The sequence below is a fragment of the Vibrio sp. T20 genome, from assembly GCF_007858795.1.
GTDB classification, from domain to species: domain Bacteria; phylum Pseudomonadota; class Gammaproteobacteria; order Enterobacterales; family Vibrionaceae; genus Vibrio; species Vibrio satsumensis.
Map to the genome: position 1 here is coordinate 288,357 of NZ_VFEB01000091.1, position 57,671 is coordinate 346,027.

The 57,671-nt window shown below is 44.4% G+C and carries 49 protein-coding genes and 1 pseudogene (1 of these 50 only partly in view); 22 read left to right on the forward strand and 28 right to left on the reverse strand.

Annotated elements, in window-relative coordinates:
- The 3 genes from FTW16_RS10860 to FTW16_RS10870 form a co-directional block, all read right to left on the reverse strand.
- Positions 1-339 carry the 5' portion of a winged helix-turn-helix domain-containing protein gene (locus FTW16_RS10860; protein ID WP_146491056.1) on the reverse strand. The gene continues 855 nt to the left of window position 1, outside the view, so the window shows 339 of its 1,194 coding nt (coding positions 1-339); it begins with the start codon at positions 337-339; the stop codon falls past the left edge of the window.
- 34 nt (positions 340-373) lie between these two features.
- On the reverse strand, positions 374-1,021 hold the full coding sequence (locus FTW16_RS10865) for a DsbA family oxidoreductase (protein WP_146491057.1): 648 nt from the start codon (positions 1,019-1,021) through the stop codon (positions 374-376).
- A gap of 189 nt (positions 1,022-1,210) precedes the next feature.
- Entirely contained in the window at positions 1,211-2,008 is a 798-nt protein-coding gene (locus tag FTW16_RS10870) for a Cof-type HAD-IIB family hydrolase (RefSeq protein WP_146491058.1), read from the reverse strand.
- A 293-nt stretch (positions 2,009-2,301) separates the two neighbouring features.
- Between FTW16_RS10870 and FTW16_RS10875 the strand changes: the two genes are divergently transcribed.
- Genes FTW16_RS10875 through FTW16_RS10885 form a run of 3 tightly spaced genes read left to right on the forward strand, consistent with a single transcriptional unit; the run spans position 2,302 to position 5,730 of the window.
- A complete protein-coding gene (locus FTW16_RS10875) occupies positions 2,302-3,708 on the forward strand; it encodes a CHASE2 domain-containing protein (protein WP_146491059.1) in 1,407 nt (468 codons plus the stop codon).
- A gap of 31 nt (positions 3,709-3,739) precedes the next feature.
- Entirely contained in the window at positions 3,740-4,117 is a 378-nt protein-coding gene (locus FTW16_RS10880; RefSeq protein WP_146491060.1) for a hypothetical protein, read from the forward strand.
- A complete protein-coding gene (locus FTW16_RS10885; protein WP_146491061.1) occupies positions 4,117-5,730 on the forward strand; it encodes a M48 family metallopeptidase in 1,614 nt (537 codons plus the stop codon). Before FTW16_RS10880 ends, FTW16_RS10885 begins: the two co-directional genes overlap by 1 nt.
- Before the next feature lie 47 nt (positions 5,731-5,777).
- Here the strand turns inward: FTW16_RS10885 and FTW16_RS10890 are convergent, their stop codons facing one another.
- Positions 5,778-6,323: a TetR/AcrR family transcriptional regulator gene (locus FTW16_RS10890; protein ID WP_146491062.1), complete on the reverse strand. Its 546-nt coding sequence runs from the start codon at positions 6,321-6,323 to the stop codon at positions 5,778-5,780.
- 139 nt (positions 6,324-6,462) lie between these two features.
- Between FTW16_RS10890 and FTW16_RS10895 the strand changes: the two genes are divergently transcribed.
- The 3 genes from FTW16_RS10895 to arsB all read left to right on the forward strand — a co-directional run bounded on the left by FTW16_RS10895 (position 6,463) and on the right by arsB (position 8,620).
- Positions 6,463-6,987, forward strand: a complete 525-nt coding sequence (locus FTW16_RS10895) for an HPP family protein (RefSeq protein ID WP_146491063.1) — start codon at positions 6,463-6,465, stop codon at positions 6,985-6,987.
- 133 nt (positions 6,988-7,120) lie between these two features.
- Positions 7,121-7,462, forward strand: coding sequence for an ArsR/SmtB family transcription factor (locus FTW16_RS10900; RefSeq protein WP_146491064.1), 342 nt, complete (start codon positions 7,121-7,123; stop codon positions 7,460-7,462).
- 102 nt (positions 7,463-7,564) lie between these two features.
- On the forward strand, positions 7,565-8,620 hold the full coding sequence (arsB, locus tag FTW16_RS10905; protein WP_146491065.1) for an ACR3 family arsenite efflux transporter: 1,056 nt from the start codon (positions 7,565-7,567) through the stop codon (positions 8,618-8,620).
- Positions 8,621-8,712: 92 nt separating this feature from the next.
- Here the strand turns inward: arsB and FTW16_RS10910 are convergent, their stop codons facing one another.
- Positions 8,713-9,600: a LysR family transcriptional regulator gene (locus FTW16_RS10910; RefSeq protein ID WP_146491066.1), complete on the reverse strand. Its 888-nt coding sequence runs from the start codon at positions 9,598-9,600 to the stop codon at positions 8,713-8,715.
- Positions 9,601-9,729: 129 nt separating this feature from the next.
- On the opposite strand from FTW16_RS10910, the gene FTW16_RS10915 reads away from it, so the two are divergent.
- The 5 genes from FTW16_RS10915 (at position 9,730) to glpD (ending at position 15,931) form a co-directional block, all read left to right on the forward strand.
- Entirely contained in the window at positions 9,730-10,161 is a 432-nt protein-coding gene (locus FTW16_RS10915) for a PACE efflux transporter (protein ID WP_146491067.1), read from the forward strand.
- Between the two features lie 447 nt (positions 10,162-10,608).
- A complete protein-coding gene (locus FTW16_RS10920) occupies positions 10,609-11,463 on the forward strand; it encodes an MIP/aquaporin family protein (RefSeq protein WP_146491068.1) in 855 nt (284 codons plus the stop codon).
- A gap of 59 nt (positions 11,464-11,522) precedes the next feature.
- Positions 11,523-13,043: a glycerol kinase GlpK gene (gene glpK, locus FTW16_RS10925; protein ID WP_102478795.1), complete on the forward strand. Its 1,521-nt coding sequence runs from the start codon at positions 11,523-11,525 to the stop codon at positions 13,041-13,043.
- A 275-nt stretch (positions 13,044-13,318) separates the two neighbouring features.
- Entirely contained in the window at positions 13,319-14,104 is a 786-nt protein-coding gene (locus FTW16_RS10930) for a DeoR/GlpR family transcriptional regulator (protein ID WP_146491069.1), read from the forward strand.
- 267 nt (positions 14,105-14,371) lie between these two features.
- Entirely contained in the window at positions 14,372-15,931 is a 1,560-nt protein-coding gene (gene glpD, locus FTW16_RS10935; protein ID WP_146491070.1) for a glycerol-3-phosphate dehydrogenase, read from the forward strand.
- 204 nt (positions 15,932-16,135) lie between these two features.
- Here glpD and FTW16_RS10940 read toward each other — a convergent pair whose 3' ends face one another.
- The 9 genes and pseudogenes from FTW16_RS10940 to FTW16_RS10980 all read right to left on the reverse strand — a co-directional run bounded on the left by FTW16_RS10940 (position 16,136) and on the right by FTW16_RS10980 (position 26,020).
- A complete protein-coding gene (locus tag FTW16_RS10940; protein WP_146491071.1) occupies positions 16,136-16,372 on the reverse strand; it encodes a YdcH family protein in 237 nt (78 codons plus the stop codon).
- A 673-nt stretch (positions 16,373-17,045) separates the two neighbouring features.
- A pseudogene (locus tag FTW16_RS10945) lies at positions 17,046-17,219 on the reverse strand (aspartate/glutamate racemase family protein); the annotation flags it as partial.
- Positions 17,220-17,380: 161 nt separating this feature from the next.
- Complete coding sequence (locus tag FTW16_RS10950) at positions 17,381-18,364, reverse strand: HAD family hydrolase (protein WP_146491072.1); 984 nt, start codon at positions 18,362-18,364, stop codon at positions 17,381-17,383.
- Between the two features lie 263 nt (positions 18,365-18,627).
- A complete protein-coding gene (locus tag FTW16_RS10955) occupies positions 18,628-19,872 on the reverse strand; it encodes an NADH:flavin oxidoreductase/NADH oxidase family protein (protein ID WP_146491073.1) in 1,245 nt (414 codons plus the stop codon).
- A 176-nt stretch (positions 19,873-20,048) separates the two neighbouring features.
- Entirely contained in the window at positions 20,049-21,479 is a 1,431-nt protein-coding gene (locus tag FTW16_RS10960) for a DUF1254 domain-containing protein (protein ID WP_146491074.1), read from the reverse strand.
- A 12-nt stretch (positions 21,480-21,491) separates the two neighbouring features.
- Positions 21,492-22,169, reverse strand: a complete 678-nt coding sequence (locus tag FTW16_RS10965) for a hypothetical protein (protein ID WP_146491075.1) — start codon at positions 22,167-22,169, stop codon at positions 21,492-21,494.
- 61 nt (positions 22,170-22,230) lie between these two features.
- Positions 22,231-23,769: a sulfatase-like hydrolase/transferase gene (locus FTW16_RS10970; protein WP_146491076.1), complete on the reverse strand. Its 1,539-nt coding sequence runs from the start codon at positions 23,767-23,769 to the stop codon at positions 22,231-22,233.
- A 185-nt stretch (positions 23,770-23,954) separates the two neighbouring features.
- On the reverse strand, positions 23,955-24,851 hold the full coding sequence (locus FTW16_RS10975) for a LysR family transcriptional regulator (protein WP_146491077.1): 897 nt from the start codon (positions 24,849-24,851) through the stop codon (positions 23,955-23,957).
- A 17-nt stretch (positions 24,852-24,868) separates the two neighbouring features.
- Positions 24,869-26,020, reverse strand: a complete 1,152-nt coding sequence (locus FTW16_RS10980) for an anaerobic sulfatase maturase (RefSeq protein WP_146491078.1) — start codon at positions 26,018-26,020, stop codon at positions 24,869-24,871.
- 242 nt (positions 26,021-26,262) lie between these two features.
- Here FTW16_RS10980 and FTW16_RS10985 point away from each other — a divergent pair, with 242 nt between their 5' ends.
- From FTW16_RS10985 to nfsA, 3 genes are all read left to right on the forward strand, one after another.
- Complete coding sequence (locus FTW16_RS10985; protein ID WP_146491079.1) at positions 26,263-27,663, forward strand: DUF1254 domain-containing protein; 1,401 nt, start codon at positions 26,263-26,265, stop codon at positions 27,661-27,663.
- Between the two features lie 209 nt (positions 27,664-27,872).
- Positions 27,873-28,985 (forward strand): OmpP1/FadL family transporter, encoded by a 1,113-nt coding sequence (locus tag FTW16_RS10990; RefSeq protein WP_146491080.1) that lies wholly within the window; start codon positions 27,873-27,875, stop codon positions 28,983-28,985.
- A gap of 220 nt (positions 28,986-29,205) precedes the next feature.
- Positions 29,206-29,928 carry an oxygen-insensitive NADPH nitroreductase gene (gene nfsA, locus FTW16_RS10995; RefSeq protein ID WP_146491081.1) on the forward strand — a complete coding sequence of 241 codons (723 nt, stop codon included), beginning with the start codon at positions 29,206-29,208 and terminating at the stop codon, positions 29,926-29,928.
- Positions 29,929-30,049: 121 nt separating this feature from the next.
- On the opposite strand, the gene FTW16_RS11000 is transcribed toward nfsA, so the two are convergent.
- Together FTW16_RS11000 and FTW16_RS11005 are read right to left on the reverse strand one after the other, a co-directional pair.
- Positions 30,050-31,579: a phospholipase D family protein gene (locus FTW16_RS11000; RefSeq protein ID WP_146491082.1), complete on the reverse strand. Its 1,530-nt coding sequence runs from the start codon at positions 31,577-31,579 to the stop codon at positions 30,050-30,052.
- A 206-nt stretch (positions 31,580-31,785) separates the two neighbouring features.
- On the reverse strand, positions 31,786-32,355 hold the full coding sequence (locus tag FTW16_RS11005) for a TetR/AcrR family transcriptional regulator (RefSeq protein WP_146491083.1): 570 nt from the start codon (positions 32,353-32,355) through the stop codon (positions 31,786-31,788).
- Positions 32,356-32,415: 60 nt separating this feature from the next.
- Between FTW16_RS11005 and FTW16_RS11010 the strand changes: the two genes are divergently transcribed.
- A complete protein-coding gene (locus tag FTW16_RS11010) occupies positions 32,416-32,982 on the forward strand; it encodes a dihydrofolate reductase family protein (protein ID WP_146491084.1) in 567 nt (188 codons plus the stop codon).
- Between the two features lie 120 nt (positions 32,983-33,102).
- Here the strand turns inward: FTW16_RS11010 and FTW16_RS11015 are convergent, their stop codons facing one another.
- The 8 genes from FTW16_RS11015 to FTW16_RS11050 form a co-directional block, all read right to left on the reverse strand.
- Positions 33,103-34,383: a dicarboxylate/amino acid:cation symporter gene (locus FTW16_RS11015; protein WP_146491085.1), complete on the reverse strand. Its 1,281-nt coding sequence runs from the start codon at positions 34,381-34,383 to the stop codon at positions 33,103-33,105.
- A gap of 166 nt (positions 34,384-34,549) precedes the next feature.
- Positions 34,550-35,698, reverse strand: a complete 1,149-nt coding sequence (locus FTW16_RS11020; RefSeq protein ID WP_146491086.1) for an S-(hydroxymethyl)glutathione dehydrogenase/class III alcohol dehydrogenase — start codon at positions 35,696-35,698, stop codon at positions 34,550-34,552.
- Positions 35,699-35,913: 215 nt separating this feature from the next.
- Complete coding sequence (locus FTW16_RS11025) at positions 35,914-36,474, reverse strand: sugar O-acetyltransferase (protein WP_146491087.1); 561 nt, start codon at positions 36,472-36,474, stop codon at positions 35,914-35,916.
- Between the two features lie 271 nt (positions 36,475-36,745).
- On the reverse strand, positions 36,746-37,744 hold the full coding sequence (locus tag FTW16_RS11030; RefSeq protein ID WP_146491088.1) for a LacI family DNA-binding transcriptional regulator: 999 nt from the start codon (positions 37,742-37,744) through the stop codon (positions 36,746-36,748).
- A 96-nt stretch (positions 37,745-37,840) separates the two neighbouring features.
- Positions 37,841-39,280 (reverse strand): 6-phospho-beta-glucosidase, encoded by a 1,440-nt coding sequence (locus FTW16_RS11035; RefSeq protein ID WP_146491089.1) that lies wholly within the window; start codon positions 39,278-39,280, stop codon positions 37,841-37,843.
- Positions 39,281-39,548: 268 nt separating this feature from the next.
- Complete coding sequence (locus tag FTW16_RS11040) at positions 39,549-40,679, reverse strand: RHS repeat-associated core domain-containing protein (protein WP_017081371.1); 1,131 nt, start codon at positions 40,677-40,679, stop codon at positions 39,549-39,551.
- A complete protein-coding gene (locus FTW16_RS11045; RefSeq protein ID WP_146491090.1) occupies positions 40,669-44,361 on the reverse strand; it encodes an RHS repeat protein in 3,693 nt (1,230 codons plus the stop codon). The genes FTW16_RS11040 and FTW16_RS11045 overlap by 11 nt, the downstream gene beginning before the upstream one ends.
- Before the next feature lie 64 nt (positions 44,362-44,425).
- Positions 44,426-45,553, reverse strand: coding sequence for a hypothetical protein (locus FTW16_RS11050; protein ID WP_146491091.1), 1,128 nt, complete (start codon positions 45,551-45,553; stop codon positions 44,426-44,428).
- A 693-nt stretch (positions 45,554-46,246) separates the two neighbouring features.
- Between FTW16_RS11050 and FTW16_RS11055 the strand changes: the two genes are divergently transcribed.
- Complete coding sequence (locus FTW16_RS11055; protein ID WP_261383441.1) at positions 46,247-46,519, forward strand: EamA family transporter; 273 nt, start codon at positions 46,247-46,249, stop codon at positions 46,517-46,519.
- 67 nt (positions 46,520-46,586) lie between these two features.
- Here FTW16_RS11055 and FTW16_RS11060 read toward each other — a convergent pair whose 3' ends face one another.
- Together FTW16_RS11060 and FTW16_RS11065 are read right to left on the reverse strand one after the other, a co-directional pair.
- A complete protein-coding gene (locus tag FTW16_RS11060) occupies positions 46,587-47,111 on the reverse strand; it encodes a hypothetical protein (RefSeq protein WP_146491190.1) in 525 nt (174 codons plus the stop codon).
- A gap of 51 nt (positions 47,112-47,162) precedes the next feature.
- A complete protein-coding gene (locus FTW16_RS11065) occupies positions 47,163-47,552 on the reverse strand; it encodes a VOC family protein (RefSeq protein ID WP_146491092.1) in 390 nt (129 codons plus the stop codon).
- A gap of 196 nt (positions 47,553-47,748) precedes the next feature.
- On the opposite strand from FTW16_RS11065, the gene FTW16_RS11070 reads away from it, so the two are divergent.
- Positions 47,749-48,636: a DMT family transporter gene (locus FTW16_RS11070; protein ID WP_146491093.1), complete on the forward strand. Its 888-nt coding sequence runs from the start codon at positions 47,749-47,751 to the stop codon at positions 48,634-48,636.
- A gap of 88 nt (positions 48,637-48,724) precedes the next feature.
- Here the strand turns inward: FTW16_RS11070 and FTW16_RS11075 are convergent, their stop codons facing one another.
- Positions 48,725-49,639, reverse strand: a complete 915-nt coding sequence (locus FTW16_RS11075) for a LysR family transcriptional regulator (protein ID WP_146491094.1) — start codon at positions 49,637-49,639, stop codon at positions 48,725-48,727.
- 188 nt (positions 49,640-49,827) lie between these two features.
- Between FTW16_RS11075 and FTW16_RS11080 the strand changes: the two genes are divergently transcribed.
- Positions 49,828-51,900: an alkyl/aryl-sulfatase gene (locus FTW16_RS11080; protein WP_146491095.1), complete on the forward strand. Its 2,073-nt coding sequence runs from the start codon at positions 49,828-49,830 to the stop codon at positions 51,898-51,900.
- A gap of 358 nt (positions 51,901-52,258) precedes the next feature.
- Complete coding sequence (locus FTW16_RS11085; protein ID WP_146491096.1) at positions 52,259-53,083, forward strand: SDR family NAD(P)-dependent oxidoreductase; 825 nt, start codon at positions 52,259-52,261, stop codon at positions 53,081-53,083.
- Positions 53,084-53,102: 19 nt separating this feature from the next.
- Here the strand turns inward: FTW16_RS11085 and FTW16_RS11090 are convergent, their stop codons facing one another.
- Complete coding sequence (locus tag FTW16_RS11090) at positions 53,103-53,804, reverse strand: biotin/lipoate A/B protein ligase family protein (RefSeq protein WP_146491097.1); 702 nt, start codon at positions 53,802-53,804, stop codon at positions 53,103-53,105.
- A gap of 230 nt (positions 53,805-54,034) precedes the next feature.
- Between FTW16_RS11090 and FTW16_RS11095 the strand changes: the two genes are divergently transcribed.
- From FTW16_RS11095 to FTW16_RS11105, 3 genes are all read left to right on the forward strand, one after another.
- The gene (locus FTW16_RS11095; RefSeq protein WP_146491098.1) at positions 54,035-54,934 is read left to right on the forward strand and encodes a homocysteine S-methyltransferase family protein; all 900 of its coding nucleotides are present in this window, start codon (positions 54,035-54,037) and stop codon (positions 54,932-54,934) included.
- Between the two features lie 113 nt (positions 54,935-55,047).
- Positions 55,048-56,058, forward strand: a complete 1,011-nt coding sequence (locus FTW16_RS11100; protein ID WP_146491099.1) for a Gfo/Idh/MocA family protein — start codon at positions 55,048-55,050, stop codon at positions 56,056-56,058.
- Positions 56,059-56,067: 9 nt separating this feature from the next.
- A complete protein-coding gene (locus tag FTW16_RS11105; RefSeq protein ID WP_146491100.1) occupies positions 56,068-57,576 on the forward strand; it encodes an SgrR family transcriptional regulator in 1,509 nt (502 codons plus the stop codon).
- Positions 57,577-57,671 lie beyond the last annotated feature (95 nt).

Here is a 57,671-nt window from a genome sequence, read left to right on the forward strand (position 1 = left end):
ATGCTTAAGCTTACCGCTCGTAAATCCATTCTTTCGATGCAAGCTGAAACGATAATCTCGCATGGGTAAATACGCGGCGGCGTGCGACCAATACTCAAACACTTCACGACGCTCTAACAACTTATCAAGGTGATTCAGTTGGTAGTCTTGATTGCGATTCCACAACGTATGGTGGTGGGCTCGCTGAATCACGGAAATGGTATCAATTTGCACATAGCCAAGGTTTTCAAGCGCAGACAGCGTGTTCGCCAAAGCGCCCCCATTACATTGCTTTTTAGGTGGCAGCTTTTGCGAAAGCAGTACAATTTTTTGTGCTTGAGCGAGTGACAATGATTCCATGAAATTCAGACTCTAATTGATACCAATGATCGGCTTATGATTCAGCAATAAGCTCTTGAAGGATCTGCTTGTACGTTTCGACCGTCTGCGCACCAGTGACTGCACTCTTGCGGTTAAATACCACAGTAGGTACCGCAGAGATGCCCATGCGTTGCCATTCAAATTCTTGCGCTTCAATTTGCTTTAAGTTGTCTGTGTTATTTAGGCGTTTCAGTGCCTTGGTTGAATCTAGCCCAACCGCTTCAAGTTCTTGCGCGATGACCTCAAGATCAGACAGATCTTTCTGCTCTGAAAAATGAGCCGTAAAGAAGCGTAGCTTTAATTCAGTCTGTTTACCGTGCGCCAGTGCGAAATCGAGAAGCACATGCAGGTGACGGGAATTAACCATTCTCATGCTGTCATAGAAATTGAAATCGAACCCGACAGCTTGGCCACGAGCAGCCAGTTGCTCACGCGAATTTTGGCTCTCTTCTGCACTAGAACCGTATTTTCTCATGATATGGTCACGCAGGTTTTCACCCTCTTGCGGCATATCAGGGTTGAGCTCAAACGGCCGCCATTCAAGTTCAATCTGTTGTTCTAAGCCAAGTTCCGTAATGGCTTGCTCTAAGTTTTTGTAGCCGACCACGCACCAAGGGCACATTACGTCAGAAATAATATCGAGTTGAAGTTTCTTGCTCATCGTCATTCCAAATATAGTTGATAAGGCATGTCTACAGTAAAAGCAGGCATCCAATTTATCTTCAGACTACAACAACCTGAACAATCGTTCAAATTCAACTAATACCAATCACAGCACCTGTAGCCAACAAAAAAGCCAACTCATATTACCGAGTTGGCTTTGACCAAAATCTGTTCGAGCTAAAGCGCATTATGCTAGCAGCTTCTCTAGCACTTGGAACACACCCGCATCAACGTTACTTGGCGCACCAAAACGTGCGATCTCTTTCAGCTTAGGATGTGCGTTTTCCATTGCATAAGAGTAGTAGCTCTCTTTAAGCATTTCCAAGTCATTCAGGTAGTCACCAAAGCTCATGGTCTGCTCGTAAGTGAAACCTAATGTGTTTTGCAGATGCTTGAGCGCCGCACCTTTTGACGCTTCAGCGTTCATCACATCCAACCAAATTTTTGCGCTCACAACCACTTGGTAATTTTCGCCAAACTTAGCGTCGATGCTTGGGTTTACTTTCTCTTGCGAGCCGTCAAAGTGGCAAATAGCAACTTTGATAAATTCGTCTTCAACCGCCAACAGGTCTTCTACTTGCTCACGGCGATGGTAGTACTTAGAGATTTCTTCTAGAGCACGCTCGTCTTTGGTTTCGATGTATGCCGACTTCTTACCACACAACACAACATGGGCACCTTCGATAGCACGCGCTTCTTTGATGATGTCTTTAATGGCATCTGTATCTAGCAAACAGCTGTAGAGCTCTTGGCCTTTATGCATCACTAATGTGCCGTTTTCAGCAACAAACATCATGCGATCTTTTAGCGGAGAAAATGTCTCCATCAGGCTGTAATACTGACGACCCGATGCCGCAGCAAAAATGATGTCTTGAGCCTCTAGTCGCTCGTAAAGATTGAAAAATTCAGCGTCTAACTTTCCGTGTTCATTAAGCAGAGTGCCGTCCATATCAGCGGCGATAAATTTGATGTTCTGTTGTGGCATTTCAGATACTTACCTTAAAATTGTAATGAGTCCACAATGTCGTGGGCAAGTCGTTGATTATATCTCAATCTAACCTAATTGCTCCCCTCTAACACGATTAAATAACTAACATAAAAATCAATAAAAAGTGAAAAAACTGGGACTCATCATTAACTTATTGTTCCCTTTATAAATACGCCATACTTTTGTGATATTACTCCCATAAAAACACCACTGGCAGTGTTATTTTGCACAACTTTGCAACGAGTTGTTCACCTACATATTGCTTATTTATAATTTATGGTTGTTGATTAATGTTTTTTAGCTTCGAAATATTCCTTAAAGCCCTAATCACAACGAGCCTGATATTAGTCGTCTTCATTGTTGACCCACTTGGAATCAGAAACTCTGCCGAAGACCACTATGAAGATCATATTCTAAGATTATGGTCTCCATTCTTTAGTGAAACAGTTTCTGAAGACATTGTAGTTGTATTAATTGATGACCAATATATAGAAGAAACTAACACTTACCCGGTTAGCTACCGAAATCTTGCCCGGCTACTTAAAACTATCTCACGTTACGAACCACAATCCATGTTCTACGATATTCTTCAACATCATGAGCATTCCGATAATCTAAAGCGTTGGTTGCGCATGCTGGATAACCAGAAGTTCCCCATTTTCATGGCCAGCAACACCAATTATGACACTGAACAAAGACTTAATGATCCGGAATCACTAAGACACAAAATATCAAATGTCGCACAACTGGCAGCAGTATCTTGGAGTGGTGAAGGACGATACTACCCGTTGTCTGTCCCATGGAATGATAAGACAATGAACACCGTTGCGGCTGCGATGTATCAAGACTGGTGCGCACGAGACAAACAGTGCGATACCACATCCATCGGCAATATGGATGACGCGGTCATTGTCCAATGGAGCAACAAACACGCTAGTAACCAGGAGTCATTTTTTCCACTTGGGTTTGACTGTGGAGAACACACCAGCCAGTTTCAACAGTTAAAAGAGTTACTTGTCGTAAGCCTTACTCAAGGCATACAAGACCAAAATGATGTCGATGCCACGCTCAGAAAACGCTGTCCGCCCTTTCTTACTATTGCAGCTTCCAAGCTCAGTGCTCCTGGTGCAGCTGGTTCACCTGAACTAAAACAAGCCATTAAGGGGAAAATGGTACTCGTTGGTTACCATGTTACTGGTGGTGTCGATCTAGTTGTTTCACCCGTTCACGGCACGCTTCCTGGGGTCTACTTTCATGCTATGGCACTCGATAACCTAGTCACACTTAAAGATGACTACTGGCGTTCCCCTGACGACACTGGGTTATTTAACCTAAGTATTGCAGATATGGTTGAGATTTCAGTGCAAACCATCGTTCTATTTTTAGTCATTTGGTTTCGCTTTAACTTTCTAGAACAACAAGAAAGTCTGCAATTCAATGAAAGACAAAAACTTTGGGGCGCTTTCGTTCCGATGATAATCATCATTGCTGTCATCGCCATTTCAGTTGCCATATCTCACTTTGTACTTAACGTCGGTGCACCTAATTGGTATGGATTGGTTCTGATCATTTTTATCGACTTGCCGGTGTTTTTCTTCTTCATATTTGAAGCTTTCAGGCCAAAACTCGAAATATATCGAGAGAAAGCCTGTGTATTCGCAAAAACAGCCAAGCATAAATTAAGAAAAATACAATAAACACATAATATTCAGTAAATAAGGAACATTTATGAAACTATTATCAACGCTAGTTCTAGGCTTATCATTAGGTTTTTCGACATCAGCAGCCATGGCGCAAGACCACGTCAAGATTATTGGCTTTTTAGTCGATAATGTTTGGGTGTGTGACAAGAATAATGAATGCGCAGACGTATCAACGAATACTTTACCTGACCCAACCCAAAGTGGGCTCATTGTTGAAAACTATGACCGCAAAGAACAGATGGTAATGGTCAAAATTGATGGCCAAGAAAAATGGTTTGACCAAATCGAAGTGCAGCTCAATAAAACTGCGGTGGCCAGTGTCGTATGTAGCACACAAGTCATTAGTGCCAAAAGTGACAGTGGTACTTACGCAACCCTTGGTTTAGGTGAGGGGTGTAACTAATGAAGAAACTATTTTGGCTAGCTGCGCCTTTATTAATATCAGGATGTGCCGTCGACAGCCTCAATAATCTTGTAGGCAGCAAATATGAATCTTTCGATGGTAAATATATCGACCAACACCTTGGTGAAACAAATTCTCCTAAGAAAAACACCGAGGCGAGCGCTGAGTTTGCGAATATAGTCAACACGCGCGCCGCTGCCGATAAAGACCTGATCGCAAACCCATACGTTAATAAATACCTAGAAGGTATCTTAGCTAAAATTCTTAAGCAGTGGGGCCAACCTGTCGATAACGACATTGCCATTATGGTCTCATCTGACCGCAGCTACTCTGCTTATGCAACACCTAGTACCATCGTCATCACTCAAGGCGTATTAGCCGATGCGGAATCTGAAGATGAGGTAGCGTTCATTATTGCACATGAGCTTTCCCATATTTTACTTAAGCATAACGACACCAATGAATACTTTGCTAAGCAAAGCGCTTTAGTCAGTAAAACGGCAAACATAGCAATGAGTACCGCACTCATCACTGATATGAAAACGGAAAAGACAAACAATGGTTACAAAATAACTAACCAAAATAAAAGCTCGACCAAAAATCTAATTAAAGACTCCTACCGTGCGGGTTTAACCATTAACCGCTTAAGTCGAGACGTTATTAGCTCTTCAATGAGCCGTAATGCTGAAGATGAAGCAGATCTACTCGGCATGGATCTCTTAGTAAAAGCGGGGTACAGCCCAAGAGCCTTCTCACCAGTACTTGAACGACTAGACAGTAGTCAGAAGTTTACAACAGCTCAGCTCAAGGAAAAAAAACAAGACTTTCAAAGCTTTGTTAGCCTAGCGAGTGATGCGGGTAAGCACTTATCCAGTGAAAACAAATGGAGTAACTTAGGCTATTTAGCTGCAAATGAAGCTGGCACTCAACTTTTGCAGAGTTTTTCTGCCAGACATGCCTCTCCAATAGATCGCAAGAAAGACCTATCAGCTTACGTTAAACGTGAATATAGAAAAGAGCGTAAAAGATACGTGTCATCGACTGAATTCGAGAGGGTGGTAAAAAATGGTAAAGGCAAGCAGATCCAACAGAACTATTGGTATGCATCCGAGGCTTTTAAAGCCTTAGAGTTTGGAGATATAAAAACTGCAGAAACGCTCGCAAGAAGAGCAGTATCTGGTCCAACTAAAAATCATGCTTACCCGCGTTTAGCTTTCTATGGAGTACGAAAAGCACAAAACTTAGACTCGAAAGCACTGCAGAATCTAGCCCTGATCAAGAACTGGGACTACGCCTCAATTCAAACTTTCACGTTAGCTGCACAATCTTATCGCGAACAAAAAAAGCCAACCAACTCGCTCAAACTTCTCGCAAAAGGTGAACAAGTTATCGGAACCCAAGTTCCGTTCTTCCCCGAGTACATTGCAGCACACAAAGCATTAGGAAATGACACCCAAGTAGCGGAGCTTCTTACACAATGTAAGGGATTAAGTGAAAGTAATATCGTTGCTCAATGCCATAACAGTGCCGGAGTTGCGATTCCACAAAGCGCAGAATCAAGTAGCAGCCTAATGGATTCTTTTAATTCTTTAACCTCGTTGGTAGAACTTTAGTCACAATAGGCACCAGTAAAAGATTTCATTATTGGTGCCTTCATTTGCTAAGGGGTCACGCCTGCCAACTTCAACCAAACTTCACGGTAGTCTTGCCTATTAGCCTCGCTTCCCTGAAACTCACTTCGAACAATCAGCCCCTCCAGAAAGACCATCATCATTTCAGGTCGCACGTCATGAGGTTTCTTTTCCGGAAGCAACGACACAATAAGTTCTTTCAACCATGATTTGTGCTGTTGTGAAAGCATCGCAATGTCATCTTCCGACTCTTTAAATTCGGCGAGTGCGTGCATGAACATGCAACCTTTGAAGTCAGGCTGTTCAAACCAAGCAAAGTGCCAATCTAACAGCGCATCGAGTTGATTTTGTATCCCAGAAGTTGATGATAGCGCCGCTTCTAAACTCGACTCGAAACGCTGATGACGCCTTTCTAACACGGCTTCAATTAACTTGGTCTTCGATCCAAAATGGCGATACATGGATGTTTTGGAAACCGCCGCTTCGTCTCGGATCATATCCACCCCAACTGCGGTATAGCCAAACTGATTAAACAACGACTCTGCTACATCCAAAATCAAATCTTTTTTACTCATCGTTCATCAACCTCAAATCGCTCTGAAATCGTAGAGCTCAATTTCTCGTTGCAAGAAGTGTACAGATCTGTATTATCCAAATCAAACAGTACAGATCTGTACACTTTCAATAAAAACAGAAAACGAAGAGGAAACGATTATGATCAGCAAACTATCTGGTGGTGGAGCCCTTCCTCCGAAAGCAAGCATTAGCCAGCTTATTAAAGGTTTTATTGGCGGTACGCTAGGCATCTTAACCTTGTGCCTATTAGCAGAAAGTTCTGGGTTCCCGTGGTTAATGGCTCCATTTGGTGCGACGTGCGTACTGCTGTTTGCGGTGCCTACATCGCCGTTAGCTCAACCTAGAAACGTCATTGCGGGACACTTTATTTCGGCTGCTGTGGGCTTAATCGCGTTATATGGCTTTGGGGATTCTTATTTGACCATGGCAATCGCTGTCGGCTCATCCATCATGCTAATGCAATACTGTCGAGCGGTTCACCCACCCGCTGGCGCTAATCCGATTGTGATAGCCTTGGCAGGTACCGCACATGTGGATTGGACGTTCTTATTCACTCCCGTATTAGTAGGCAGCATCGCTTTGGTTGGTATCAGTGCGCTATTGAATAACAGCGATTCACAACAAAAATGGCCGTTATACTGGTTTGGTTCATCCAAGTCTTAGTCCGTTGGATTTCAATGGTAAGTTTGGATTTTGACATCCAATTAAAAGCAAATTGCAAGATCACATTGACCCTTACATAAAATGGGCTTACTATTAATCGTCTTTTAACGATTATGGAAAGCGAAACATCAATATGAACGAAACTTGCTCTACAACTGGTGGCTGTGCTCTACCAATCGGACATGGTGATGCCGAAGCTGAAAAGCAAATGGCAGCTCTAGCGAAAGCGCTCGCTCACCCGGCAAGAATACGTATATTGAGTATCCTTTCAACGTTAGAAAAATCGGGCGGCTGTTTGAACAGTGACTTGGTGAGTGAATTAGGTTTGGCTCAGTCAACGGTATCTGAGCACTTACGAATCTTGAAGAACTCAGGCTTTATCACTGCCGAATCGATACCACCGAAGATGTGCTATCGCATTAACCGAGATAATATTCTGCAATTTGAATCGCTTATCGACACCATTTTAAAATAGATTAACCACGCTTAGTTTGTCGAACACAATAAACTAAGCGTATTTTTTGCCTTTAAATATCGCTTTTCGACGATTAACGATATCAACCAAAGAGATAATATCATGAAACCAAAATTAGGTTTTCTCGATCGCTACTTAACGCTGTGGATCTTCATCGCCATGGGCATTGGTGTACTGCTTGGCACCTTGTTCCCACAAATCGAACAGTGGAACGAATCGATGTCTGTTGGCACAACCAACATTCCACTTGCGATTGGCCTTATCTTAATGATGTATCCACCTTTGGCTAAGGTTAACTACAACCTATTAGGCACTGTGGTCAAAGATAAGAAAGCCATCAAGCTCTCTTTGATCATGAACTGGTTTGTTGGCCCAATCCTCATGTTTGTACTGGCACTGACTTTCTTAGGTGATCACCCAGGTTACATGGTGGGTGTTATTCTGATTGGTCTTGCTCGTTGTGTGGCAATGGTTCTGGTTTGGAACGACATCGGCGGCGGTAACAAAGAGTACGGCGCGGCATTGGTTGCTCTAAACAGTGCATTCCAAGTGGTGAGCTACAGCTTTATGGCGTGGCTATTCATCAGCGTTCTTCCACCAGTATTTGGTTACGAAGGCATGATGGTTGATATCTCGATGATCGATATTGCACACAGTGTTCTTATCTACCTAGGTATCCCATTCCTAGCGGGCTTCTTAAGCCGTAAGATCCTAGTGTCGATGAAAGGCGAGCAGTGGTACAACGACGTGTTTATTCCACGCATCTCACCAATCACACTGATTGCTCTACTGGCAACTATCGTTCTAATGTTCAGCCTAAAAGGCGAGATGATTGTTGAACTGCCAATGGACGTATTGTTGATTGCTGTCCCACTGACTATCTACTTCACAGCGATGTTCTTCATCAGCTTCTTCATCGGTAAGAAGATGGGCATTGAGTACGACAAGAATGCATCAATTGCATTCACAGCGACGGGTAACAACTTCGAGCTAGCGATTGCCGTAGCAATCTCTGTATTCGGTATCAACTCAGACCAAGCGTTTGCCGGTGTTATTGGGCCACTGATTGAAGTACCTGTGCTGATTTACCTAGTGAACGTTGCACTTAAGATGAAAGACAAGTACTACAACGGTCTAACAGTGAAATCTGCGAACTAGAAAATCGCGTATCGCTTTAAACAGAAAGGCTCACAAATTACTTTGTGAGCCTTTTCTTTATTCAGTTTCTTCCAATTTAAGTCTCATCCAGCTTATGTTTCGTCCAATAGGCCTTTCAATGCTTGTTCAAGCCAAAGCAATGCAGGCCCTTTCGAGCGTGTTTTAGACAAAACAAGATCAACGGGCGGCGACCATGTTTTGTGATCGAATGAGACATTAATCTCCACTAAACGTTGCTTATCCAACTCATCTTCGACAAGGTGTTTGGGTAAATATGCCCAACCAATGTCACTGCCGAGCACCACCTCTTTGATGACAATAAAGCTGTTCGACCACCATACCTTGCCGGCAATCAGCGGAAACTGATCCATCACCTTACCTTTGTCTCCCCTCAACATTAACTGACGATGCGGGAGTAAATCAGAAAGTTTCACAACACCTGTTTTTGCGAGCGTATGACTTGGATGACACACAGCAATAAACGGCAAGTGGCCGATAAAACAAGGCTCAGAGCCGACGTCAAAAGCCAAGTTGGTAAACATCAATCCAATGTCGGCTCTCTCTTCGATAATCAACGGGTTGACCTCAGTTGTGGTACAAGCAACCAGTTCAACTTCAGTAGCAGGGAATTGTTTACTAAATTGACTAAGGATCTTAGATAGGTTCGGGACCAACAATGAATCATCTAATGCAATTTTGATGAGACCCTCTTCACCGCTCCCCATCGCATTAACCGTCACATTCAGATCTTCAACCTGAAGTACAATCGCTTTCACCTGTTTAAATAACTGCTCGCCCGCCTTGGTTAGTGAAGGCTTTCGAGTCGAGCGATCAAAAAGCTCAACATTAAAATCAATTTCAAGATTACTGATGCCTTGACTCACCGCCGACTGCACCTTCCCTAAATGACGAGCACTGGCAGAAAATGACCCTAATTCAACGGCATACACAAACATTTTCAGCTGTTCAATGTTGTACATTTGGCTTCTCCACAAACCAACCATCACCATATGTGATGCTAACTATCTTTATATTATCACTTAAATAGATATTATCTAGCCAAGTCATTAGCCCATCGGCGGCTATTTAATCGTAAAGAGAGTTAGAAAATGTCACATAAAGAACGCATGTTACACATGGTGCTATTTGAATTGGTTGCTTTGGTTTTGATGGCAGGGCTTGCAACCTATATTACAGGAAACGGCGCAGGTGAAATGGCAGGCTTAGCGCTCGCAATATCTTTGATAGCAATGGCTTGGAACTACATTTACAACTATGGCTACGACAAAGTATTCGGAGCTGACCGCAGTAAACGAACCAAGAAAACACGTGTTGTGCACGGATTGGGTTTTGAACTTGGCTTAATGACAGTGACTCTACCTGTCTTGATGTGGGTTCTACAACTCGACTTCCTAACCGTACTGATCATGGACATCGGCCTAGTGATTTTCTTCGTACTTTACGCGATTGCATTCAACTGGGCGTATGACTCGATTCGAGATCAATTGGTAGCGAAAGGAAAAGTTGCAGCTCTGGTTTAGAACTGTAATTTCGTACCTTGTAACAAGAACAAACACCCAAATTAAACTGCCAAACTACACCGTAGCTGGCAGTTTATTCATTTATGCATATAAGCTCATTTGTTAACGCCCTTCTAACATAGCAAGAACATCACATAGCCCTTCGTAATTAAGTCTAATAATCCACCACTCACGAAGTAGCATCACAAATCCAAACATAAACTCCTCGTACCAGTTGCGCATCCGTTTACATATAGGTAGTTTGAGCGGCTTCGCAACCTATCAATTCGAGTAATGACGTTCATGCGAGCATCTTTTCCGAGCAAAAGTGTTCGGATTAACATTTCAAGTGACTTTAATTAACAATTTTATGCTCAAACGCTCATTTTTGTTGTTCGTTTATTTTCGAGTTCGCAAATATATGCACAATACACGTGCTAGATAAGCAAAACTAAAAAGGACTCGAACATGACAACAAATAAACACCCTTCTTTATTTGGGCAATGCTTGGCTGAATTTATCGGTACAGGATTACTCATATTTTTTGGCGTTGGCTGCGTGGCCGCACTGGTATTAACAGGTGCGACATTCGGACAATGGGAAATCAGCATCATCTGGGGCTTCGGTGTTGCGATTGCAATTTACTGTACTGCCGGCGTGTCAGGCGCACATATAAACCCTGCAGTAACCATTGCATTAGCTATGTTCCACGGCTTTGATAAAGCGAAAGTGCTGCCTTACATCATTTCTCAGCTACTTGGTGCATTCTGCTCGGCAGCTCTAGTTTACAGCCTATACAGCAACCTATTCACTGACTACGAAATCGCACATAACTTCGTTCGTAGCAGCCAAGACGCACTATCAACCGCTGGTATCTTCTCGACTTACCCACATGCTTCACTCTCTTTCTTCGGCGCTTTTGCTGTGGAATTCGTGATTACCGCTGTGTTGATGTTTGCCATTTTGGCGCTAGGTGATGAGAACAATGGCGCATCTCGCGGCGCGATGAACCCACTGCTGATCGGTATTCTTATTGCGGTAATTGGTGGTTCTTTAGGTCCACTAACTGGCTTCGCAATGAACCCTGCTCGTGACTTTGGACCAAAACTTTTCGCTTACTTTGCAGGTTGGGATTTCGCATTGAGCGGTGCTCGTGATATTCCTTACTTCATCGTTCCAATTCTTGCTCCAATTGCTGGTGCGTGTTTTGGCGGTTGGTTGTACCCACGTGTTATCGGTGCTTACCTACCAGTAGAAGGCCAAGGCTGCACAATTCCAAACCAATGTGAAACAGCAGAAGAAGCTGAACAAGCTCAAGCTTAATCCCTAAGCGACCCTACATTTACTAAAATATAAATAACAAAAGAAAAAGGATTCTTACCATGACCGAGCAAAAATACATTGTTGCCCTAGACCAAGGCACCACAAGCTCTCGCGCTGTAATCCTCGACCACGATGCAAACATCGTAAGCTCTTCTCAACGAGAATTTACTCAAATCTACCCGAAAGCGGGCTGGGTTGAGCATGATCCAATGGAAATCTGGGCGACTCAAAGCTCTACATTGGTTGAAGCACTTGCTAAAGCAGGCATTCGCAGCGACGAGTTAGCGGGGATTGGTATCACTAACCAACGTGAAACCACCATTGTTTGGAACAAAGAAACAGGCAAACCGGTTTACAACGCAATTGTATGGCAGTGTCGCCGTACAGCAGACATCTGTGAAGACCTAAAAGCACGTGGCCTAGAAGACTACGTACGTGACAATACTGGCTTAGTCCTTGACCCGTATTTCTCAGGTACAAAAGTAAAATGGATTCTAGACAACGTTGAAGGCGCTCGCGAAGACGCTGAAGCAGGCAAATTACTATTCGGTACCGTTGATACTTGGTTAGTTTGGAAGATGACTCAAGGACGTGTACACGTTACGGATTACACTAACGCGTCTCGTACTATGTTATTTAACATCAACGACCTATGCTGGGATCAAAAGCTACTTGATGAGATGGGTATCCCTTCATCAATGATGCCAGAAGTGAAGCGTTCTTCTGAGGTTTACGGTCAAACGAACCTTGGTGGTAAAGGCGGTACTCGTATCCCAATCGCGGGTATTGCGGGTGACCAACAAGCTGCACTATACGGTCAAATGTGTGTAGAAGCAGGACAAGCGAAGAACACGTACGGCACGGGTTGTTTCCTTCTGATGAACACAGGCCAAGAGAAAGTAACGTCGAAAAACGGCCTACTAACAACACTAGCATGTGGTCCTAAAGGTGAACCTGCATACGCACTGGAAGGTGCGGTATTCATGGGCGGTGCATCAATCCAATGGCTACGTGATGAGATGAAGCTACTGGCTGGCGCAGAAGACTCTGAGTACTTCGCAACTAAAGTGGATTCTTCGAACGGCGTTTACGTGGTTCCTGCATTCACTGGCCTAGGCGCACCCTACTGGGATGCTTACGCTCGCGGTACGATTGTCGGCCTAACTCGTGGTGTTAACTCTAACCACATCATCCGTGCAACGCTGGAAGGTATTGCTTACCAAACTCGTGACGTACTAGACGCGATGCAAGCTGACTCAGGCATCAAGCTAGCGAAACTACGTGTTGATGGCGGTGCAGTAGCGAATAACTTCCTAATGCAATTTCAATCAGACGTGCTTGACACTGAAGTTCACCGCCCTGAAGTAACGGAAGTAACCGCTCTTGGTGCCGCTTACCTTGCTGGCCTAGCGGTTGGTTTCTGGGACAGCATTGATGAGCTTCAAGACAAAGCCGTTCTTAACCGCACCTTCATGCCACACCACGACGAAGAGAAGCGTAACCGCCGTTACAAAGGCTGGAAGCGTGCTATCAAGTGTGCGCAGGTTTGGTCTGAACTGCACGATGACGACGAAGAGTAATCTAAGCGTGAGTTAACAGAGGAGTTCGAATAGTCACTCTCTTGTCGATTGGATTGTTCGAACCTCAGTAAACGAAACTAAAAAGAGCACTATTTTGTGCTCTTTTTTGCGTTTCAGGCTCAAGTTTTACGTTACGAGCACCGTTTTTGCGGTTTAGACACGATTCCTTATCATCATTACTTCTCTCTTTTCATCAATTCGAGCACAATAGCGTGAGTTTATATTTTCGATTTTGACGCGCCAGAGCCTTTGGCGTGCAGGGAGTGGTAAGTTAAGTGAAGCAGATACCAAGACACCAGCAGATTGTAGACCTGGTTAAAACACAAGGATATGTAAGTACCGAAGAGCTCGTTGAAAAGTTCGATGTCAGCCCACAAACCATCAGACGAGACCTAAACGAACTGGCCGATAGCAACAAAATTCGTCGCTATCATGGTGGTGCAACCATTCCTTTAAGCTCGGAAAACACCTCTTATAACACGCGTAAAGCGCTTAATTTCAACGAAAAAGACGTGATCGCCGACGAACTGGTTAAGCATATCCCAGACGGTGCAACTCTATTCGTTGATATTGGTACCACGCCAGAATCGGTCGCACGCGCGCTCAATAAAAATCACAAACAATTACGAGTTGTCACCAACAACATTAACGTTGCCAGCATTCTTCTGCCTAACCCTGAGATAAAGGTTATCTTGGCCGGTGGCGAAGTGAGAAACCGTGATGGCGGTATCGTAGGTGAAGCAACACTGGATTTCGTGAAGCAGTTCCGCCTTGATTTTGGCATCTTAGGCATCAGTGGCATCGACTTTGATGGCTCACTGCTCGATTTTGATTATCACGAAGTTCGCGTGAAACAAGCCATCATCGAGAACAGCCGCAGTATCTTCTTAGCTGTCGACCACACTAAGTTTGGCCGTAATGCAATGGTTAAGCTGGGTAATATCTCTCAGGCGCACATGGTGTTTACTAATAAGCAGCCGCCGGAAGAGATTCTGAACATCCTTAAGGATTCAGACATTCCGTTAGAAGTTATCGATACAACTCGCCCTGTGAGCGAATAACTCACCCAGTGCTCGATGAGGCCACTTTCTTAAATGAATCACGATTCTTTATAGAAAAGTTAAAAAGTAAAACTTGCTCACGACCACTGTCGATTCTATGCTCGAATTAGACTTATTTGAACCTCTGCTTTCATAAGCAGAGGTTTTTTTATGCGCAAATCACATAAAACGCGCATAAACGAAAATAATAAATGACCGCAAACGAAAGTTCATATAGGATTCAATTATGTTCTAAAATGCTCGTTCGCTCAGAAAGAGGTCAAAACCATGAGTGCTCAACAAAATAATTCAAACAATAGTACATCTTCCACTTTAGACTTGATCGTGATTGGCGGCGGCATCAACGGTGCAGGCATCGCGGCAGATGCATCAGGTCGTGGTCTAAACGTTGGCTTATACGAAGCAAATGACTTCGCATCTGCGACGTCTTCAGCCAGCTCAAAGCTTATCCACGGTGGCCTACGCTACCTTGAACATTACGAATTTCGTTTGGTTTCGGAAGCACTCGCTGAACGTGAAGTCTTGTTAAGAAAAGCACCTCATGTTGCTCAACCAATGCGCTTCCGTTTGCCTCATCGACCATTTTTACGCCCAGCTTGGATGATTCGCTGTGGCCTATTCCTTTACGATAACTTGGGTAAGCGCACCACTCTTCCGGGAAGTAAGACAGTCAACCTAGCGAAATCAGGCCTACTGAAACCAGAAATGAAGACAGGCTTCGAATACTCAGATTGCTGGGTTGATGATGCGCGTATGGTATTGCTCAACGTGTTGGCAGCAAAAGAGAACAACGCAGAAGTTCGTAACTACTGCCGAGTTGAAAAAGCGCACCGTGAAGGCGGCATCTGGCATGTGACGATCCTTGATGTGATGACAAACCAACGTTTTGAACGTAAAGCGAAAGCGCTGGTTAACGCGGCTGGCCCTTGGGTTAAGCAGTTCTTTGATGATGGATTAGAGCAGGCTTCACCGCGTAATATTCGTCTGATCAAAGGCTCACACATTGTTGTGCCACGCATTCACGACGAACCACAAGCGTACATTCTGCAAAACAAAGACAATCGTATTGTGTTCATGATCCCTTACCTAGATAAGTTCTCGATCATCGGCACCACCGACCTTGAATACAAAGGCGACCCTCGTAACGTCGCAATTGATGATGTTGAAGTGGATTACTTGATTGATATCGTTAACCAGCACTTTGTTAAACAGCTTGGCCGTGAAGACGTAGTTTGGACATACAGTGGCGTAAGACCGCTTTGTGACGACGAATCTGATTCACCGCAAGCGATCACTCGTGACTACACGCTCGAATTGGACGCAGAGCTTGATCAAGCACCACTGCTTTCGATCTTCGGTGGCAAGTTAACCACTTATCGTAAGCTCGGCGAAGCGGCGCTTAAGAAGCTTGAGCCACACCTAACCAACATGGGTGCACCATGGACAGCGAACGACACGCTTCCAGGCGGTAACTTTAGTTGCAGCAGAGAGCAGCTTGCGAAGATGATCCACACAAAATACCCTTGGGCATCTGAAGCGCTATTGCTTCGCTACGTGACTCAATTTGGTACTTACACATGGAAGCTATTGGAAGGTGCAAATAGCGAAGCTGACCTTGGCATCCAGTTCTCAAGCGAAGCGCATGGCGTTTATCAAGTTGAAATCGATTACTTGATCAATGAAGAGATGGCAATGACTGACGAAGACATCTTGTGGCGCAGAACCAAACTTGGCTTGTACATGAGTGAATCAGAGCAACAAGCGGTGACGGATTACTTGAAACAGAAACTACAAAGTAAAGTGGTAAGCTTTTCTCAAGTAGGCTAACCCCACCAGCTAGACATGCTTCAAGAACATGATGAACAACGAAGCTTAGTGTCCCCCGCGCTAAGCTTTTTTATATCCAAAGAAGCCCAAGCTTATGGGTACAGAAGAAAATGGGTAAGCCAAAACGAAAAAAACTCCCGAAGGAGTTTTTAGTATCTAAATCTGCAATTCGCCATTTAGCTAATCAGCCAAATTGCCAACTGACTAAGCCGTTAAGCGAGCGTGCAGTGCGTCTTTAAGTACAGAACGATCATGTTTCAGTTGGTGCATCGAGCCGTCATCAATGGGTGAATCTTTCAGCTCTAGTTTACGAATCTCTTTATCAAGGTTGTCGTATGTCTTCATATCTTCTGCAAAGCCATCGTCAGTTTTAGCAAGCTCAGCAATTTTGTCTTTCATTTCAGGAAATTCGTGAACAAGAGAGTGATTTTCACCTAGCATAGAAACCTCTTAAGTTGAGTAAAGTGATTGGTATTAAGCATTCATTATTTACCTTAGCAAGGGACTCAAATAACAAATGAGATCCAGTACACAGCCTAGAATTTAGACAACTCAAATTAACAAATTTACAACCTCCCCCCACAAAAGCTATGGTATTGGATTGAGGTTTTTCTCAATAACAAAATCTACCACTGACGATATACCATATCACCAAGTTGTTTTTAGCCTTTGAATAAAACAAAACCTCACTTGATCGTGAGGCCTTAGACAGGTCGTTGTTATAAACGATAGCTAACAAATATTGCTACATAAATTGGGGTTAGCTATTACAACCACCCGAATGTACTCGATTCATATCATCACCAACCTGTGATTCAGACCCCGTAGACTGGCATCCTGCCACGAATAATAGCGTTACAGATAAGATAAGCCATTTCATAATAAACCCTCTTTTGATCATGACTAAAGCATAGTGCTTAAAAGCGCAGATACCTCAGCCATTAACTAAAGCCTTACCTGCCAATAAAGCCTTGGTTAATGAACAAAGTGTCGCATCATTAATTAACGACCTGCTTTTGTACAAAAAACTTTCACTCCCAAGAATAAAAATTGCACAAAAGTGAAAGAGGACAGGCATGGAACTAAGAATAAGAGCTAGATGCTAATCACTCGTCGCCCAACGACCTTGATGCTGCAGCTTTTCTATCTCATCGAAATTCACACTGTACATACAAATCTTTGCTGAATTGAGCCCTCCGAGAGTGGCTTTAACGCCTTCGTTAATGGATTTGTAGTAACTCATCGTCGACTCCCAACTCATGCCGCCTAGCAAACCGATCGTTTTCATTTTTCTATCTCTTTAATTTCTGACGATCCCGATTAAAGCGTTATGCGTTGAAAATTTATAGTACGTTCTTGCTGAAAGTGAGACGAAAGCTTCGCTATTTAGCAAAAAGGCTCGAATTAACCATCCGAGCCTTTGTTGTTTTATCTGAATGTTTATGAGGGTTAATACACCTCACACCAATCAGATTTCATGTCAATTAACGTCCAATCATCTCTAGAGTTCGCTTCATCGAGTGCTTTATCAAGCCTACCGACATGGGATTCACGATCGTACTTCCACTCGCGTTCAGCATCGGTGTGGTGAACAATCATAGCCATTGAATTAGGCTGACTCGTCGCCCATTGCATCATCGCTTGGTCACCGTCTGAGTTACCCACAGCTAAAATCGGTTTCTTACCAATAATATGCTGAATGTTGGTGACTTTTCCGGCTTTATCATCAATGGTTAAAATGGACGAGTCTTTGGTTACAGTAGGGTTGCCATCGTTGTAGCTGTAGTTGTATTTAAGCGCGCTGCCGATGATCTGCTCTGACGGGATATTGTAGGCCTCTGGAGCCCAAACTCTCATGAAATCAACCCCACCACCGGATACGATGTAAGTCTTGAAATCATGCTCTTGAAGATAAGTCAGCATATCTTTCATTGGTTGGTAAGTCAGAGCGGTATAGGCTTTATTGAAACGCTCATCTTTCGCAGCAGCTAACCATTGCTCAGCATCTTTTTGGTATTGTTCGACCGTCATACCAGAGTGCGTCGCCATGATAATTTTCAATAAACCTTCTTCGCCGCTTCCTAGAACACTCTTAATGTCATCTTCAAGCACGAACTTAAACGGTGCTTCCGTTTTCCATTCTGGGTGTCCAGGTGCCATCTCTTTTACACGATCTAGCGCAAAAGCAAGCTGGAAGTAGTAAGGCTTTTCTGACCAAAGCGTACCGTCGTTATCGAATACAGCGATGCGATCTTGGACCGCAACGAACATATCAGACTCAGCTTTAGTGGCTTGATCAACAAAATCCACAATAGCAGATTTACTCTCACTATCCTTCCATGAAGGCAGTAGATTCGGATCACAGTCTTTAGCAAAAGATGAGAAAGAGAGGCTGGATAAAATCGCGACAGATAAAAGGGTTATGTTCTTCATAGCAACTACCATGTTATTGAATTAATTGTAGCGTTTAATTCAATTCATCCTAATTGGTCTACTCTGATTTTCCACTTATGAACACTATAACTAATACTCATGTTGGTATTGGATTGGTGCCGCAGCGAATACTGGCTAGGAGTGCCATACGACGTATTTCTTGAGCATTTAAATTTAAATTTAAATTTAAATTTAAAAGGAGGATAAGCAACAAAAGCAGAACTTCAATTCCTCAAAGTTCTGCTTTAACAATCCATTACTGCTTATACTCTGCGCTTTTTAAACGCGTGCCAGCCGGCGCTGAAAATTGTTTTTAACACCACACCGAGTGCGCTTAATTTAGGATCGGCGTTCTTGCCAGAGGCAATACGCCACATCTGATGCTCATACCAAACCAGCCCGACCATCGCCACTTTGTCTAATGCGGGTTTTCCTGTGGTTGGCACCGTTAATGGCATGCCGTGGCTAGGGTTTTCGATTAACTTGTTAGGGAAATCAGGATCAACCGCCATTGTGCGTGCAATACCAATAAAATCGGTTGCCGAGGTGTTTAGTGCTTCATTCATAGCTTGCGCGGTTCGAAAACCACCTGTGACCACCAGCGGAGTGCTGACGAGTTTTCTCGCCTTCACCATGTAATCCATAAAATACGCTTCACGCTTTACCGTGCTGGCCTTGATTGGTTCTGTTTTGCTTTTTGACCCCATCATTGATGGGCTTTCATAGGTGCCGCCGGAGATCTCAATCAGGTCGATACCGTTATCACTCAGTGTTTGTACAACCTGCATCGACTCTTCTTCAGTGAAGCCACCTTTCATAAAGTCAGCACTGTTGAGCTTAATCCCGACAGGGAAGTCGTCACCAACCTCTTTTCGAATCGCGCAATAAACCTCAAGCACGAAACGAAGTCTGTTTTCGAGTGAGCCACCCCATTTGTCTTGGCGTTGATTGTGTCTCGAAGACAAAAACTGACTTACAAGATAACCATGAGCACCGTGAATCTGCACGCCAGTAAAACCCGCTTGTTTTGCAAGCTTTGCACTCAACGCGAACTTATCAATGATTGCGATTATTTCCGTCTCAGTAAGAGCTCGTGGCGTATTGAAGCCTTTTTCTAATCCACGCTCTAAAGAGATAGCCGAAGGAGCTACCGGGCTATCACATAAGAATTTAGGAATTTGCTTACCTGGGTGATTCAGTTGCATCCATATCTGCGAACCATTCTGTGTTCCGGCACTCGCCCACTCACGAAATACGGTTAAGTCACTGTGCTCATCCAACACAACGTTTTTAGGTTCACCAAGCGCACCTCTATCGACCATCACGTTGCCCGTCATGGATAGACCAATTCCTCCTTGAGCCCAACGCTGGTAAAGCGTGACTAAACCTTGCTTAGGATTATGGTGTTTATCACCTAGTTGTTCACTCATTGCCGATTTGAACAGGCGATTTTTAATCACTTGACCATTAGGAAGAGAAAAAGGGTCGTTGAGGCAGATTGGATTCATGCGCGTGGTTACTTTCTTTGGTCTATATATTGCATCTAGTATGCCCTATTTTATTCTACAGTTCCGAGCATTTAACGCCTATTTCGAAACAAGTTTCGCTCAATAAAAAATGCCAGCGGCATAGCAACTGGCATTAATCGATTATAAACAAAACCTTAAACAGGTGACTTAAATCATCACTTTACCGTGGATTTTTTGACCTTGGTAAATGGTGTCGATTTCCATTTATCTGTTCTCACCTCTTCACCGGGCGTGTACATGCGTAACACTGAATACCATTGGTGATCGGGGATAGGTAAGAAGTTAGGATCATCTTCATGCCCTTTTACATCGCTACTCATGTAAATGGTGTAGCTGCCATCAGCATTAGGCGTTAGCGTTCTGTCTCCACGGGAATGACGGTTTAACTCGTTTTTCTCCATCAATCGGGTTTCACCACTGTAAGCCGTGTATGACCAAAAACCACCCTCTTCTAGCGGTGGCGCATCGAAGGTCACCGTGTAATCGTATTTTCCGCCATCGAGCGCAGCACCTTCACTATCAAAGAAGTCACCGCTATACATAGTGTGCTTCGCAGGCAGCCCCCATTGGCCCATTAAGGTGCCGTAGGCGAGCTGAAAGCTTGGAACCTTAGTCATTTCATCGCGAGTGCCTAACACGTCACGTGAATCATCAAAGCCCGCATTAATGATTCGTTCCAGTCCGTCTTTTTGACCAGACTCGATCATACTAAGCTGCTCTGCCGTAAATGGATGATTGGCTTTGTCTAATTCAACATCTCCTAAGCCAATGTACTCGAACAGTTCAAGCAGCTTTTGGTCATGCGTCTTCATTGTTCCTTCAGACAGGATGAAATTGGTTCGTTCGACCCAATTAGAATCTTCAGGGTCTGGATACTCGCGTTCAACAGGATCTGGCCCTTTCTGACCTAAATATTCCGACAACGTCCTAATATTCCATTGATCCATTAACTTTTGAGCAGTTGCAGAATCGTCACCACCAAGGTCCATGATTCGCCCCATCATCTTGACCAGCGGATGCTCGACATAGATGACTTGATCGACACTCGCAGGCACTTCACCTTTCCACCCTTCAACTGCATACATGAAGCTGCCGCCTTTTGTGCCTCGCTGTGGAGAGCCAAAAGCCGAGTCAGTAAAGTGCTGCATATTCATGGTATGAAACAACCAGTATCGATTGTCATCATGGTCTGGAATCGTAATGATGACCGGTTCTGCTGCTAGGTCCATCCAACCCATCAAGTGTAACGTGTCATTGTTAATCGTCGGATGCGCAGTGTAAGTGTCGTCAGCAAGTATTCGAATATTTTGGAATCGATTCAAAGGGTAGTCTTGCTCAACGACGGTTTTGTAAAAGTATTTGTATGCTTCATCTATCGAGTACGCGTACTCATAGGCAAGTTGTGCCAATAGCTGATTATCCTTTTTGAGCGACGCTAAACTCGCCATCTCAATGGGTAGAGTTTCCGTCTTGATCCCAATAGATGCGCTCGTCGCGTCCACGGATTGGCTCGCGAGTACCGGAGACGGAAGTGCAACCATGAAAGCACAAGCCAGTGTTGTCGCAAGTATGTTTTGTTTCATCATTTAATGTCCTAACTAAAAGCGAGTACGGAAGGTGATCCAAGTGTTGTTGTCAGTATCACCACTAAAAATGATGATGTTGTCACTATCGACCTTGTAGCCCAGCTGCATTTCAGTAGAGAAATCTCGTGTGTTCTCACCATCTAACCCGTAGGTGTATTGAGGAGCGAGTAGAAGATAAAATTGGTCAGCAAAATCGTACTTTAAGTAGTTAATACTACTGATGATTTGCGTGTCCTCAAACTGATTACTCTCCTCCCACATTTGTCCGTACGTTAGGGCGCTGTACAGGTTAACCTTGTCGCTCAGCTTGAACGACTGCATGATGCCCGCCGACGCATAGTTTGAGGTCATGCCGTCGTTGGAGAAGTCGTGTCCAGCATCAACAAACAAGCCAGTGCCCGTTTTCTTGTTGGGTGTGAAGAATCGTGCTCGATAGTTTTCAAAGTTGTTTTTGCCTTCCAGCTTACCCAACACCCCCCAATCGCCACGATTCACGCCAAATTGGAAGGTAGCGCCAAGCCCTTTATTGCCCGCAATTAACTCACCTCCCGTATAAACGGCCATGGGGTCAGCCATGTCACTGGCAGGTTCTTCTTGAGCGGAAACGGAAAATGCAAAGGAGATAAGAGCGAAGATAGAGAGTGTAAAAGTGGAAAAAGTGCCCGTGAGCAGACGTAATGGTTTCTTCATATTGTAGTCCAGTAGTCAGGTGTGCTTGTTACAGCACACCTTGCATTAGTCGTATTTGGCGTTAGTCAGCAACCACTGATTTATCTGCCATACCAATACCACCAGCTTTTTGCCTAGGTGGGAATGCTTTCAGTGATTTTTGATAATCTGCGGCGGCTTTTTGAAGCTCTGGCAGTACCCATGTTTTTTCTTTCATCCAAAGGAACCAGCCTCGAGTATCAGGGCTACGCTCATATGGGTCTGCCTTAATGTTGATCAGCATACCTAGTGGCCAATCCTCTACTGGAGCAATCCATTCCGTTTTGGTTTTTAGATGTACTTTCCACTCATCCACGCGGAATGCGTTAAGACTTTGTTCGTTATAGAAGAAGAACTCATGACGCTCACTTGCTGATCCGTTCGTCAGCATGTCTAACTGGTTATAACCATCAAGATGAACTTGATACTCTTCACCGTTCAGCTCTTTACCTTCTAACAGCTCTTCCTTAATGTTTTCTTCACCCACGGCGGCCATGATTGTTGGAACCCAGTCTTCAGATGTCATGAAGCCATCGGTATATTCGCCTTGAGGGATTTTATCTGGCCAGCTGACCAACATTGGCACACGGAAACCGCCATCCCACGTCGTCCCTTTTTGACCACGGAAAGAGGCAGAACCAGCATCAGGCCAATGATCTAGGTTTACGCCGTTGTCTGAGGTAAACAAGATTATCGTGTTATCAATTTCACCAAGATCTTCTAACTTATCGAGTAATACACCGATCTGGTCATCAAGTTCGATCAAGCCATCGTAATACGTGTTGGTTTGGCTCGCGCCTCTGTACTCAGGACGTACATGGGTTTTTTGATGCATACGAGTCGGGTTATACCACATGAAGTATGGCTGCTCGTCTTTCTCCGCTTCATGTTTATCAAGCCAATTAGTAGCAAACTCCAAAAATTCGCCATCCACTGTCTGCATGCGCTTAGCACCTAGCGGGCCTTTGTCTTCAATCGTTTGTTTTCCAACCACACCAAATCTAGGATCATCGGTCATATCTGCAGTTTCCGTCGCAACGGTATGAATAACATTGCGAGGGCGACCTCTGAAGTCAGGGTCTGTGGGGAATTCCGGCTGTTCAGGCATCTCCATAACGTTGAGGTGGTAAAGGAAACCGAAGAATTCATCAAAGCCGTGCACCGTTGGGAGGTGGCTATTGTTATCGCCTAAGTGACTTTTACCGACATGCACGGTCGCATAGCCTTTGTCTTTCAGCATTTCGGCTAGGGTTGGATCTTCTTTTTGAAGGCCAAGCGAAGAGCCCGGCTGGCCGACAGACGTTAAGCCTGTTCGGAAAGGATATTGACCTGTGATAAAGGCAGAGCGCCCCGCGGTAGAGCTGCCTTGTGCGTAGTAATCACTGACCATCATGCCGCGCTCGGCAATTCGATCAATGTTCGGCGTATCCACCGCGCCTAAACCACGGTGGTAGGCAGACAGATCCGTTGGGCTCACATCATCGAGCATGATAGCAACCACATTGGGTTGGCTCGCTGCATGTACGTTGACGCTCGCCAATACCGAGAGCGCCAGAGCGGATTTAACAAAAGACTTATACATTTATAACCCTCATTCACTATGAGTAAATCGCTAGAGCCACACCGACAATGATGTATGTCTCAGCGAACCGTTGTTTAAATAAATGGTATAAGAAAGAGGCCAAAAATGGCTTGATAGCCACTATTACGATTTTTAATAGTGATAGTTAGAAAGGGAAGTTATTTAAAGGGAATAGTAGCGTGATGCTAGGATTGAATAATCGACGCAATTTCTTTTTGAAGCCAATCCGTGAACGGGTTATTGCGGTTTGCTTGATGAGTAAACAGTGCCAACTCTCGACGATAGGTGTCTTTCAACATTTCCGACGGTAAATCGATACAACGATAAGAGTGATCAAGCAAATAGCGGCATTTCGACGATGTAATATAGATAAAGTCACTGTCCTTAACGATCTCCAGCATCAAGTTCATATTGTTGCTTCTGAGCGCGATGTGTTTATCTAAGTCATATTTTTTGATCAACATTTCCGCCTTGGACGGCTGAATGTAACCAGGGATCATATTGATACAGAGTGGGTATTTCAGAATGTCCTCAAGAGAATTGCCTTGAATTGGGTGATCAGCTCTTATCACCAACATGAACTTATCAAAGCCAACCGGGCGCTCGGTCAGGGTTTTATTGACGTCCATAGGAAGATAACTCACTCCCCAACACATGCGGTTGGTCTCTAGGGACTGGACGCCATTATCTAACCAAGGCGAACATTGAAACGTCACTTGCGGCGCTTCTTTGGTCAGCTTTTTGATTAACGGCACACCCACTGGGATCAACAATGGGGAAGGTAACATGATTTGAACCTCCCCTCTTAAATCTTCCAAGTCCCACTCTTCATTGGGGATATAAAGGTTGTCTAGTTGTTCTAATAGCAGAGGCAAGGTTTCGATGAGCTTCAAGCATTTTGGGGTAGGTTCAAGCCTCGCTTTATCTCTAACAAACAATTCATCATCAAATTGTTCTCTGAGCTTACGAAGCATGACACTGATCGTCGGCTGACTTACGTTTAAGGCTTTTGCTGCGCTTACCGTTTGGCGAGTTTCATTGAGCACCAAAATAAGCCGCAGTAAGTTTAGATCTCTGGTCATGCCCGACTCCAAGTTATTTAGAAAAGTGGGAAGTACGCTGGCGAATACCCTTTTTTCATCGCTTCTACCATTGGCAATAATTTGGGTAATGCGTGACGAAAAAACATCTCATACCCTTGGCACAAATGATTCATCGCGCTGCCATCTTCGGTTGTTGCTATTCTATTCTTAGGGCAGCCACCTTGGCAAAGCTCAACAAAGTCACAACCTCGACAAGTGCTGTTCAGTTCATGATATTTATTGGTGCCAAACGCTATTTGTTCTGGTGAGCTCGCCATGGTTGCAAGCTTATCACTATTCACAGTACCCAGTTGATGATCTTGGTACCCATAATGGTCACAACTGTAAACATTGCCGTCATGCTCAACCATTAATTGCTGTCCACAAGTCGCGCTATGATGGCACATTTGACTTTGGTAACCCATCAACACCATTAGACAGTTTTCAAAAAACTGGATATACACTTTACCGACATCATTGGCGACCCACGCATCAAACAAATCACAAAGGAACTGTCCCCATTGCTCACCGGTTAGCGACCAGTCGTGCCCTGTTCGCCTATCCAATTCATGATCGATACAAGGCTGAAATTGCATATAACCGCTGCCATTTTCAACCAAAAATTGATAGATCGTTTTACCGTGTTTGTAGGTTTTATTATTCACGACCGTTAACGTATTAAACTCAACGTTGTGCTTTTTTAGATAAGACATCCCACGCATTGTGCGTTCAAAAGACGACTGACCATTTTTGTCGGTCCGGGCGATGTCATTCAGAATGTTGGGGCCATCGATACTGATGCCCATCATGAAATTGTGTTTAGCAAAGAAGCTCGCCCAGCGATCGTTAATCATGGTTCCATTGGTCTGCATGGTATTTACGACACGCTTTTTCGTCGCTTTGCTTGCCTGTGCTTTCATTGCCGTTTCATAGAAATCGAGCCCTCTTAACATGGGCTCGCCACCATGCCAGATAAAGTCCACTTGCTGAACTTTCATTGGCTGCGCGTCGATATGAGCTCCGACAATTTGCTCCATCATGTCCAGAGACATCGAAGACCTTTTGTCGCCATCTTGTCTATTGAGGTAATAGCAGTAGCTACAATCCAGATTGCACTGAGCCCCTTCGGCTTTAATGAATAAGCTAAAAGGATGAGTTGATGTGTTCATATTGATTCCCGTACTTTTTTGTCAACATATCAACCGCAAATCAATCAAACAATAGCGCCTCAGCCGACCTATTAACACACGCTATCCAAGCGCCTTACCACTTAGAAAAAATATCAAATAAAGCAATGAGTTAAATGACAAAAATAGCGTATTAACATCCTTAATATCGGCTATTACACTCCTTAATCTCACTTACTCATATGATAAATGCCTAACTCTGTTCCTACGACCTAAGGTGTTCCATGAGAAAACTACTCTATAAGAAAAGTGTACTAGCCAGTTTAGTGTGTTCTTTATCCAGCATTATGGCGATGCCATCCCTTGCCCAACAGTCTATTAATCCTGAAGAAGAGCTTGCTTACAACTTAGGTGTTCAAGCGTTTATCTACGGTACGGGTCCATTAACCGTGGCGGCGGTTAGGCAAACGACCACATCGGTTGACGCGCCGATGGACAACGCCATGGCACCATTAAATGAGATGGGTAAGACACGCGTTCTATCTGGGCCTCAGGATAGAATTGTGCCTACTGTCAACAACGATACGCTCTACTCACAAGCTCACTACGATCTCGATTTGTCGGGTCCGATGGTTATAGATATTCCTCGCACCGATAACCGTTACTACATTGTTCAATTATTGGATGCTTACTCAGATTCGATTGAAGATCTGCACGCCAAGAATGTCGGCGACCAAGGTTCCAAAGTGCTGTTGGTCAACAAAGGATGGGCTGGCGAAGTGCCAGAGGGGATTGATCGTGTCGTAGAGTCTCGCACTCCTATGGTTTGGTTGATTCAACGAACGGGCGTGTTTGGCGAGCAAGATCTCGATGACGCACTGGTTGTTCACGATAAATTCCTCAGCTACCCACTCGATCAACTCGGCGCAGAGCATGACATCGTAGAACTCAAAGCTTCAATAGGTCGTATCCCACCCATGGCAAGGCCTGAAGGGTTAGAGTGGTATTCACTAATTGACCGTGAGTTACGTAAAAATCCGATTCCAGAAGATGCTCCCATCGTTGATCAGTTCCAACAAATTGGTATTGGAGGAGCGACTCCCTTTAACCCAGACGCGCTAACTTCAGCACAGAAAAAAGGGCTAATGCGCGCGATTAACTCTTCGCAACAGATCATTCAATACGCAGGTCGAAGCATCGGCGATGTCAATAACGGCTGGTCGATGATGTACGAGGGAGGCCGCTACGAAAATGATTACCTGAGCCGAGCGAGCATCAATATGCGTGCGGCTGGTTTGAATGTGCCAGAGCGAGCTCTTTATCCAAATCGATACACGGACTCGAATGGCGAGCAACTGTCGGGCGACAATCAATATCGAATGACCATGCCAGCCGATGCACCGGCAGAGGCCTTTTGGTCGTTGACTATGTATGACGCTAAAAACCTATTCATGGTTGAAAACTTCATTCAACGCTACTCCATCTCAACCAATCGTAAAGATGAACTGAAATACGCAGAAGACGGCACCTTGCCAATATGTATTCAATACGTAAAACCGTCCGATCCAACGTGTAACTGGCTACCAGCACCTCAAGATGACTTCTATCTTCACATGCGCCTGTATGAGCCAACTCAAGCCGTTCTCGACAATGAATATCCACTGCCACAAGTTGAAAAGCTCTAGCCTCAATTAGGTTAATTACGTCGATTAATCCAACTAAGGTAATGAAGTCGATCAAGTCAATTGCCACTGCGTTCTTAGTGTCCGCTCGTGGCAATGACTTCTCTCTCTAAGAGCATGGCTCGAACTGCTAGAAACATCACCCAAATTGCTAGAAACATCACCCAAATTACTGGAAACATAACTCATACACTGAAAATGAGGTTTTACTCTTGAAAGCACCTTTCATCACACTGTCTCTGTTAGTGACAGGGATAGTCAGCTCTCTCGCTCACGCGGGAGGGTTAAATCTATCTCAGATTGCAACAACCAAAAGCGTTGGTACGGCCGGCGCAGGAAACGTAACCGCGAACGATGCATCAGCAGTGATCACCAACGCTGCAGGGTTATCGGCCATTGAAGAAAGCGCTTGGATTCTCGGTGTTCAATACCTCGATGTTGAAACCACTTTTGTTCGTGATGACAACTCGGCTTCGACCACGGGAAGCAGCGCGGATGTTCTCCCTCACTTGTCTTACGCATCAAGGCTTAATGACCAGTGGGTCGTTGGCGCAGCATTGCACGCAGCAGGCGGCACTGGCGTTGAATACTCACACGGCGTTGGCGCGCACCCTGCTTTATTGATCAAAGAAAATAGCATTTCCGCACTCAACTTAACGTCTTCATTGTCATATCAAGTTCATGAACAACTGTCTCTTGGTGGTTCTTTGATATTGCAGCACGCAGCGCTCGAAACTCAAGCTTTGAATGGTCGCGAACTCCAAGGGGATAGCCTTGATCTAGGATTCGGCCTGAGTCTCAATCACCACATCAGTGACAACACACAATTGGGTGTCAGTTATCAGGGCCAATTTGATCACGACCTTTCCCTTGATAACGCCAACGCTTTTGGAATTAGCTCTGAATTGACGTGGGTTCGAAGCTTAAACTTAGGGTTGAAGCATTCATTAAATGGAGATTTAAACCTTCTACTCAGCTCCAACATGGAGACTTGGCAAGATTATGATGACAAATACTCAACCACCTATTCTCTTGGGGTTGGTGTGGAATACGCCTATGAGGATTGGTTGCTGTACAGCGGACTGAGCGGTGACACGAGCCCAGTAAGCAGTCAAAACAGGGATGTGTTACTCCCGCTCGATAAACAGTGGCGTATCGGCTTCGGCGCTGAGAAGAAGATATCCAATGACTTACATCTAGGGTTGAGTTACCAATACCAAGATCTAGGTCATGGTGAAATTAATGCGGATTCAGGACTATTTCAGCCTTCTGGCAGCTATTCGACCAACAGAGTTCACTTCATCACTTTGTCTCTTCGCCATTAAAGCGAACTCTTAAGCGTTCCATTCTAGCTTCTAGCTTCTAGCTTCTAGCTTCTAGCTTCTAGCAGGAAACGGTACAAAAAAGGATTGTCTGTGAGAGCAATCCTTTTAAATTTATGAATATCATTGCGCTAACAAGAAAGGCTCTAACACCCTTTACGCCCATAGTAATTGTCGTTATTGTGATTCTCTACGTCAACATCACAAGGACTGTCTGAGAGTTATGAACAGCACGATTGAAACTATTCTGGGGCACCGCTCCATTCGTCAATATACAAATCAACCGATTGAAAAAGCACAACTTGATGTGATTATTCAGGCTGGTCTCGCGGCTTCATCATCGAGCTTACTGCAGGCTGTTTCTATTGTGAGAGTAACCGACAAAGAGAAGCGTAAGCTACTAGCAGAATATGCAGGCAACCAAGCTTACGTTGAGAACGCGGCTGAGTTTTTGGTGTTCTGTATCGACTATCAACGCCACGCTCAGATTAACCCTGAGGTAAAAACCGACTTTACTGAACTGACCCTAATTGGCGCCGTCGATTCTGGCATTATGGCGCAGAACTGCATGCTAGCAGCGGAGTCGTTGGGATTAGGTGGCGTATACATTGGTGGCTTACGCAATAGCGCTCAACAGGTTGATGAGCTATTAGAACTTCCACAGCACACTGCCGTACTATTCGGTATGTGTCTAGGTCACCCTGCGCAGCAACCTGAGATAAAACCCCGCCTTCCAGCTCATGTGGTGATGCACGAAAACCAATACCAACCATTGAGCCTAGATGAAATTGCTCGCTACGACGATTCAATGCAAAGCTACTATGCAAACCGCTCAAGTAATCAAAAGCAAAGCAGCTGGTCACAGCAGATCACTCAAAAGCTTTCTGGTGAATCTCGCCCACATATTCTGCCTTATCTGAACAGTAAACATCTGGCTAAGCGATAAAGCTAGAGCAGATCTAAAGACAGAAAGAGATCCCGATGAACGAGCTCCGTTTTCGTCATCACAAACAAAAATGTCAGCGTATTATGCGCTGACATTTTTCTTTTCTAGGATTTTGATTCTCTTATAGATACTTCTCTATCGGGAGAAGCTGTAGGAAGCCTGACTGCATTCGTTCCCACTTACCTGTTTCAGGTTCGCTGTCCCAACTTTGCTCACCTGAATACCAATACACATCGCCGTCTTCAAGTTCCAAGCGCCAGCTGTTGTCTTCACTCATCGCCTGCTCGATAGTTTCAGCTAGCGTTTCAGCAATCGCTTTGTTCTCGATGATTAACACCGATTCCGTGTTTAGGTAGGTCGAACGCAGGTTAAAGTTAAATGAGCCAATACTCGCGATACTGCGGTCAAACACGACAGATTTAGCATGTAAGCCATAAGCAGTCTCAGGTGCGCACTTAGATACGTCTTGGGTAGATACTTCACATAACTTGGAATCTGGTTTTAACTCAAACAAATCGATGCCATGTTCTAACATGTCGTAGCGTCGACCCGCGTAAGCAGAATGATTGGTCACCAAGTCATTCGAGGCCATTGAGTTGGTCAGTGCCTTTATCTCGACGCCTTCGTTATTCAACGTTTGCCACTCTTCCAACTGACCATCATCGAATACCAAGTAAGCCGATTCAAGCAAGATCTCTTGTTTAGATTCACTGGCTAGCTGCCCTAACAGAACCGCCGTTGCTTTCGGTTCGTCGGTATTGTCTGAATCGATAGGCACAGGGCGATCATAAGCAAAACGAGCATTCACCCAAGTCATCTCATCTAGAGCCTCTTTCAGCAGGCTATCTGCCTCTTCACGATTTAATGGTAACTCTGGGTAGCTTTTGTATTGCGGAACGGTTATATCGTCAATCTTTGAAAGATCCGGTTGTTCCTCGTCACCTAACATATCGACTGGGTAAGACCAACGGCTGTCCCAATACTCAATAAAGCTGGTTTGGATAGTGGTAACGACTGTGCCCATCACCAATACATCACGATCTCGGAAGTTGATTTCATCAGAAAGATCGAAATATTCATCACCAATATTACGTCCACCGACCACAGACAAGGTGCCATCTACAGTGAAGGATTTATTATGCATACGGCGGTTTAAACGTGAGAAATCACCAAGGAAGCTCAACCACTTACTGAAACCACGACGCGTTGGTGTTGGGTTGAAGATACGGATCTCGACATTCGGGTGAGCGTCGAGTGCTGACAATAGCCCTTCACGCTCATTGAGGTTGATGTCATCCAACATCACTCGAACCTTAACACCACGATCAGCGGCTGCTAATAAACGGCTAGCTAGATATCTGCCCGATTCATCGGAGTTCCAGATGTAGTATTGAATATCAATGGTGTGCTCTGCACTTTCAACCAACGCTAGTCGCTGCGCTAAAGCATCCCAACCGGATTCTTGTAAACGAACGGCGGTCGTCGCCTGCGCTGATGCTGGTTGATATTCATCTGCCAAAAGCGACAAAGTGCTTGGTCCATAAGAGGTGTACGGTTCTGCAGAGTGGTCGATGCCTTCTGGTAATGAAGAACAACCGCCCAGAATAGCGGCTAAAATTAAGGTTAAACTGATGCGTTGGAGCACAGGCATGTGTCTGACTTCCTTTTCACGATGACGTCTTTGAGAGTTGTCCCGACAGCTTTCGACTCACAAGCTATTCAGGTCTATCCTTAGATTATTACTGCTAAATCCATAAATTTATAGGTAATTATCCAGTATAAATGAAACATCATTACTCGAACGTGAGCAACACAGCACCAAAGTACCTTCTTCGTCTATCAATCTTTGCTGCAAGATCACAACGATTTCAGCTGCTCGATACCCAAACAATAGAGGCCTAAAGGCTTTCTCACCATCTCAACCGTAATCTCTGTTCTATCCGGGTTACAGTTCAATGCAAGCGCGTAACCGTGTAAATAGTCCACTAGCAAATGAAGAGCGTCTTCGGTTTGCTCTAGTGTGAGATTCAGCGGGTTCACTACCGCTTCAAAGCGCTCACTAAATACCTCAACGGGCCCAAGCGACTTCATCGTTAGTAAGGTTTCAAGTAAGCCACTATAGTCATTTAACACCGACAGGTAACTCACGCTAAGCTGATAAAGATTCTCTTGCCACACTTGGTTTAGCTCAGGCAGTGCCACTTCACCGACTAAAGAGACAGTGATCGATTCCAATAGATCATTTTTGTTTTTGAAGTAATGGTATATCGCCATCGCATCTACGCCGAGTTCTGTGGCTAACCCTCTGATACTCGGAACTTTACCGCCTTCACGCATCATGCCCTTTGCCGTATCTAAGATCTTTTCGGCACTCAGTTGGCTTGATCCACTCTTTGGTCGACCTCGCTTTTGATCCTTGACAGTCATAACACCACCTTTTAAACTTAATTTCTACACTGTAGAATATTTTAATTTAATACAGCGAAAATGCCAAGTTCCTGTTCAATTTCGGAGTTAACAATGTCAAATATTGTCTTTATCGGTGCGAGTCTTGATGGTTACATTGCAGACAAAAAAGGTGGTCTAGATTGGCTACAAGCCATCCCAAATCCAGAGGGTGATGACATGGGGTACAACGCCCATATCGATCATATTGATGCTTTGGTTATGGGCCGAAACACGATGGATATAGTGTTGAGCTTCGGTATTGATTGGCCTTACACAAAGCCTGTTTATGTATTGAGTAACACGTTGACGGAAGTGCCTAAGGAACTCGAAGGTAAAGTGTTCTTGATAAAGGGTGAGCTCACTCAGATCGTCGGAGACCTAAACAGCAAAGGCCTTAACAATCTGTATATTGATGGCGGTGTTACCATTCAAAATTTCCTGAAAGAAGACCTGATTGATGAGCTGATTATCTCAACGATTCCCGTTGTTCTTGGTGGTGGTTCTCCGCTATTTGGTGAACTAGTCTCGCCTCTCGACTTTACGCTGAAAAGTGTCACCACTTACCTTAATGAGATCGTCACTACTCACTACTTACGTAAGCGCTAAATCTGTTGTTCGCATAAAGGTTATGTACCGATCAACACTGAATGACTGCATACATTAACAAACAACAAAAAGCCCGTTCATAATGTCTGAACGGGCTTTTTAATCAAATCAGAATATTCGCTAAGCTGGAGACTCGCTCAGTGTTGGCTCAGACACTGTTGTTTGTTGTTTCTGCCATTTATCCACGACCAGTGCAGCAATCATGTCACCTTCTACGTTCACCGCGGTACGGAATGTATCTAACGGGCGTTCAATAATGAGCAGAATCGCGATCGCTTCCAGTGGTATACCAGCGGCCAATAACACCAGCTGCATGCCAGACATAGATCCAGATGGCATACCCGGAGCCCCCACAGAAGAGACCATCGCCATAATGAAGATCATCACCAAGCCAGAAGTGGTGAGATCAACACCGAACAACTGAGCCAAGAAAATTGCCGCAACCCCTTCGAAGAGTGCCGTACCATCCATGTTCATCACTGCACCAAGTGGTAACACCATGCTACTTGTACTTTGCGATACGCCGAGCTTTTCTTCTGCGCTCTGCATCGCCAGTGGCAAAGTAGCAGAGCTTGATGACGTTGCGAACGCCATCGCCATTGGTGCCGAGATACCTTTGAATAGTGTGCTAAGACGAATCCCAGTCATCACCTTGGCAATAGTCGGCAAGACAATCGCTCCGTGGATCAAAGTCAGCACAAACACGAGCAAAGCAAACAGTGCTAATTGCTCAAACAGTGACTCACCACCACGAACTGTAAAATCGAGAACAATGGCGAAAACCGCTAGCGGAGCTAAATGAATGATCCAACCGACAATAGTATTGATGCTCTTGTTCAAACCATTAAGCACCTCAAAAATTGGGTGTTTTTCTGGCAATGAAGAAAGTAGAGCAATACCCAGCATGAATGAGAACACGACAATCGCGAGCAAGTTACCATTGGTTAACGCCGCTACTGGGTTCACGAGTGCCATACTAAAAAGCTTGCTGGCAATCGCAGCGCCACCTGCCGCATCTTCGCTTATAAGCTGAACATCGTCTCCAATCGTAGCAACGCTGGTTAAAGGCTCCCAAGCAGGCAACAGCAGTGAAGCACCCAAGCCCAAAGAGATGGCTATCAACGTCGTGAAGCTATAAAAAAGCACCGTATTGCGGCCAATCTTCTTCAATCGAGTTATCGAGCCAATGCTTGTTATGCCTTGCAATAGCGAGAATAAAACCACTAACCCAACGACCATTTTTAGCAAGCCGATATAGGTAGTTTTGCCAAGCATTAAGAACTGATACCAACCCGACTGGGTTACATCAGATGTTGGAGAAATAAGTTGTGCGAGAAACCAAGCAAGCAATGCAGCTAGCATCAGTTGAAGAGGTAGAGAGTGGCGAAGTTTGGTCAACATAAGGACGATTCCAGTAACCTAATAGAACGATTCTGATACCTTTATTAAAGGGAAAGAGCCTTTAATAAAAATATGCCGTGGTAAAGATATGCCTAAGAAAAAATAAAGTCCGTTAGATTCAATCTAACGGACTTTATTAAAACCAGATGAGGTTTAAGTTTTGACTCTATTTATCCATGTGTAGCACAGTACGGATAGACTCACCTTTGTGCATTAATTCGAATGCTTCGTTTACGTCATCTAGACCCATTGTGTGAGTGATGAACTCTTGTAGCCCGAACTCACCCGCCATGTAACGGTTTACGATTTCTGGAAGCTCAGAGCGGCCTTTAACACCACCGAAAGCAGAACCACGCCATACACGACCTGTTACTAGTTGGAACGGACGAGTTGAGATCTCTTGGCCTGCACCTGCAACACCAATTACAACTGATTCACCCCAACCTTTGTGACAACACTCAAGAGCTTGACGCATCACGTTTACGTTACCGATACATTCGAATGAGTAATCAACACCACCGTCTGTCATCTCAACGATAACGTCTTGGATTGGCTTGTCGTAGTTCATTGGGTTGATGCAGTCAGTCGCGCCAAGTTGTTTTGCTAGCTCAAATTTGCTCTCGTTGATATCAACACCGATGATTTTGCTTGCACCAGCCATACGAGCACCGATGATGGCTGAAAGACCGATACCGCCTAGACCGAATACAGCAACTGTGTCGCCTTTTTCAACTTTAGCTGTGTTCAGTACCGCACCCATACCAGTGGTTACGCCACAACCTAGAAGACAAACTTCCTCAAGAGGTGCTTCTTTGTTTACTTTCGCTAGTGAGATTTCTGGAAGTACCGTGTACTCAGAGAAAGTAGAACAACCCATGTAGTGGAAGATTGGCTCACCGTTGATAGAGAAACGGCTTGTGCCATCTGGCATTAGGCCTTTACCTTGAGTTTCGCGAACCGCTTGGCAAAGGTTAGTTTTACCAGACTTACAGAATTTACATTCACCACACTCTGCTGTGTAAAGTGGGATAACATGATCGCCAACTTCAACGCTTGTTACGCCTTCGCCGATCATTTCAACGATACCGCCACCTTCGTGACCAAGAATTGAAGGGAAGATACCTTCTGGATCGTCACCTGAAAGAGTGAATGCGTCAGTGTGACAAACACCAGTAGCAACGATACGAACAAGTACTTCGCCAGCTTTTGGCAGTTCAACGTCAACCGTTTCACGCTTTAGCGGCTCACCTGCTTTCCAAGCAACCATAGCTTTAGATTGGATATGAGTTTGACCAGGTTTGATTTCGATAGTCATGTGATATTTCCTATATTAGTCAGTCAACGTTGAGCTTGTTTGTTATCGCTCTCTCGTTTTGTTGGGGCTAGTATAGGTAGGGATACCAATTTTGATAATCCCCTATTTTTGGAAATGATTATTACGTATTGGTAATAATAAATCGAGAAAGCTAAGTTCATCACCTACACAATAGAAAATGGCTCTAATGTAGATGATAAAAGTATCCGGTAAATTTAGTCGTTATCGATCGATTTCAGCACTTTACATGGATTACCCACGGCAACCACGTTGGCTGGAATGTCTTTAGTCACCACACTTCCGGCGCCAATCACGCTGTTTTCACCAATGGTGACACCGGGGCAAATAATCACACCACCACCAAGCCAAACATTGTCGCCAATGGTAATTGGCGTACCGAACTCAACGCCTTCTTCAACACGCCCTTTCACATCTAGTGGATGGCCTGCCGTTAGAATCTGTACATTTGGTCCGAGCAACACATTGTCGCCAATGGTAACTTCAGCCACATCCAAAATCACGCAGTTAAAGTTAGCGTAGAAGTTCTTACCCAACTTGATATTTGAGCCGTAATCACAGCGAAATGGTGGCTCCAAATGCGCATTTTCACAGCCAGGAATGAGCTCTTGGGTTGCAGTTTTCCATTCAGACGTATCAGGAATACTGTTGTTGAGTTTTTGAAGTACCTTACGACACTCAATTCGAGCTGAATAAAGCTCTTCATCCCAAGCCTGATATGGTTCACCTGCTAGCATTTTTTGTTTTTCTGTTTTCACGTTACTTACCTATTTTCACACTACTTACCGTTTTCACATAACTTAACTAATAGTGGTCAATTCATCGACCAAAGAACGCAATATCGCATATCTTTAACTCTCATAATAAGCACGGTTTTAAGAGGCTTTCTGAGATGCGCTGCCAGTCACGATTTGTAGTGTTCGACCCATTAAAATCGATGTCCAACTAAACAAGAAACATAGATATCACCAATAAAAAAGCCTTTGCTATCAAGCAAAGGCCGGTTTAATTCAGTGCGTTGCACGCGGCTTAGATACGCTGGGCTACCGAGTCGCGAATTACCAAGCTACCAGTCGTACTCAATGCTTCTGCTTGCTTTGTCTCACCAACAATTCGAAGTATCGCCTTTTGCGTCATTTGTTCGAGTGGCACACTCACAGAGGTTAAGCTTGGCGTTAGAAATTCGCCCACTTTACTGTTATCAAAGCCAACAATAGAGATGTCTTTAGGTAATGAGTAACCCAGCTCTGTTAACGCTTTAATCGCGCCAATCGCCATGTCATCGTTTTCAGACAAGATCGCAGTGAAGCTTGCTTTGCTTTCCACTAAAGCTTGCGCGGCACGGTAACCACTCTCCATTGTCCAATCGCCCTGAACGACATTAAGTTCATTCACTGCAATACCGTGCTTGGTTAACACATCTTGATAGGCCTGATAACGCTGTTCATCGGTCGACGAACCAGCTTTACCACGAATCACCGCAATCTCTGTATGACCCTGCTCGATGATGTGTTCAACCATCAAACAAGCACTTTGGTAATGGTCTGTGGTGATAGCATGCTCAGGCTTCGACGGCATTTCACGATTGAGCACCAAAATTGGTGTATCAGTGCTTTCGATGATCTGAGTAATCTCGCTTTCCGTTAAGCACTGCGGATAAATGATGATACCCGCGCATTTCATGTCGAGTAAGAAATTGATCGCCTTTCTTTCGTCTTCAGCGCTGTGTTTGCCATCGGTGATCACCAGTTGGTGATTCGATTTTTCGCTATAAGATGCTGCGTGATACATCAAGGAAGAGAAGTAAGGGCCATTGAACAGCTCATTAGTGATAACAAAGCCGATGAAGTTGGTCTTCTTGGTCGCCAATTGCTGAGCTAACAGGTTTGGTCGATAACCTGTTTCTTGAATCGCATCAAAGACCTTCTTGGCAACGTCAGGCCTTACGATGTTCTTGCCGTTCAGCACGCGAGAGACCGTCGATTTCGAGACGCCAGCGCGATTAGCGACATCAAGCATGGTTACCATTCACTTACCCTTCTATAAAAAATTAGCCGGCCTAAGCCAGCTAATTGTATTGCTTAGTGAAACGGCAACGCTCGCTGCCGTTTAATTGCAGGCATTCTAAATAGTGGCACCGTTAGATGCAATCACGCCTTTGTACCACTCAAAAGACTTCTTGCGCTTACGCTCTAGTGTTCCTGACTGGTCGTTGTGTTTGTCTACATAAATGAATCCGTAACGCTTTTTCATCTCACCTGTGGTGAACGACACCAAATCGATACAGCCCCAAGGGGTGTAGCCCATCAAGTCAACGCCATCAATCGCTACGGCTTTTTTCATCTCTTTGATGTGATCGCCAAGGTAAGCAATACGATAGTCATCATTAATGCTGCCATCTTCTTCGATGGTATCAACCGCACCAAAACCATTCTCAACGATGAACAGTGGCACTTCATAGCGCTCATAAAGAGACGCTAAGCAGTAACGTAGGCCTGTTGGGTCAATCGGCCAGCCCCAATCACTTGATTGGATGAACGGGTTCTCTACCGAATTTTCATGACCACCGTCCATTGCTTCTTCAGTCGACTGATGCGAAGAAGAATCCAAGGTATTCGACATGTAGTAGCTAAAACCAAGATAGTCCGCTTTGCCTTCTTTTAAGATTTGCTCATCTTCAGGCTGCATTTCGATATTAAAGCCTTTGATAGCCCAATCACGCTTGGCGTAACTTGGGTAGTGACCACGAACCATGACATCAGAGAAGAAGTAACGATCACGCATCGCTTGCTGCGCCACCATGATGTCTTCTGGTTTTGAAGAACGAGGGTAGAAAGGCACCATCGCACACATTGCACCAATCTGAAGATCTGGGTTGATCTCGTGACCTTTCTTAACCACCAAGGCACTCGCAACAAACTGGTGGTGAACCGCTTGGTACATCGCTTCTTGCGGCTTTTCGCACTGTGGGAACTTCACGCCAGAGCATAACCATCCGAAGATGTCCGCTGAGGTGTTCATCTGGTTATTGATCTCGTTAAAGGTCATCCAGTACTTCACTTTGTGTTGGTAACGCTCCATCACTGTGGTCGAGTACTTAACAAAGAAGTCGATCACTTTGCGATTCATCCAGCCACCGTATTCTTTGGCTAGATGGTAAGGCATTTCAAAGTGGCTCAGCGTCACGACTGGCTGAATATCGTATTTCAGAAGTTCATCAAACAGATCATCGTAAAATGCTAAACCCGCTTCACACGGCTCGGCTTCATCGCCATTTGGGAAAATACGCGTCCACGCGATGCTGGTGCGGAAACACTTAAAGCCCATCTCAGCGAATAACTTAATGTCTTCTTTGTAGCGATGGTAGAAATCAACCGCTACTTGGTTAGGGTAGTTTTCACCGTCGATCACGCCATCGGTGATTCGACGTTGGACACCATGCGCGCCTGCCGTTAATACATCAACGACACTCACACCTTTACCATTCGCATCCCAGCCGCCTTCTAACTGATGTGCTGCAACCGCACCACCCCATAAAAAATCGTTTGGAAATTCGTTATTCATACCATTACTCACTAAAAGTTATTCGTGAAAAGATCAGGATTAGAGAGCTCATTGCAGCTCTGAAACCGATTTCAATAAAAGCAAAGATACAGATTGAAACCGGTTTCAGCAAGGAGGTTTTGATCTTTTTTTGATCAGGAAGTGGGATCTAAGGAAAGTTCTCATGGTTGATGGATAACGTTCGAGAACGCCTACACAGAATGCAAAAAAGCCAGTTCAATGAGGATTGAGCTGGCTTTGTGTTGTTAGAGAAAAAGAATAAATCAGACTACGACAATGGCAACTGACGGATCATCTGCTGAACCTCATTGCCATATTTTATTCGTTGTCGTGTCTCTTCGAGTGCGTACATTTGCGTCTTCTTGGCTGCAGGGTTGGCACTTCGACCTTCCGTAACCATGGTATCCGCTGAAGACTTTTCTTCATCTAATCGCCCAGGTATTGTTTTAACCGATGACCAACCTAAACCACCAATCGAGCGCGCCGTCATTATACCTTGATAGATGGTATAGCCTCGGGCGCCCACTTTGACTTGTCCAAGAAGAATCTTGGTAAACCCACCATGAATGGGAGGAGGTGTGTACGTCATCGTCTTACCGCCCTGCGTCATTCTGGTCGCAATCACCTGCCCCTTAGAGCTGCCTATACGCATAGCTGGGTTCGTTTTAGAGGCCCACGCAAGATTGTACTCACCAGAAGGTCTAATCTTGTTCATCAAACGAGAACCAAGACCGGGCTGCGTGACATCTTCCAATGCCCCACCCGCTCTTACCCAACGTAAGTTCTGAACCGACTTGTAGGCTGAATATCCGCCACTCACCACACCAATGATATCGAATGGAATGGTCGCAATATCGAGTTTATGAGAGATATCCCCATCATCGATAACACCCGAGGCAATTTGTAGCGCACCACTAGTCATACCTGCAATACCACCGATAATACCCGCCGCCAATACTAAGCTAGAACCACCGGTTGGTGCCGCCAATGCAATACCCACAATACCCGCGATCACACCAAAAGCACCAAACAAGATCTTACTGATATTCAGATGTCCACTTGGGTCGGTGAAGTTAATCGGATCGTTATGGCAGTACACATAAGCATTGTGAACCCCCTCATTGAAAGGGGCCAAACTGTCCGGTGCATTGAAGCGCATCAACTTCGGCTGGTAAACGCGATAGCCTTGGCCTAGATGGTAGCCTTGCAGTACAGGATCCAACCACTCGCCATTAAAGCCAATCTCCGAATGAGAGATGGTCATCGACTGCGCCATCGCTAAACGAACCGAAGTCGGAAGCAGTGAGATGCCACCAGCCACCGCTGCAGTTTGACCAATTTTAATCAGGAACTCACGTCGATTAAGTGGGGTAATAAATACCGAGTCTTTATTGTTCATTTGCATTCCCCGCTTGATCACGTTGCCCATATGGAGAGTAACGGTACATAGACCCTGTTTTACCCGATGTATTTGACGCGATTACCGAACCATTTTGATCCGTGGCCAATAACGTGGTTTCCGAGTCCATCTCTGACCATTTAGGTACCCCTTCGTGATAGATATAGTTGGTCAATTTTCCATTTTCTTCTATCGAAGCGAGATCGCCCCATAGATAATCAAAGTGACGAGTTTCAGAAGACGATAGCTGTGCAGACAATCGGTCATTGCTGTCATACTGATAAAGCCATTCAGTATTATCAGCTAGCACACGCTGTAATCGATCGAAGTTGTCATACTCGAGCACTCGACCATCCGCATCTTGAACCATGTTGCCATTCAAGTCGTATTTCACTGTTACCTGACCATCGAGTTGTGGGTGGGAATGAGTGATACGAGTCAACTGGCAAGGATCATCCGATTCATAAAAGTAACGAGCGAAATCCTCAGATTCAGTAGTAACTGTGCGTTGCGTCAGCATGTTACCTAGCTCATCGAAGCTCCAATCAATAGACGTCATAGGCTGAGACCAATCGCTCAGTGGGCCCGCACCGAAGAACTCGACTTTCGTCAACTGAGAGAGGTCATCATAGGTATAGATTTCCGTCAGATTACCTAAAGTTGTACACTCCTTATCACGTGAACTAAGCAGCCCTAGCACGTTATATTCTTGTGATTGCTCAAAGATATAATTATCGTTCAATGCAATAACGCGATTCACCTCACGGCTATATTCATCCCATTCGAGTTCAGTGACTTGGGTTTGACTACCCGATATCAATGTTTCTAATATCACTCTATCAAACTCATCATATTCGTAGTAAACCGTTGTTGAATTTGAACTCAACTTCACTAATCGTCCGAGTTCGTCGTAGCCATATTGGCGAGTGTCCGTGTCACTATCAATTGCAGCGATAACCCCACCATCGGAGTAGCTGTAATAACGAGACTGACCATCATTCACCTCGGCTTCAGGCAAACCTTTAGTCGAGTAGATAATGGTACTTTGATTACCTTCACTGTCCTGACTCCCTGTCGGTAAGCCGGATATTGGGTCATGACTGTAACTAGAAGCCTGCCCATCAGACGACTTAGCACTTAGCACACCCAATTGGCTATCGCGAGTAAATATCCTTGTTGGGGCTGCCATGCTGGTTTCAGTTTCTGGGATATTGCTGCTATCCGCATAAGTCCACGCCAATGAAGCTTGGGGGCTCGCTCCTCTGCGCAGGGAGCGCGGACGTCCCAATCCATCAATATCGCGTTGCCCTAAAGTCACCCCACCAATTTTCAGGTCTACAACTTGTGACTGATCGGTATATTCAGCGTAAGTGATAACTTGATCGACACCGTTCGCTTGAGTCATGCGAACAACACGATCAAAACGGTCGTAGTGGTAATACTTAGATCGAGCGAGAGGATTCGTTTCTTTAATCAATCTTCCCCATGAGTCGTACTCATAATTCCAACTGTTGATGCCTTGCTCTTTTTTCTCTTCTAACCCCCAGCTATTCAGAGAGCTGACCGTCATGGTCAAGCCTTCAATACCTTGAGTTTTCTTACGTGAGGCGAGGTTATTGAACTCGACACGACGTTTTCCATTCGCTAACAGAGTCGCTTTAACCTGATCCCACTCATCGTATTCATAGCTTTCTGTTAACACCACAGGCGCCGATCTGGAATTGCGATCAGGCAACACATCGTAAGTACTCTTACTTTGGAGTCTGCCCAACGCATCGTACATTTTTGTCCATACGACCGAGCTACCAACTTTAGCCTCTAATTCACGTCCTTGACCGTCCCAGCTTTGTTCACACAAGTTGCCTTTGCAATCGGTTAGCAACAAGGTTTGTCGACTCATACCAGTATCAACAATGTATTGATACGAACGGGCTGCACTTCCTTCAATCCGTTCTTCAGTAGTTCTACGAAGCGAATCATAAGTAAATGCACAGCTAACTCCGTCTGAATCGACATGACGCGCGAGTTCTCCAATATCAAGGTAGTGCCCAACCGCAAGATTGGTTTTCGTATTGTCGTGACAGGTCAGCTCTTCGTGTTCTTCAAGGACATCGCTATCCAACTCATAGCGATAGTGAGAAATAGCAGAATACGTGCCGTTAGGATGAAGAATGTCATTTTGGACTGAAGCCAATCGTCCGAAAGAGTAAGTATCACCAGTATCAGTTTGATAAGCGTAATGACTTCTATAGCGTTGAACGTCTTCTTCCAAACTCAGAACCACATCACGATGGCCATTCAGCCCCTCAAGAGAAGCATATTGATAAGAGATCACTCTCTGTTCTGATCCATTGTTGAGCGTACGAGATTTTACGAAATTCACCATGTCAGTAGGCGATGCAGGACAACCTTCCTCACCATTTTTAGCGTAGTATTCGTAACGTTCTGCGATGTCATTCTCATCAACGAACTTAAGCATGTTGCCGTACTCGTCATAGTCCCAAAATCGACTTTGAGCTTGGCTATCCGATCCAGAAAACCAGATTTGTTCCTCTTTACTGATCAAAGAATACTGAGCAGGTTGATCCGAAAACTGTTGGTTATCAATCGCTGGGTATTCCAGCCTTTTCAAATGAACAAGGTTTCCGTTAACCTGTCTAGCTTCTTCAACGAGTAGATGAAATTGATTGTATGTTTGCGCTGTTACAACGGTGCCATTTTCAATTTTTTGGACGCGATAAGTATATTCGTAACCACGCTCAAGCAGGTTATCAAGCCCTTCACTTAATTCACCACCACGTACACCATAACCCATGAAATTGCGGCTATCTGTACCAACACTGTCGTAGGTTGTGGTAATAACTGGCGAATTAAGGGTGAGGACATCGTGTGCAGTAACTGCTGGTAAATAAGTCATTGAGTTGACTCGAATACCATCAGCTTTATATCTCAAACGCTCGGTCAAACCACAAGGGTGATTTACTTCATTGATTAGCGTATATGAACCAATACTTTCATAACCAAAACTATAGCTACCTGCTTGTTCTGGTAAATTGCATTTGACGAGCTTGTTATTGCTAAGAGTAAGACTGAAATAAGCTTCATGGGTGCTGCCAATATTAGTAAAAATATTAACGCGCCCTACCGAAATATACTCGACCCACAACAGTGCGGTCTGTTTGGTTGTTCTATCATCCCAAATTTTATCTAGGCGCTTATTTTGTCCCACGTTGAGCCAAGAAAAGTAGAGAGCATGGCCATTACTTTGAGTGATCTTAATGATGTCGCCATCTTTATCTAAAAGATCAATACGGCCATTTTTATACTTAATTTCATAACCATTCGCGCTAGAAGATACCGAAAAATCGAGCAGTTTCTTGTAGCGAATACTCATTTCGATATTGGCATTTAATTCAGCACGGTAGGACTGTCCATTTGCAAGGTAGAGCTGTTGGTTCTCGATGTCGTATCTTGGGAGATTCAATTTCCAGCCCTTACCGAAACCAAGGTTGTCCGTCGAGTAAGGTGAGAATTGAATGGATATATCGAGGTTTGGTCCCTTAAGCCAGTTACCAATAAGAGAGCCAAGTAAGATTTGATATGAATAGCTTCTGGTTCTTTGGTCTACGCCGCCCGAACAAAAGCTATCAAAGTTAAAAGCGTTTGAAGTCCAATTAGACATAAATTTCCCCTAAAGTGAATGAGTTAGCTCAAAGTGGATGAGCTAACTCTGTTTTATCTGGATGTTATTGGCTAACGAGATTCCAATGGGTGTAATCCCATTTCTGGCCGCCACCAGTAAATTCACTTTGAGGATAAATAAGCTTTAGTGGTCCTTTATTTCCGTATTGGTCAAATACAGTAAATCGGTACTCTTTTTGAGAATCATTGTTCGATGTCCCGCTATTTGAATAAAGCAATTGGCTCAGAGTCACTGATCTTAGTTGCTGGTTAACTCGCCATACCGCCGTGCGACCTTCGCCAGCGGCGCTATTCCAAACATATTCATCAGATACATTACGCTCTGACCCTGGAGCGAACACATAACCTTTCACTGAACGAAAGCCATTAGTGCAATCTGAATAACAACCTAACCACTCATCGTTTAGGAACACCTTATCGCTGTCCGACTCGTCGAAGTTATCCATAGCAACCTCGACCAGTTTCACTGAAGTATCTTTGGGCGTCACATAGAAGTTATACATCTCAGCTTTTTCGAAATAGAACCCATCAGCGTTACTCTCTTCCCATACCTTGTCACCTTCTCCAATCTCTGAAAAGTCGGCGGCACTATAGGACTTAGGCTGTACGCTTTGATAGAAGGCACTTGATTCATTTGGATAAGCGCAGCTGTCGTAGTAGTTATTGTCATATTGGCTACCAGTATTGAATTTAACTTTCATACAAACTTCACGATGCAGAGCTACCTCATTGCTATAAACCCAAGCGGTTAATTTGGTATCAGATGCTGAAACCCGAGACGTTGGTAGCCCCTTAGAGTACCCATAACTGCTCCCCATTTGGTGAGAATAGTCATTTGGGTTCAATGTATACCCCCAACAATCTCTTCCATAGGTACAGTCTTTATCTTTGCCTAACTCTTGTTCGCTATTCTTAAGGTAAAAAGATATCGCTCCCTCTAAGTCACTCTTAGATACGGTCACTGGTCTGCCGTAACTATCTGCGAAGGAAACAGAAACACTGAGTTTTGACTGCATTCTCCCGTTAGCATAAAAAGGCATTGGCACACCGTTGCTTTCGTTGTGATCAGCCGTTAAATCTTCGTCTACCACATGATAGTCGCCGTTAATTGCAGCAACACTTACATTAGAAAAAACACACGCTGACATTGCTATTAACAATGACTTATTCATCGACAACTTCATAGTGTTGACCCTACATATTATTCGTTAAGAAATTAAAGAAAAGACAACGTTATCGCTGGATATGACAATTTTTTTATAATTAAACTAGCCATAAGGTCTTTGCCTTATTTTTAAATTTATATTATCAAATATTAAAAGTGTCATTATCTATTCTGATAACCATTGTTTATACGCCATTTAATTGATTAAACAGACAGCGCTAATTTAATTAATCACTTCATCAATGTAAAATTTCGAAACCTTCTTGGCCCGAACCACACCACAAAACTCAATGAAAAACTATACCCATAAAAAACAACAAGTTAACATGTTTAGTGTGACGTTATTTCAAGTTTATTCATGTAATAACCATGCTCAGAATCGAGAGGGCATTACTTTTTATAAAAATAAGTATGTTTATTTGCTGTGACTCGCATCGTTACACCACCTTACTGTTAATACTATCACTGATTTTACATTGTTTTTATATTAACAAGAACTATTCGAGATAATTACCCTTATTAATAAAAAGGTAATATTCATAATTCAGTTTATTTCCTCAGAATTTACCGAGTTCGTTAATTACGTCAAAATATGAAAATCACCGTAAAATCACTACTGTGTTCATTTATTAAACGAGAAGGTGATAATTTATATGCTTTTATCTAATTCCTATTAATATAAATAATGAAAAGCTAATATATTGAGTGGCAATGGCCAACAGGTTCTGAATTTCTGTTGTTGATATTGGTGGGTGTGATCTCGTCCATCGGCCAATGGTTTGGCGTGACAGCCTACAAATGGGGAGAAGCTAACGTGGTATCTAATGTTGAATATTCGCAGATGATCTACTCAATGATTCTTGGTTACTTGTTATTCGCTGAATTACCAAACACCTTAGCGTTGATTGGCGCAGCGGTGATCGTTTTCAGTGCTGTTATGCCTTTTGTAATCAAGCTTAAGAAAGGCCTGTAATTCACGATTCAATTCGGCCCTACACATTTGATAGGGGCATTTGTTATCTCTGAATTAAAGCTTGTTCTCAATGCTGTTCAAAATACTGATCATGTTGTGATTTGCCAGATTGATCTTGGCTTCCAGGATAGAACTGTACGAGCGTCTGGTCGGCGAGTGTAAGGTGAATCCAACCTTCCTTGACTCTCAGCCAATTAGTTCCGTTTGTTTCATAGACGCTAGGAAATTTACCCCAGCCAGACTCAGTAACCTGTAGCTCTTGGAAGCGGTCAATCGGTGGTAGTTGATTACTTTCGAAGTTAGCTTCGCTATAAACAAACAACGGTTCAATGGCATCGTTTGGCTTAAACGTATAACAGCTCACGAAAGCGGATGTGCGATCAAACCATTGGTAGGGCTGTGCTCCTCTGAGATCATAAACCGTGCAGTCGTTAAATTTAAGAGCCCACTCTTGATGAGCTTTAAAGCCGAGATACCCTATTGGATTCAATGATTCAGACTTAGCATCAGTCTCTTTCTTATGTACCAGATCTGAGGTAGCACACCCCATAAGCCCAAGACTAAAAAGAAAAGTCAAAGCGTGCTTCTTCATTGTCATACCTCAGTTCCACTCGTAGATGAGTAACTCAATTAAGTCTCTACATTAAACGGTAAGTTCCAATCGATTACCATCAGGATCGAGTACACAGCTCTCATAATAGCCATCTCCAGTTCTTCTTGGGCCATCTAAGCGTTCATAACCATCTTCAATCAAACGTTTAGTGAGTTCATCCACCGCTTGCTCTGATCCTAGAGAAATTGCCATATGGATGAAGCCGGTAAACTGATCATAGAGGTCATCTTTCGATTCAGGAACCGAGTCCATTTCCATGATCTCTAGACGACTTCCTGTTTCGAAAGAGAGGAAGTATGAAGAGAAACCTTTAGTTGGGTTATGGTATTTTGAGTTCGATGTCGCGCCGAAATAGTCTTCATAAAATCGTTTCAACACTTCGAGTTGTTTGGTCCAAATTGCGATGTGTTCAATCTTCATTTTGTTCACCTAAGTTTGATGTATAACGCTAGATTACTCATCAAATCAGGATCAATAAACAGAACGAAATCAATCAAATCTATTCCTATTTAAGAGCTCGAACCTATACCGACAGTTGCCAATGTTAAGATCTAAGTTTGTGTAATACTTAGCTTTGATTCATAGTCGGTGTTTTACATATTCAGAGGTTCATGCTGTGAGCTTTATAAAACTAATTATCCTCGCTGCAATATGGGGTGGTTCATTTCTTTTCATGAGAATCGCAGCTAGCCCTTTGGGCCCAGCTGTCCTAATTGAAGCCCGAGTTCTGTGCGCAGCAGTCACTCTACTCTTGGTTTCTTTTTATCTGAAAAGGAAGCTCTCTTTTAATACTCATTCGAAACACTTTTTCATTCTTGGCTTGTTTAACACCGCGCTTCCTTTTTTGTGTTTCGCTTATGCAGCTCAAACTTTGAATGCTTCAACCCTTGCGATTTTGAACTCTACGGCACCGATATGGGCGGCAATCATTGGTGCGATATGGACCAAAACGGCACTTGAAAGAAAGGTAATACTCGGGTTAGGTATCGGTGTCACGGGTGTATGTGTATTAGTCGGTTGGGATGCGATGAACATAGGCCAAGAAGCCATTGTTCCTATATTTGCAGCCGTTATGGCCGCATTTAGCTACGGTATTGCGTCTAACTACACCAAAACAGCACCTAAGGTTGAAGCCTTCAATAACGCCCACGGCAGCATGTGGGCAGCGGTGTTAATCGTATTGCCATTTGTGTTTTTCATGCCAATGCGAGAAGCTCCCGATCTCACGATCACCACATCGGTCATCTTGCTCGGCGCGGTTTGTACTGGTTTAGCCTACCTGCTTTATTTCAACCTCATTAATGAACTTGGTGCGCCTTCAGCACTATCAGTGACCTTCTTGATTCCAGTATTTGGTATTCTTTGGGGCAATTTGTTCTTAAACGAAGCAATCGGCATCAACACGATCATTGGTTCGATTCTTGTTATCACAGGCACCATGTTAGTGACAGGAATGTCGCCAATGAAAATGCTCAAAGCCGCTCGTCAAAAACGCGCGCAATAAGCAGGTTGAACCCAAAAATCTTAATTAAAATTCTGATGTAACAGAGACAAAAACGGCTTCCAAATGGAGGCCGTTTTTTATTGAATCGTTAACAGCTTTGAGAACTCGTCATGTATTGCTGAATTTTGGTTCTTAACCATTGATGTGCCGGGTTTAAGTCTGTTCGTTTATGCCAAATCATATACTGCTTCATGGGCAAGACCTCAAACGGCTGGTCGAGCACTTGCAATTGGAATCGCTCCGCAAACTGATTAGCAAAATCACGAGACGTGCTACCAACACAGTCAGAGCCAGAGACCAACACACACATCGTCATCAATGAATCACATTCGGAGCTGACTTTTCGCTGTTGTATCGGGCTTTTCGTAAAGTAATCTGCGGTATAAAGGCGAGAACGACGCATTCTGAAGGTGATGTGTTTCTCATGATAATACTGCTCTTCCGTCACCGATCCATCAATCCTTGGGTGCCCTTTCTTTGCGATCAACACGAGCTCATCTTCGATCACTTGCTGGTTCATATAACCATTCACTTGTGGATAGTGAATATCGATCGCTAAGTCGGCTTGTTGCATGCTCAAACTCTGCAGCAGATCTTCTTCATTGCTTGGCACCATATTGAATTCAATTGAGATGTTACCAAGCGTATCGTCCTTTTCCACAAGGGGCTGAAGCTTGGTTAAACCGATCTCGTTGACCAAAATTCGAAACACATGATGCTGCTGATTATCGAACTGCTTTAGCGTGCTGACCGCGCTGGTTATCCCGTCCAATGCGGGTTCTACACGTAACGCCAATTGCATAGCTGCATTGGTCGGCGTTATACCTCTACCTTCTCGAATAAAAAGGTCTGTACCCAATTGTGCTTGCAGCCGTTTCAAAGCGCCACTAACTCCAGGTTGAGTCATACCAAGAGATTCTGATGCTAACGTGATCGACTTTAATCGATACACTTCCAAAAACACGCTCAGTAAATTTAGATCTAACTTTTCAACATCACTCACGGTCACTCTCCATGTTTAGGGCACTCGCATTGGTTATGCGACAAGCTTTGCGCTTCAATCTGCTACTTTTAAGCACACAACACATAACAGTTCGTGATGTGTTAAATAAAGCTTACTTTATTTTTTGCTATATGTCTTATTCCTATAATCGCCTCAACGAAACAAAATTCTGAAATGAAGAGGCTCTTATGACAACTTCTCGCACGTTCAAAAACGCATCACTATTCCTAGCTATCTCACTCGCATTCCCTGCAGTTGCAGCTAACCATGATCACGCACACTTCAGCGAAATTGGTGACCAAGGTGGCAAAAGCGCAACCGAGATGACGACCAAAGCAAACCAAGAGTTCGCAAAAACACTTAACTTTGCCGACACTCGCGCTTTCGACAATAACAACAAGGGACTGATTGCTAGCTTTGATCAAGAGACGGGCGACATCATCCGTAACAGCTTTAACTTCATCGATCCAAGTGTTTCAAATGCAGACAAAGCGCCAGATTCAGTCAACCCATCACTATGGCGACAAGCGGTATTGAACCAAGCCGCAGAAGGTTTATATGAAGTTGTTCCGGGTAAGGTTTATCAGGTTCGCGGCGCCGATTTAGCTTCGATTTCTTTCATCCGTACTGACAATGGCTGGATCGCTTATGACGTTCTACTAACCAAAGAAGCAGCAGAGAAGTCACTAAAGTTCTTCCAAAAGAATGTTCCTAATGGTGGCAACTTACCAATCGTTGCGATGATCTATTCGCACTCACACGCCGATCACTTCGGTGGTGCTCGCGCAATTAAAGACGCGTACCCAGATGTAAAAGTATATGGCTCAAAGAACATCACTAAAGAAATCGTAGATGAAAACGTGCTGGCTGGTAATGCAATGTCTCGCCGTACCGCTTATCAATATGGTGCAACACTGAATCGCCATGAACACGGTATTGTCGATGCTGCGCTGGCAAAAGGCTTATCGACGGGTAGCATTACCTACGTATTGCCAGACTACGAACTGAATCACAACGAAGAAATTGAAACTCTGGTTATCGACGGTTTAGAGTTGCAATTTATGGATGCATCGGGCACTGAAGCTGCCTCTGAGATGGTGACTTATATCCCGAGCATGAAAGCACTATGGACGGGTGAACTGACTTACCAAGGTATGCACAACCTGTATACCCTACGCGGCGCGAAGGTTCGTGATGGTTTGAAGTGGTCTAAGAAAATCAACGAAATGCTAGTGACTTGGGGTGAAGAAACTGAAGTGTTGTTTGCTTCTCACTCATCGCCAATTTGGGGCGAACAAGAAATCTCTGACTACCTAAAAATGCAGCGTGACGCTTACGGTTTCACTCATAACCAAACGCTTCGCTTAGCTAACAACGGTGTGGTTCTGCAAGACATCGGTGATGAGATCTACAAAGTAATGCCAGACAGTATTCAACAGTCTTGGCACACCAATGGTTACCACGGTACTTACTCGCACAATGCCCGCGCTGTGTACAACATGTACCTTGGCTACTTCGACATGAACCCAGCGAATCTGAACCCGCTACAGATTCACCCAGAGTCGGTTAAGTTTGTTGAATACATGGGCGGCAGCGATGCCGTAATTGAAAAAGCGCAGCAAGACTATCAAGAAGGTGAATACCGCTTCGTTGCGACAGCATTGAACAAAGTAATTCAAGCTGAACCAGACAACAAAGTTGCACGTGGCCTATTGGCAGATACTTACGAACAGTTAGGTTACCAATCAGAAGGTGCTGGTTGGAGAAACATCTACCTAACGGGCGCTCAAGAGCTTCGCATTGGCACACAACCGGGCGCACCAAAAACCGCGTCGCCGGACGTACTAGCTAACATGACCATCGAAAACTTGTTGGATTACTTAGCTGTAAAAGTGGATTCACTAAAAGCGCAAGAAACACCATTTACCATGAATATTCAGCTGCCTGACGTGAAAGAGTTCTACTACGTGGAGATGTCGAACGGTAACCTGAACAACATTCAAGTGAGTGAACTGCAAGATGCCGATACGACACTGATCATCAATAAGTCAGACGTGTCTGACATTGTATTGAAGAAAACAACACTCAATAAACTGTTAGAAGATGGCCAAGCAGGCGTGAAAGGTGACAAATCATCTCTGAACAAATTGCTGTCTTCACTGACTGAAGCTGACACCTCGTTTGAGATTGTACCTCGCCCAAGTAAAGGCGAAGAGGTGGATGCCGAGCTATACCAAGATTCAGCGGTACACGCTCATTAAGCAGCTCTAATGTAGAATAATTACAACGTCAAACTGGCTTAAATAGGCCGAAACAAGGCTAATTACGACCAAGCCTCAACCATTAAATCGGTTGAGGCTTTTTTGATTTTAGCTTTATTCGATATCAAGAAAATTAAATGAGAAACCCCACTCACAGTACTCAATAAGCATTTAGAAAATCTTCTTATCAAGCCCAGAAAAACAGTACTGTATTTGTTAAACCACACCCTTATTTCACGGTTTCTCAATAGCAATACACATCCGTACTTTCTATATCTCAGCATGTGAAGTAGTAGAAACTTTGTGCAATCAAACTTTGTTATAAAAGTTGTCCGGACTCTTTATTCAAGGAAGGAAGATGCGAAAAAAGATCATGATTACAGGTGCGACAGATGGTATCGGTTTAGAGACCGCGAAAATGTTAGCCCAACAAGGGCATCACATCCTTATCCATGGACGTAACCCAACAAAACTCAGCAAAGTAGAAACAGGCCTTTCTCGATTATCCAAGGATGCGATTATCGAAAGTTATGTTGCCGATCTCTCTTCTCTTTCAGAAGTTGAAGCCCTCGCCAACCAAGTAAAATCGGAGCATGAAAAGCTCGATGTACTCATTAACAATGCTGGCGTATACAAGGTTTCAGAAGTCACCACCTCAGACAACCTTGATGTACGCTTTGTTGTGAACACCATTGCACCTTACCTACTGACACAGAAGCTGCTCCCTCTTTTTGATGCGACAGGTCGTATCGTCAACCTATCTTCAGCAGCCCAATCAACCGTAAATTTAGAAGCGCTTATCAGTTCGAACGCAGGCAAACTAGATGGCCCAGTTTACGCGCAAAGTAAGCTCGCGCTGACGATGTGGTCTATCGAATTGGCCAACACTCTATTAGATAATGGACCTTCGGTGATCCCGGTGAACCCTGCTTCTTTCCTCGGCAGTAAATTGGTCAAAGAAGCTTATGGCGTGGACGGGAATGATCTGGCGATTGGAGCCGATATCCTGTGTCGCGCTGCACTCAGTGAAGAGTTTGCCAACGCATCAGGAAAGTATTTTGATAATGATTCGGGGTTATTCAAAGACCCTCATGCCGATGCATTGAATCCCGCTAAAAACCGTAAATTAGTGGAAGCGCTTGACCGGTTGCTAGAAGAGAAATTGTGCGTGGCACCCAGTTGATTCTGGTAGACACATAGCATCACACATACTTGATGAAAGCTTGGCTTAACTGCTGAAAGAGTGAGTCTATGCTGGGCAAGGGTGTCACATGCTCGGACAACGGAGTATGAACCTGCGCATCGACCACGGTTGGGTTGCCGCAAACTTGATTATAAAAGTTCACGGGGGCAACGATGTGCTCTAAGTCAGCGTCTAGCAAGATACAGGCTTGCGAAAGTACGATTTGACCGCCCCCGCGTTTAAGCAAAACACGCTGAGCCGTACCCACTATTTTTTGTTTATTGATGTTGAGGTTGTAATCGCCATCGCAATAAGAACCTGGGGTTGCATGAACATCCACATCGACGCCCAGCTCTTTAAAAAACATCGTTAATACATTGCACAAATGTAGATACGCTTTTTGAATACTGTAGGCTTCATCACGAGGCCAATGATAAATGTGCGATAGGTTAATGACACCCGGCAGTTGGGGAACGGGAGCGCCACCGGTTTTACGCGAACAGAGTTGCCAGCCTTGGTCGTCGAGCTGTGCTTGAGACTGCACCGTCACTGGCCACTTTTTACCTGCAGGCAAAACCAGTGTTGGCGTTTTGGCTTGCCACAACATTAAGGCTTGTCCAATCTCACCGGCCTGAATTTGCTGTAAGAGCTCGTCTTCTTTTTCAAACGCACGATCAACATCAATGTGCGGGTAACGCACGAGTTTATTCGTTAACTTCAATGCACTTTTCCTCTACAACTTGTTGTGTTCGAATTATTCACAGGCCCCAGTAATTAATAATATATCCCCCAAATCCAATACAACATAGCGCCAGAGGCACAATATCTTATTATTCCTATTTATGCGGGATCGACTTAGTTAAAACCCTTCCGTTTGGATAGCTTTAGTCAAGCAAGGTTGTCTGATATGGTGGCGGCAGAACTTCAGCAATTGTTTAGATAGTATTAAATATGAAAACACTCACCATACTTGATGGCGGCATGGGCCGAGAGCTCAAAGAAATTGGAGCGCCGTTCTCGCAGCCTCTTTGGAGCGCTCAAGCGCTGATGGAAGCCCCTGATTTTGTTAGCCAAGCACACCAAAACTTTGTCGACGCAGGCGCTGAAATCATAATTACCAACAGCTATGCGTGTGTGCCTTTTCACTTAGGCGAAGAGCTTTTTATACAAAGAGGCTTTGAGCTAGCGGCGCTTTCTGGCGAACTGGCTAAAGCTGTAGCGGACAAGGCTCCTCACACTGTACAAGTCGCAGGTGCGATTCCACCGCCATTTGGCAGCTACCGACCAGACTTATTTAAGGTCGAAGAGGCCGCGCCAATCATCCAAACGCTTTACGATGCACAAGATCCAAATATCGACCTTTGGATAGCAGAAACCATCTGTAGCCTGCAAGAATTCGAATCCATTCATTCGGTACTCAAGCAGTCAGATAAACCTTGTTACTACGCATTCAGTTTGGAAGATACCAAGGGCGATTGTGCCAATATTCGTTCTGGCGAGAGCGTAACAGACGCCATCAAACTGGCCTGCAAATCAAACGCAAAAGGCATTATGTTTAACTGCTCAGTGCCTGAAGTGATGGATCAAGCCATTATTGACGCTAAGAAAGTGTTCAATGAGCTAGGTATCAGCTTAGAAATCGGTGTCTACGCGAACAACTTTGCGCCTATCAGCAGCGAACATGAAGCGAATGATATGCTTCAAGAAATGCGCGAGCTGGATGGCCAAGGTTACTTAGCTTACGCCAAACGCTGGCACACATTGGGCGCGAATATCGTCGGTGGTTGTTGTGGTATCGGGCCCAAACACATTAAAGCCCTAGCCGATTGGAAGCTCTCCATACAGAGCTAAGCCAGAGCTTCAACTAGAATAAAATAAATAGAGAACAGATTGAGAAATCTGTTCTCTATTTGTATGTGACGTCTCTGAGTACACTGATACAAAACAACGATTTGGAGCAACTGATGAGCAACACGCAACGCAAGATCAAATGGGGCATAGCCGGGCTAGGTAATATCGCCAATAGATTCGCAACAGCAGTCACAGAACACTCTCTGCATGGTGAGTTGTATGCTGTTGCTGCAAGAGATCACTCTCGCGCAGCCACGTTCGCCAACAAGTTTAGTTGCGCCAAGGCTTATGGCTCTTATGAAGCTATGGCTAAGGATCCAGACGTCGAAGCAGTGTACATTGCCACGGTTCATCCTTATCACAAGCCTCTAGCCGAACTGTTTCTGAGCCATAAAAAACACGTATTGGTAGAAAAGCCCGCCTTTACCAACCTTGGTGATTGGTTAGAAATGAAAGCCCTTGCGAAGCAACATGGTGTGATGCTACTAGAGGCAATGAAGACTGTCGTGTTCCCAGCCTATCGCGAGCTTACATCGTTTTTAATCGACAACCAGATTAAGATTGATTCGATAGAAGCCAGCTTTGGCAATGAACACGACTATAACCCAGAGCTGTTTATCTTCAACCCAGATTTAGCGGGCGGAGCAACGCTTGATGTTGGGGTGTATGGACTATGGTTTTTCTACGATTTGTGCCGCACGCTTGGGGTTGCGCCTTCTATCCCTCAAGTAGAGATGTCGAGCCTCTATGAAGAATCAAATGTTGATACCGATTCATGCTTCCAGTTCTCTGGAGAAATCAGCGCGACCATATCGGCTTCAACGGTGCGCAATCTGCCACGCGCTGCGCGATTAATTGGCCCAGACATCACCATCACAATTCAAGAGAAGTGGTGGAACCCTGCCTACATCGAGATCGAATACCGGAATGAAACCTTCACTATTCAACACCCGATTGAGGGCAATGGGTTCGAATATCAAATCGAGCACTTCTCGCAACTTCTATTAGAAGGCAAACTTGAGTCTGATATCCTAAGCTCAAAGATAAGTGCACAGGTTCTTGCAACCATGGAAAAAGCACTCGCTGATGCAGGCTACCAACACTTAACTCAACCTAACATTTAGGAATGCGAATTGGGCAACCTTAAGCGCAAGCTTGAACTGTACGAAAAGATATTTCAGGCTTTTGGGCCTGGTGTATCACGCTGCCAAGTCAGTCAAATAGCAACGCTTCTACATGTTAGTGAGCGTCACGTTCAAACTCTACTCAAAGCAATGACAGCGCAAGGCTGGATTGAGTGGCAAGCCAGTTCTGGGCGCAACAAAAAGGCACAGCTCACGTGTCTGGTTGAACCGATGGATATTTGTTACCAATACGCACAAAACCAAGTAGATTCAGGTAACGTCGAGCAGGTATTTAGCACCTTGAGCTTTAACGGACGCAACGCTGGCGCGGAACTGCAAGCTTTTCTAAGCAGCGCCAATCAATCTGCACAGAGCGTCGCGTACATTCCCTTTCACCGTGAGCTCGAGACTCTTCATCCTCAACGAGTACTTAGGCGCACCGAACGCTTCTTAGTGATGCAGGTGTGCCAACGCCTCACCTCCGTTCAGCACGGTAAGCTCAGCGGCGATTTAGCCTACCATTGGCAACCCAATGAAGATGCAACGATCTGGCATTTCCAAATTCGTAATGGCGTTCAATTCCACAGCGGTCGAACACTGGAAGCTCAAGACATAGCTCGCAACCTTAACTCACTCAGCCAAGACAAAATATGGCGTCGCTGCTATCAGCATATTGATGAGGCCTCTGTCTCGACTGGTAATGTGCTTGTCGTGAAATTGAATCAACCTGATTGGTATTTACCGCGCTTGCTTGCCAGAGTTGAAGCCTCCATTTTTGATCACTCATCTGCGACCGATAGGCTGATTGGTTCTGGCGCATTCTCGTTAGACATTTTCTCAAGCAAGATGTTGAGATTGAGCCGCAATAGCGCGTATGTACACAGTACGCCCATTCTCAATCGAGTTGAGTTGTGGGTCTATCCAGAATGGGCACAGAGTAAAGCTTGCGCTCAAAATCAGGTGTGTGTGAAGCTGCCTGAAAAGACGATCACCGTGCGTGGCGATGACAATTCTTCCCAACCGGAATTCGGCTCAACCTTCTTTATGATTCAAAGTCCGATGTTGTCGAAAGCCGTTCGTGAATTCACCGTTGAAGACACATCTGAATGCCAAGCACTATTCAAACAGTTATCGGTTTCTGGCGAGAGCCCGATTGGCGTTGAATATGGACACTACCTAACCATCAAAGACGTCGCGCTATGCAGCATTATTGATGAAAACGACACCTTTGCTTCGTGGCTAAGCTTCTTCAGTCGGTTCCCGTTTGAGGACTTAGCTCTATCCTCTGAGATGCTAAAAACAATAGAACAAGGCTTAGCTTCAATAACAAACCAGCCAAACTTTGAGTTAGCAATGAATGCACTGTTGATGCTTCGGCTTTGGTTGAATGACTCTGGGATTGTGGTTGAGATCAAGCAAGAGGCGTTCAACTTAGAGGTTTCTGAAAAGATACACGGCGCGCAAGTGAATGGTTTCGGTTGGTGCGAACTCGACAAGTTATGGATTAGCCATTTGTAAATCTAACCATGTTCAAAATAAGTCATTAGGTACAGCAACTTATCTTTAACACTCCCCTGCCAATAGCAAGGTAATCGGGTGCTAATGTACTCTGG

Coding starts and splice junctions, on each gene's coding strand:
- FTW16_RS10895 (WP_146491063.1), top strand. CDS start 6,463: ATGATCAGCAAACTATCTGGTGGTGGAGCCCTTCCTCCGAAAGCAAGC.
- FTW16_RS11085 (WP_146491096.1), top strand. CDS start 52,259: ATGCGAAAAAAGATCATGATTACAGGTGCGACAGATGGTATCGGTTTA.
- FTW16_RS10950 (WP_146491072.1), bottom strand. CDS start 18,364: ATGAAGAACATAACCCTTTTATCTGTCGCGATTTTATCCAGCCTCTCT.
- FTW16_RS10870 (WP_146491058.1), bottom strand. CDS start 2,008: ATGCCACAACAGAACATCAAATTTATCGCCGCTGATATGGACGGCACT.
- glpK (WP_102478795.1), top strand. CDS start 11,523: ATGACCGAGCAAAAATACATTGTTGCCCTAGACCAAGGCACCACAAGC.
- FTW16_RS10985 (WP_146491079.1), top strand. CDS start 26,263: ATGAGAAAACTACTCTATAAGAAAAGTGTACTAGCCAGTTTAGTGTGT.
- FTW16_RS11100 (WP_146491099.1), top strand. CDS start 55,048: ATGAGCAACACGCAACGCAAGATCAAATGGGGCATAGCCGGGCTAGGT.
- FTW16_RS10970 (WP_146491076.1), bottom strand. CDS start 23,769: ATGTATAAGTCTTTTGTTAAATCCGCTCTGGCGCTCTCGGTATTGGCG.
- FTW16_RS10875 (WP_146491059.1), top strand. CDS start 2,302: ATGTTTTTTAGCTTCGAAATATTCCTTAAAGCCCTAATCACAACGAGC.
- FTW16_RS11010 (WP_146491084.1), top strand. CDS start 32,416: ATGCCAAGTTCCTGTTCAATTTCGGAGTTAACAATGTCAAATATTGTC.
- FTW16_RS10940 (WP_146491071.1), bottom strand. CDS start 16,372: ATGCTAGGTGAAAATCACTCTCTTGTTCACGAATTTCCTGAAATGAAA.
- nfsA (WP_146491081.1), top strand. CDS start 29,206: ATGAACAGCACGATTGAAACTATTCTGGGGCACCGCTCCATTCGTCAA.
- FTW16_RS10975 (WP_146491077.1), bottom strand. CDS start 24,851: ATGACCAGAGATCTAAACTTACTGCGGCTTATTTTGGTGCTCAATGAA.
- FTW16_RS10865 (WP_146491057.1), bottom strand. CDS start 1,021: ATGAGCAAGAAACTTCAACTCGATATTATTTCTGACGTAATGTGCCCT.
- FTW16_RS11095 (WP_146491098.1), top strand. CDS start 54,035: ATGAAAACACTCACCATACTTGATGGCGGCATGGGCCGAGAGCTCAAA.
- FTW16_RS11050 (WP_146491091.1), bottom strand. CDS start 45,553: ATGAATAAGTCATTGTTAATAGCAATGTCAGCGTGTGTTTTTTCTAAT.
- glpD (WP_146491070.1), top strand. CDS start 14,372: ATGAGTGCTCAACAAAATAATTCAAACAATAGTACATCTTCCACTTTA.
- FTW16_RS11000 (WP_146491082.1), bottom strand. CDS start 31,579: ATGCCTGTGCTCCAACGCATCAGTTTAACCTTAATTTTAGCCGCTATT.
- FTW16_RS11015 (WP_146491085.1), bottom strand. CDS start 34,383: ATGTTGACCAAACTTCGCCACTCTCTACCTCTTCAACTGATGCTAGCT.
- FTW16_RS11045 (WP_146491090.1), bottom strand. CDS start 44,361: ATGTCTAATTGGACTTCAAACGCTTTTAACTTTGATAGCTTTTGTTCG.
- FTW16_RS10910 (WP_146491066.1), bottom strand. CDS start 9,600: ATGTACAACATTGAACAGCTGAAAATGTTTGTGTATGCCGTTGAATTA.
- FTW16_RS11030 (WP_146491088.1), bottom strand. CDS start 37,744: ATGGTAACCATGCTTGATGTCGCTAATCGCGCTGGCGTCTCGAAATCG.
- FTW16_RS10960 (WP_146491074.1), bottom strand. CDS start 21,479: ATGATGAAACAAAACATACTTGCGACAACACTGGCTTGTGCTTTCATG.
- arsB (WP_146491065.1), top strand. CDS start 7,565: ATGAAACCAAAATTAGGTTTTCTCGATCGCTACTTAACGCTGTGGATC.
- FTW16_RS11020 (WP_146491086.1), bottom strand. CDS start 35,698: ATGACTATCGAAATCAAACCTGGTCAAACTCATATCCAATCTAAAGCT.
- FTW16_RS10890 (WP_146491062.1), bottom strand. CDS start 6,323: ATGAGTAAAAAAGATTTGATTTTGGATGTAGCAGAGTCGTTGTTTAAT.
- FTW16_RS10900 (WP_146491064.1), top strand. CDS start 7,121: ATGAACGAAACTTGCTCTACAACTGGTGGCTGTGCTCTACCAATCGGA.
- FTW16_RS10955 (WP_146491073.1), bottom strand. CDS start 19,872: ATGAATCCAATCTGCCTCAACGACCCTTTTTCTCTTCCTAATGGTCAA.
- FTW16_RS10980 (WP_146491078.1), bottom strand. CDS start 26,020: ATGAACACATCAACTCATCCTTTTAGCTTATTCATTAAAGCCGAAGGG.
- FTW16_RS10920 (WP_146491068.1), top strand. CDS start 10,609: ATGACAACAAATAAACACCCTTCTTTATTTGGGCAATGCTTGGCTGAA.
- FTW16_RS11040 (WP_017081371.1), bottom strand. CDS start 40,679: ATGAACAATAAAGACTCGGTATTTATTACCCCACTTAATCGACGTGAG.
- FTW16_RS11060 (WP_146491190.1), bottom strand. CDS start 47,111: ATGAAGAAGCACGCTTTGACTTTTCTTTTTAGTCTTGGGCTTATGGGG.
- FTW16_RS11065 (WP_146491092.1), bottom strand. CDS start 47,552: ATGAAGATTGAACACATCGCAATTTGGACCAAACAACTCGAAGTGTTG.
- FTW16_RS11035 (WP_146491089.1), bottom strand. CDS start 39,280: ATGAATAACGAATTTCCAAACGATTTTTTATGGGGTGGTGCGGTTGCA.
- FTW16_RS10885 (WP_146491061.1), top strand. CDS start 4,117: ATGAAGAAACTATTTTGGCTAGCTGCGCCTTTATTAATATCAGGATGT.
- FTW16_RS10915 (WP_146491067.1), top strand. CDS start 9,730: ATGTCACATAAAGAACGCATGTTACACATGGTGCTATTTGAATTGGTT.
- FTW16_RS11080 (WP_146491095.1), top strand. CDS start 49,828: ATGACAACTTCTCGCACGTTCAAAAACGCATCACTATTCCTAGCTATC.
- FTW16_RS10965 (WP_146491075.1), bottom strand. CDS start 22,169: ATGAAGAAACCATTACGTCTGCTCACGGGCACTTTTTCCACTTTTACA.
- FTW16_RS11005 (WP_146491083.1), bottom strand. CDS start 32,355: ATGACTGTCAAGGATCAAAAGCGAGGTCGACCAAAGAGTGGATCAAGC.
- FTW16_RS10880 (WP_146491060.1), top strand. CDS start 3,740: ATGAAACTATTATCAACGCTAGTTCTAGGCTTATCATTAGGTTTTTCG.